Annotated in this window: 57 protein-coding genes, 1 tRNA gene, 1 pseudogene and 1 riboswitch (3 of these 60 cut by a window edge); of the genes and pseudogenes, 20 read left to right on the top strand and 39 right to left on the bottom strand. The window is 35.5% G+C overall.

Features of this window, described 5'->3' with window-relative positions:
• A protein-coding gene (locus tag ACFEL3_RS01700) for a phage major capsid protein (protein ID WP_065094900.1) crosses the window boundary here: on the bottom strand, positions 1-1,056 show its 5' portion. It extends 144 nt beyond the left edge of the window; only the first 1,056 of its 1,200 coding nucleotides appear in the window; it begins with the start codon at positions 1,054-1,056; its stop codon lies beyond the left edge, outside the window.
• 48 nt (positions 1,057-1,104) lie between these two features.
• Between ACFEL3_RS01700 and ACFEL3_RS01695 the strand changes: the two genes are divergently transcribed.
• A complete protein-coding gene (locus ACFEL3_RS01695; protein WP_010962608.1) occupies positions 1,105-1,398 on the top strand; it encodes a hypothetical protein in 294 nt (97 codons plus the stop codon).
• Positions 1,399-1,590: 192 nt separating this feature from the next.
• Here the strand turns inward: ACFEL3_RS01695 and ACFEL3_RS01690 are convergent, their stop codons facing one another.
• From ACFEL3_RS01690 to ACFEL3_RS01665, 6 genes are all read right to left on the bottom strand, one after another.
• A complete protein-coding gene (locus ACFEL3_RS01690) occupies positions 1,591-2,388 on the bottom strand; it encodes a hypothetical protein (RefSeq protein WP_265017912.1) in 798 nt (265 codons plus the stop codon).
• A 49-nt stretch (positions 2,389-2,437) separates the two neighbouring features.
• Complete coding sequence (gene pyrF / locus ACFEL3_RS01685) at positions 2,438-3,112, bottom strand: orotidine-5'-phosphate decarboxylase (RefSeq protein ID WP_010082622.1); 675 nt, start codon at positions 3,110-3,112, stop codon at positions 2,438-2,440.
• A gap of 30 nt (positions 3,113-3,142) precedes the next feature.
• Positions 3,143-4,465, bottom strand: a complete 1,323-nt coding sequence (locus ACFEL3_RS01680) for a hypothetical protein (RefSeq protein ID WP_375316772.1) — start codon at positions 4,463-4,465, stop codon at positions 3,143-3,145.
• A 168-nt stretch (positions 4,466-4,633) separates the two neighbouring features.
• Positions 4,634-5,752 (bottom strand): hypothetical protein, encoded by a 1,119-nt coding sequence (locus ACFEL3_RS01675; protein ID WP_182282615.1) that lies wholly within the window; start codon positions 5,750-5,752, stop codon positions 4,634-4,636.
• A gap of 176 nt (positions 5,753-5,928) precedes the next feature.
• Positions 5,929-7,434, bottom strand: a complete 1,506-nt coding sequence (locus tag ACFEL3_RS01670; protein WP_265017911.1) for an AAA family ATPase — start codon at positions 7,432-7,434, stop codon at positions 5,929-5,931.
• Positions 7,435-7,500: 66 nt separating this feature from the next.
• Positions 7,501-10,095: a valine--tRNA ligase gene (locus ACFEL3_RS01665; protein ID WP_182282612.1), complete on the bottom strand. Its 2,595-nt coding sequence runs from the start codon at positions 10,093-10,095 to the stop codon at positions 7,501-7,503.
• A 249-nt stretch (positions 10,096-10,344) separates the two neighbouring features.
• Between ACFEL3_RS01665 and ACFEL3_RS01660 the strand changes: the two genes are divergently transcribed.
• Positions 10,345-11,637 carry a hypothetical protein gene (locus ACFEL3_RS01660; protein WP_265017909.1) on the top strand — a complete coding sequence of 431 codons (1,293 nt, stop codon included), beginning with the start codon at positions 10,345-10,347 and terminating at the stop codon, positions 11,635-11,637.
• Positions 11,638-11,687: 50 nt separating this feature from the next.
• Here ACFEL3_RS01660 and ACFEL3_RS01655 read toward each other — a convergent pair whose 3' ends face one another.
• Complete coding sequence (locus ACFEL3_RS01655; protein ID WP_010962614.1) at positions 11,688-12,203, bottom strand: gamma carbonic anhydrase family protein; 516 nt, start codon at positions 12,201-12,203, stop codon at positions 11,688-11,690.
• A 144-nt stretch (positions 12,204-12,347) separates the two neighbouring features.
• On the opposite strand from ACFEL3_RS01655, the gene secG reads away from it, so the two are divergent.
• The 3 genes from secG to ACFEL3_RS01640 are packed head-to-tail and all read left to right on the top strand — an operon-like array spanning position 12,348 to position 14,705.
• Positions 12,348-12,668, top strand: coding sequence for a preprotein translocase subunit SecG (secG, locus tag ACFEL3_RS01650; RefSeq protein WP_010962615.1), 321 nt, complete (start codon positions 12,348-12,350; stop codon positions 12,666-12,668).
• Positions 12,668-14,272, top strand: coding sequence for a CTP synthase (locus ACFEL3_RS01645; protein ID WP_015588967.1), 1,605 nt, complete (start codon positions 12,668-12,670; stop codon positions 14,270-14,272). The genes secG and ACFEL3_RS01645 overlap by 1 nt, the downstream gene beginning before the upstream one ends.
• A 25-nt stretch (positions 14,273-14,297) precedes the next feature.
• Complete coding sequence (locus ACFEL3_RS01640) at positions 14,298-14,705, top strand: nucleoside deaminase (RefSeq protein ID WP_010962617.1); 408 nt, start codon at positions 14,298-14,300, stop codon at positions 14,703-14,705.
• Between the two features lie 40 nt (positions 14,706-14,745).
• Here ACFEL3_RS01640 and ACFEL3_RS01635 read toward each other — a convergent pair whose 3' ends face one another.
• Together ACFEL3_RS01635 and ACFEL3_RS01630 are read right to left on the bottom strand one after the other, a co-directional pair.
• A complete protein-coding gene (locus tag ACFEL3_RS01635; protein WP_244226872.1) occupies positions 14,746-15,948 on the bottom strand; it encodes an MFS transporter in 1,203 nt (400 codons plus the stop codon).
• Positions 15,949-16,126: 178 nt separating this feature from the next.
• Entirely contained in the window at positions 16,127-16,393 is a 267-nt protein-coding gene (locus ACFEL3_RS01630; protein ID WP_038198831.1) for a hypothetical protein, read from the bottom strand.
• A gap of 714 nt (positions 16,394-17,107) precedes the next feature.
• Between ACFEL3_RS01630 and ACFEL3_RS01625 the strand changes: the two genes are divergently transcribed.
• Positions 17,108-18,208 (top strand): ATP-binding protein, encoded by a 1,101-nt coding sequence (locus ACFEL3_RS01625; protein ID WP_265039507.1) that lies wholly within the window; start codon positions 17,108-17,110, stop codon positions 18,206-18,208.
• A gap of 547 nt (positions 18,209-18,755) precedes the next feature.
• Positions 18,756-19,754 (top strand): pyruvate dehydrogenase complex E1 component subunit beta, encoded by a 999-nt coding sequence (locus ACFEL3_RS01620; protein ID WP_010082654.1) that lies wholly within the window; start codon positions 18,756-18,758, stop codon positions 19,752-19,754.
• Here ACFEL3_RS01620 and ACFEL3_RS01615 read toward each other — a convergent pair.
• From ACFEL3_RS01615 to pgsA, 11 genes are all read right to left on the bottom strand, one after another.
• Complete coding sequence (locus ACFEL3_RS01615; RefSeq protein ID WP_006279664.1) at positions 19,730-20,104, bottom strand: TrbC/VirB2 family protein; 375 nt, start codon at positions 20,102-20,104, stop codon at positions 19,730-19,732. The two genes, ACFEL3_RS01620 and ACFEL3_RS01615, sit on opposite strands and share 25 nt — an antisense overlap.
• An 854-nt stretch (positions 20,105-20,958) precedes the next feature.
• Entirely contained in the window at positions 20,959-22,755 is a 1,797-nt protein-coding gene (lepA, locus tag ACFEL3_RS01610; RefSeq protein WP_010082651.1) for a translation elongation factor 4, read from the bottom strand.
• A gap of 75 nt (positions 22,756-22,830) precedes the next feature.
• Positions 22,831-24,225, bottom strand: coding sequence for a malonyl-CoA decarboxylase (locus ACFEL3_RS01605; protein ID WP_038198837.1), 1,395 nt, complete (start codon positions 24,223-24,225; stop codon positions 22,831-22,833).
• 1,491 nt (positions 24,226-25,716) lie between these two features.
• Positions 25,717-26,409 carry a thiamine diphosphokinase gene (locus ACFEL3_RS01600; protein WP_010962623.1) on the bottom strand — a complete coding sequence of 231 codons (693 nt, stop codon included), beginning with the start codon at positions 26,407-26,409 and terminating at the stop codon, positions 25,717-25,719.
• Positions 26,390-26,665: a SemiSWEET family sugar transporter gene (locus ACFEL3_RS01595; RefSeq protein ID WP_006280002.1), complete on the bottom strand. Its 276-nt coding sequence runs from the start codon at positions 26,663-26,665 to the stop codon at positions 26,390-26,392. The genes ACFEL3_RS01600 and ACFEL3_RS01595 overlap by 20 nt, the downstream gene beginning before the upstream one ends.
• A riboswitch (TPP riboswitch) is annotated at positions 26,654-26,756 on the bottom strand. It overlaps the preceding gene by 12 nt.
• Positions 26,757-26,832: 76 nt before the next feature.
• Positions 26,833-27,678 (bottom strand): SPFH domain-containing protein, encoded by an 846-nt coding sequence (locus ACFEL3_RS01590; RefSeq protein ID WP_010962624.1) that lies wholly within the window; start codon positions 27,676-27,678, stop codon positions 26,833-26,835.
• A gap of 7 nt (positions 27,679-27,685) precedes the next feature.
• Complete coding sequence (locus tag ACFEL3_RS01585; protein ID WP_038198862.1) at positions 27,686-28,624, bottom strand: M23 family metallopeptidase; 939 nt, start codon at positions 28,622-28,624, stop codon at positions 27,686-27,688.
• A 3-nt stretch (positions 28,625-28,627) separates the two neighbouring features.
• Positions 28,628-29,368, bottom strand: a complete 741-nt coding sequence (locus ACFEL3_RS01580; protein ID WP_010962626.1) for a YebC/PmpR family DNA-binding transcriptional regulator — start codon at positions 29,366-29,368, stop codon at positions 28,628-28,630.
• Positions 29,369-29,427: 59 nt separating this feature from the next.
• Complete coding sequence (locus tag ACFEL3_RS01575; protein ID WP_010962627.1) at positions 29,428-30,135, bottom strand: outer membrane protein assembly factor BamD; 708 nt, start codon at positions 30,133-30,135, stop codon at positions 29,428-29,430.
• 60 nt (positions 30,136-30,195) lie between these two features.
• The gene (locus tag ACFEL3_RS01570) at positions 30,196-31,137 is read right to left on the bottom strand and encodes a hypothetical protein (RefSeq protein WP_010962628.1); all 942 of its coding nucleotides are present in this window, start codon (positions 31,135-31,137) and stop codon (positions 30,196-30,198) included.
• Positions 31,138-31,257: 120 nt separating this feature from the next.
• A complete protein-coding gene (pgsA, locus tag ACFEL3_RS01565) occupies positions 31,258-31,791 on the bottom strand; it encodes a CDP-diacylglycerol--glycerol-3-phosphate 3-phosphatidyltransferase (RefSeq protein WP_010962629.1) in 534 nt (177 codons plus the stop codon).
• 134 nt (positions 31,792-31,925) lie between these two features.
• Between pgsA and ACFEL3_RS01560 the strand changes: the two genes are divergently transcribed.
• Positions 31,926-33,248, top strand: coding sequence for a malic enzyme-like NAD(P)-binding protein (locus ACFEL3_RS01560; RefSeq protein ID WP_077188090.1), 1,323 nt, complete (start codon positions 31,926-31,928; stop codon positions 33,246-33,248).
• Positions 33,249-33,262: 14 nt separating this feature from the next.
• Here the strand turns inward: ACFEL3_RS01560 and ACFEL3_RS01555 are convergent, their stop codons facing one another.
• Entirely contained in the window at positions 33,263-34,189 is a 927-nt protein-coding gene (locus tag ACFEL3_RS01555; RefSeq protein WP_010962631.1) for a P44/Msp2 family outer membrane protein, read from the bottom strand.
• Positions 34,190-34,300: 111 nt separating this feature from the next.
• Between ACFEL3_RS01555 and ACFEL3_RS01550 the strand changes: the two genes are divergently transcribed.
• On the top strand, positions 34,301-34,519 hold the full coding sequence (locus ACFEL3_RS01550; RefSeq protein ID WP_006280012.1) for a BolA/IbaG family iron-sulfur metabolism protein: 219 nt from the start codon (positions 34,301-34,303) through the stop codon (positions 34,517-34,519).
• 15 nt (positions 34,520-34,534) lie between these two features.
• Positions 34,535-34,858 (top strand): Grx4 family monothiol glutaredoxin, encoded by a 324-nt coding sequence (grxD, locus tag ACFEL3_RS01545; RefSeq protein ID WP_006280013.1) that lies wholly within the window; start codon positions 34,535-34,537, stop codon positions 34,856-34,858.
• 194 nt (positions 34,859-35,052) lie between these two features.
• Here grxD and fumC read toward each other — a convergent pair whose 3' ends face one another.
• The 4 genes from fumC to murC form a co-directional block, all read right to left on the bottom strand.
• On the bottom strand, positions 35,053-36,447 hold the full coding sequence (gene fumC / locus ACFEL3_RS01540; RefSeq protein ID WP_010962632.1) for a class II fumarate hydratase: 1,395 nt from the start codon (positions 36,445-36,447) through the stop codon (positions 35,053-35,055).
• A 392-nt stretch (positions 36,448-36,839) separates the two neighbouring features.
• Complete coding sequence (gene cgtA / locus ACFEL3_RS01535; protein WP_006280016.1) at positions 36,840-37,862, bottom strand: Obg family GTPase CgtA; 1,023 nt, start codon at positions 37,860-37,862, stop codon at positions 36,840-36,842.
• Complete coding sequence (gene eno, locus ACFEL3_RS01530; protein ID WP_010082238.1) at positions 37,850-39,124, bottom strand: phosphopyruvate hydratase; 1,275 nt, start codon at positions 39,122-39,124, stop codon at positions 37,850-37,852. Before eno ends, cgtA begins: the two co-directional genes overlap by 13 nt.
• 4 nt (positions 39,125-39,128) lie before the next feature.
• Positions 39,129-40,625, bottom strand: a complete 1,497-nt coding sequence (gene murC / locus ACFEL3_RS01525; RefSeq protein WP_038250394.1) for a UDP-N-acetylmuramate--L-alanine ligase — start codon at positions 40,623-40,625, stop codon at positions 39,129-39,131.
• Between the two features lie 26 nt (positions 40,626-40,651).
• Here murC and ACFEL3_RS01520 point away from each other — a divergent pair, with 26 nt between their 5' ends.
• From ACFEL3_RS01520 to ACFEL3_RS01510, 3 genes are all read left to right on the top strand, one after another.
• A complete protein-coding gene (locus tag ACFEL3_RS01520) occupies positions 40,652-41,326 on the top strand; it encodes a septal ring lytic transglycosylase RlpA family protein (RefSeq protein WP_010082236.1) in 675 nt (224 codons plus the stop codon).
• Positions 41,327-42,256: 930 nt separating this feature from the next.
• The gene (locus ACFEL3_RS01515; RefSeq protein WP_012673105.1) at positions 42,257-43,621 is read left to right on the top strand and encodes an ankyrin repeat domain-containing protein; all 1,365 of its coding nucleotides are present in this window, start codon (positions 42,257-42,259) and stop codon (positions 43,619-43,621) included.
• A 134-nt stretch (positions 43,622-43,755) separates the two neighbouring features.
• Positions 43,756-45,243, top strand: a complete 1,488-nt coding sequence (locus ACFEL3_RS01510) for a type II secretion system protein GspD (protein WP_015588942.1) — start codon at positions 43,756-43,758, stop codon at positions 45,241-45,243.
• 7 nt (positions 45,244-45,250) lie between these two features.
• On the opposite strand, the gene ACFEL3_RS01505 is transcribed toward ACFEL3_RS01510, so the two are convergent.
• Together ACFEL3_RS01505 and mtaB are read right to left on the bottom strand one after the other, a co-directional pair.
• Positions 45,251-46,162, bottom strand: coding sequence for an outer membrane protein (locus ACFEL3_RS01505; protein WP_070357048.1), 912 nt, complete (start codon positions 46,160-46,162; stop codon positions 45,251-45,253).
• A 66-nt stretch (positions 46,163-46,228) separates the two neighbouring features.
• Positions 46,229-47,455: a tRNA (N(6)-L-threonylcarbamoyladenosine(37)-C(2))-methylthiotransferase MtaB gene (gene mtaB, locus ACFEL3_RS01500; RefSeq protein ID WP_010082135.1), complete on the bottom strand. Its 1,227-nt coding sequence runs from the start codon at positions 47,453-47,455 to the stop codon at positions 46,229-46,231.
• 389 nt (positions 47,456-47,844) lie between these two features.
• Between mtaB and gatA the strand changes: the two genes are divergently transcribed.
• Complete coding sequence (gene gatA / locus ACFEL3_RS01495) at positions 47,845-49,314, top strand: Asp-tRNA(Asn)/Glu-tRNA(Gln) amidotransferase subunit GatA (RefSeq protein ID WP_010962643.1); 1,470 nt, start codon at positions 47,845-47,847, stop codon at positions 49,312-49,314.
• Between the two features lie 180 nt (positions 49,315-49,494).
• Here gatA and ACFEL3_RS01490 read toward each other — a convergent pair whose 3' ends face one another.
• Complete coding sequence (locus ACFEL3_RS01490; RefSeq protein ID WP_244226866.1) at positions 49,495-50,088, bottom strand: hypothetical protein; 594 nt, start codon at positions 50,086-50,088, stop codon at positions 49,495-49,497.
• An 85-nt stretch (positions 50,089-50,173) separates the two neighbouring features.
• Between ACFEL3_RS01490 and ACFEL3_RS01485 the strand changes: the two genes are divergently transcribed.
• From ACFEL3_RS01485 to ACFEL3_RS01470, 4 genes are all read left to right on the top strand, one after another.
• The gene (locus ACFEL3_RS01485) at positions 50,174-50,458 is read left to right on the top strand and encodes a transposase (protein WP_038198869.1); all 285 of its coding nucleotides are present in this window, start codon (positions 50,174-50,176) and stop codon (positions 50,456-50,458) included.
• A 1-nt stretch (position 50,459) separates the two neighbouring features.
• A complete protein-coding gene (locus ACFEL3_RS01480) occupies positions 50,460-50,813 on the top strand; it encodes an IS3 family transposase (protein WP_375316781.1) in 354 nt (117 codons plus the stop codon).
• 114 nt (positions 50,814-50,927) lie between these two features.
• Complete coding sequence (locus ACFEL3_RS01475; protein WP_375316771.1) at positions 50,928-51,062, top strand: hypothetical protein; 135 nt, start codon at positions 50,928-50,930, stop codon at positions 51,060-51,062.
• Positions 51,052-51,216, top strand: a complete 165-nt coding sequence (locus tag ACFEL3_RS01470; RefSeq protein ID WP_080717614.1) for an IS3 family transposase — start codon at positions 51,052-51,054, stop codon at positions 51,214-51,216. The genes ACFEL3_RS01475 and ACFEL3_RS01470 overlap by 11 nt, the downstream gene beginning before the upstream one ends.
• A gap of 89 nt (positions 51,217-51,305) precedes the next feature.
• On the opposite strand, the pseudogene ACFEL3_RS01465 reads toward ACFEL3_RS01470, so the two are convergent.
• The 3 genes and pseudogenes from ACFEL3_RS01465 to ACFEL3_RS01455 form a co-directional block, all read right to left on the bottom strand.
• Positions 51,306-51,684 (bottom strand): annotated as a pseudogene (locus tag ACFEL3_RS01465) (IS4 family transposase); the annotation flags it as partial.
• Positions 51,685-51,905: 221 nt separating this feature from the next.
• Entirely contained in the window at positions 51,906-52,769 is an 864-nt protein-coding gene (locus ACFEL3_RS01460; protein ID WP_022626263.1) for a gamma-glutamyl-gamma-aminobutyrate hydrolase family protein, read from the bottom strand.
• 218 nt (positions 52,770-52,987) lie between these two features.
• Positions 52,988-53,060 (bottom strand) — tRNA-Phe (locus ACFEL3_RS01455).
• Positions 53,061-53,139: 79 nt separating this feature from the next.
• Here ACFEL3_RS01455 and coaD point away from each other — a divergent pair.
• Both coaD and ACFEL3_RS01445 read left to right on the top strand, forming a co-directional pair.
• Positions 53,140-53,646: a pantetheine-phosphate adenylyltransferase gene (gene coaD / locus ACFEL3_RS01450; protein WP_006279325.1), complete on the top strand. Its 507-nt coding sequence runs from the start codon at positions 53,140-53,142 to the stop codon at positions 53,644-53,646.
• A 68-nt stretch (positions 53,647-53,714) separates the two neighbouring features.
• On the top strand, positions 53,715-53,906 hold the full coding sequence (locus ACFEL3_RS01445) for a zinc-finger domain-containing protein (RefSeq protein ID WP_006279326.1): 192 nt from the start codon (positions 53,715-53,717) through the stop codon (positions 53,904-53,906).
• Positions 53,907-53,922: 16 nt separating this feature from the next.
• Here the strand turns inward: ACFEL3_RS01445 and ACFEL3_RS01440 are convergent, their stop codons facing one another.
• A complete protein-coding gene (locus tag ACFEL3_RS01440; protein ID WP_010082212.1) occupies positions 53,923-54,549 on the bottom strand; it encodes a phosphatidate cytidylyltransferase in 627 nt (208 codons plus the stop codon).
• Entirely contained in the window at positions 54,539-55,234 is a 696-nt protein-coding gene (gene uppS, locus ACFEL3_RS01435) for a polyprenyl diphosphate synthase (RefSeq protein ID WP_006279327.1), read from the bottom strand. The genes ACFEL3_RS01440 and uppS overlap by 11 nt, the downstream gene beginning before the upstream one ends.
• Before the next feature lie 6 nt (positions 55,235-55,240).
• Positions 55,241-55,504, bottom strand: a complete 264-nt coding sequence (locus ACFEL3_RS06835; RefSeq protein ID WP_010962657.1) for a hypothetical protein — start codon at positions 55,502-55,504, stop codon at positions 55,241-55,243.
• Between the two features lie 5 nt (positions 55,505-55,509).
• A complete protein-coding gene (frr, locus tag ACFEL3_RS01425) occupies positions 55,510-56,067 on the bottom strand; it encodes a ribosome recycling factor (protein ID WP_010962658.1) in 558 nt (185 codons plus the stop codon).
• Positions 56,068-56,074: 7 nt separating this feature from the next.
• Positions 56,075-56,812: a UMP kinase gene (gene pyrH / locus ACFEL3_RS01420; protein WP_369800793.1), complete on the bottom strand. Its 738-nt coding sequence runs from the start codon at positions 56,810-56,812 to the stop codon at positions 56,075-56,077.
• A 16-nt stretch (positions 56,813-56,828) separates the two neighbouring features.
• Positions 56,829-57,671, bottom strand: the 3' portion of a protein-coding gene (gene tsf / locus ACFEL3_RS01415; RefSeq protein WP_070356839.1) for a translation elongation factor Ts. 18 nt of this gene lie beyond the right edge of the window; 843 of the gene's 861 nt are visible here — the last part of the coding sequence; the start codon falls outside the window, past its right edge — the gene reads right to left on this strand; the stop codon is at positions 56,829-56,831.
• Positions 57,670-57,671 carry a 2-nt sliver of a 30S ribosomal protein S2 gene (gene rpsB / locus ACFEL3_RS01410; protein WP_010962661.1) on the bottom strand. It continues 847 nt past the right edge of the window, so just 2 of its 849 coding nucleotides fall inside the window; its start codon lies beyond the right edge, outside the window; only part of the stop codon is in view: it crosses the right edge, with 2 bases visible at positions 57,670-57,671. Before rpsB ends, tsf begins: the two co-directional genes overlap by 20 nt.

Below are 57,671 nucleotides of genomic sequence, written 5' to 3'. Positions count from 1 at the left end.
CTTATAAGCTTGTTTGAAATCTGCCATCGCAATTACTGGTAGCTGATTGTTTGGCGCTGGTGGCATATCGGCAGATTGATATACTGGTATTCCCATTAAAGTATCTGGAGCTTCAAGCGACAGACTTGGCTGCCAGAGATACTGACCTGTTTGAGATTTTAGCAGCCTGATATCCTTCAACGTACTCCTGTTCATCAAAAATGACGCATTTTTGGAATAATATTCGTCCAGAGAGTAATACAACATCATTATTGAATCACTATCTAATTTTTCAGTTTTAACTTGCTCTATTTTATTATAACTGTTTCCATTTTCATAAGCTAAAATTCCTTTTGGTTGAAAAGTGCCCTCACCCTTAATGAAGGCTTCGCTTTCTTCCTTACTAAAAGTCTCGGCAATCTTTTCCACCAGCCAACTCTCAACATCGACAAACGCATCATCGAGTAACTTTTGTGATATTTGTGGTTGAGCATATAACTCGTAAGTTGTGACGGAAATCTTTTGGATTTTGGGCGTGTCCGTATCTTTTGCAAAATCATACTTAGACTTATTGCCACCGTCCTCATCATCTACTGTTTCACTGCTCCAACCTGCACCGGCGCGGTCAAAATCTTCTATAATGTAATCCAATGTTTCAGTAGAGATTCTTTGACTGGAGCATATTTGTCGCATTGGGGACGAATCAGTTACGCGCTTGTTTATGCGTTTTACAATATGCGGAGTAACTAGATACCCCCCGATATCACTGTCATCTCCACTGAGGGTTTTGTGTGATAAACCGCTTTCCATTCCCTTGCGGATATAATCAGAAAAATATTTATCGCTTGTGCTAAAATCTGTATTTACTTCTGGGCGTTGAGCTGCAGTTTCGATCAAGTCTAAACGCTCTTTGCAACTATCAATGGCATTATTTACCTTGCATAGCTGCTCAATTGTTGCAGAATCAGCACGCCCTTTGCTTTCAATTTCTTTTAGTTTGCGATCATTTATTAATTTAAATTGCTCCCATGATGAAGCGAGTTCATTGATACGGTGAGCGATATCGGTAAGTGACATAATAGCCTCCTTTGAAAATGAAATAAAAATGGAAATAAGGTAATAGGAATGGCATCCATAGATGTTTCCCACAGTTGTACGAATATTGCAATATGGTACATAGTAAACGATGTCATTCCAGTGCTTGACACTGGGATCCAGCTTCTATGCAACTTAATTAAAAACGTTTGTTTTAGCGTAAGACAACTACCTTTAGCTCATCAGCTCAGTTATAAGCAAAATTTCTGGATTCCAGTGTCAAGCACTGGAATGACATCATCTGTTGTGCAATTTACCTTTAAAAATGAATATCCGTACAGTTATGTGCTTGGCACTGAAATGGCATCATTTTTTATCTGTTGAAAATGTAAACCGAAAAATAGCGTGGCACTTTGTGCCACGCTTAGTACTGTAAGCTTAATCCAGTAATTAAATTAAGCGAGGTAAAATAAAAGATAATGACACTATATAATGTTCGTTCTTTTATGTCAAGCACTTTTTTGAATTTTTTTGGTGATAATTTTTATCCAGTTATTTTATTATTGTAGTATAATTTCAATGCCAGATACTATCATTATGATCACTATCTAAATTTAAATCGTAATTATCATCAAATTTATATATCCCCTCCATCTCTTCTCTATGCAATTCATGTGAATCACCTAAAGCTTTTTGATTAGAAACGTCAACACAATACTGTAACAGTGCTCTTAATGCTCCAGCACTATCTTGATCTAAATTAAAATTGCTAAAATCAAATTTCTGCATATTCTCCACATGTCCTTCTCTACATAACCTACATATCTTAGCAAAAGCCCTTTCACTTTCTCGACTCCAAGCATTAAGAAAGTAAGGATCTACTACTTTGCTAAATTGTTTCTCTATCTCTTCAAGAGAGCTCTCTGGATTAAGTTCTAATATTACTTTGAAAATCCCACTGCCATGGAATCCATAAAATTTACTAGATAAGCTATCTTTTACAAAATTAACTGCATCATCTATTGTAACACCAGAGCGAGATTCAAATATCATCTCAAATGCTCCATAACAACTATCAATACCAAAATTAATTATTTTTTCCATAAAATCAATTACCTCTTCTAAGGAAATTTGTGGCTTATTCCTCAAGATAACTTCTAAACTCTTGACAAAATTATGCCCATGCTGACCCATAGCATGGGTTTTCCCATTTATTGTATAATGATATAGCTTCTTATTTTCTATTATATGCTTATTGCACTGGTAGATATGTAGCTTATTCAATTTGCCAGAATATTCCTCTATTTCCTTATCTGGTAATTTTAAGCGGAATTCCTTGATTACTTCGCGTATTATTCTATTGATATTACTCATGCTTATTCCTAATTAATATGTTAGTATTTTTATAAATTAAGTTATTATATTAAAATTCTTTCATGGATTTCAATATTAGCTCCGCACTACTTGTAGTTTTTGTAATGGGTCTGCCAATGACGATATAATCAGCTCCTGAATTTATTGCTTCTTTTGGTGTTGCTGTTCTTTTTTGGTCGTCATGACCTGGATCTATACGAATTCCTGGAGTAATAATTTTAAAGTCTTCACCGCATTCTCGGCGCACTTCCTGAGCTTCCAATGCAGAACAGACTATTCCATAGAGTCCAATCTTTTTTGCAAGCTTTGCAAGCAAAATTACCTGTGATTTTACTTCTCTTGCTACTCCAAGCTCGTTTAAATCCTCATTGCTCATACTAGTTAGCACTGTCACTCCAATCAGCTTTATTTTTGTGCCTTGCACTACACTTAGCGCTTCTTCAAGCATTTTTGTCCCACCGCTGATGTGCAGAGTTAACATTTCAACGTTCAGAACTTTTATTACTTCAACTGTTTTAGCTACAGTGTTTGGAATGTCATGCAATTTCAGATCTAAAAAAATTGGTACATTGCATTTTGCAACTTCTTGCACTCCAGAAAGACCTTGAGCAGCAAAAAATTCTAATCCCAGCTTTACCATGCCAACTTTACCACGCAGAGCATTAGCTAGAGAAATAGCCTTATTTAAGTCTTGTGTATCCAGTGCGCATATTATTGGGTTCATTATCTTGCATGATTTATCTTATAATAAGACTCATTGTTGTGTTTTGCAAATACTTTCACTCTGATTGAACTGACTGCGTTCATAAGATTCTGTCAATAGTGAATTTGGCAACTTGGTCGGGGTGGATGAGCGACTGACAAATAATGATTCATATCCAAGATCTTCCAGCGAAGAAGAAGGCGTTTCGTCTGGCAAAAGCCGTGCAATTTCTCCTTGTAACGCAGACTTTAATATTTGAATCGTATCTAATATTGCTTTTCCATCATTATTTCTTATTGGTTCTTCTATATTGTCTGTTACGCATCTTATCAACAGTTGCGCAAAATTCACTTGTTTTTCTTTCTCTTTCAAAAAATCTTCTATTTGACTGTCTCGTTCTAAAAGTGAATTTCTTAAACTTTTTACTTCATTATTACAATCTTTTCTTATCCCATCTAACTCAAAAGATTGATTTTTAATTAAACCATTTGCTTCATCTAACTCTTCAAATTTCTCTTTTAATTCTTTAGATAAATTTTTCTTTTCTTTGTTGAACTCTTTAATTTTACATTGTAGCTTATCTAAGTTTGCATGCAGCCTTTCTTGTTCTTCACGTAATTCCTCTACTTCTTTAGAAAGTTTATTTTTTTCCTTATTCAATGCCTCTACTTTTTCACTAAGTTCATGTTTTTTCTCACGTAGTGCCTTTTGTACTTCACGTAACGTTTCTATTCTATCATTTAACCCCTTATTCTCTAGCTCTAAATGTTTATTATCATCCACTTCCATCTTCAGCTTTGCAATAAATCTACTTCTTTCTTCCAACTGTTTCTTTAAACATGAGATTTCAAGTTTTAATTTCTCTTCCTGCTCATTAAGCTTACCTATTTCCTTTCTTGTTTTGTCCAATTCATTGTCTATTTCAAACGTACGATTCTTTGCTGTTTCTAATTTTTTCTCTAAAGATTTTTTTTCTTCAAGAAGAGATTCTCTCTCAACTTCTGACTCATTTACTTTCTGATCCAATCTTTTTGCTCTCTTGTCTAAATTTTGCTTTTCTCGAGTTAATTCATGTTTTAATTTTTCCACTTCTTTGTTTGCAGCTTTTTCAGCTTCCTTTCCTAGAGTTATTTTATTTTCTAACTCTTGCTCTTTCTGAGCGAATTTATTTCTCTCAACCTCTATTTTTTTATTATTACTAATTATTTTATACGAAAGTGCAAGCACCAAAACAGATAATGTAGCTAAAGCAAGAATTAGAGGAAGAGGCACATTAGAAGTTACAATAAGCGCTAAAGATGTAAGTAACGTAAGAGTAGCTAAGGAACTAGCTATAAAATAAAATGTGTTAGCCTCACTAAGCAAATTGCTCATTACTCCCCTCCTCCCCCCACGTTCAGCAGTCTTGTATATATTTATTAAAATTCTCTTATCTGTGGAGGAATTATAGTGCTGCACCTACAACAAACTTTCCTTTTTCAGTCTACTAGCTAAAAATGGCTAAGGTTTTATGTATCCAGTGTACAACTGTACTCAAAATGTCTAGTGGCTATTGATCGGGGTAGAACATCCACTGGTATATCCAGGATCTTCCACAAATGAAGGAACAGACGTTTCGCCTGGCAAATATTGTGCAGCTTCTTCTACTAACACAGACTTTGTTGCTTGAATCACTTGTAATATTACTTTTTTATCATCATCTCTGATCACTTCATTTTCCCTTACTAATTTTTCTACCTCATCTGTTACATATTCTATCATCCGTTGCAAAAAAAGCACTTCTTCTTTTTTCTTTTCCAATAAAGCTTTTTGAAGTTGTTCTATTTGAGAGGATTGCTTCAAAAGTGAACTGTTTAATTCTTTCACCTTATTATCGCGATCATCATTCACTGTTGTTAATGTGTTATCAGATTCTTTCTCTTCTTTTTGTAAAGATAATGACTCCTTTTCCAGCTCCTTAATTTTAGATAAGTACTCTTTCTCCTTTGTACACAATTTATCAACTTTACTTTCAAGATCAGTGCGCTTTTGACGTTCATCACTAACTTTACCTTCTAATTCTTTCTTTTCCTTTTCCGACTGGCATAACTTCTTCTCTAATTCTTCTATGTCGCTTTCTGAGCTCTCATGTTGTTCTTCCGATTCTAAAGTTTTTAATTGTTTTACTTCTTCTACTTCTACTTTTTTTCTTAACATAGTTAATTGAGTACGCAGAGAAGAAGCTTCCCTACTTTTATGTTCTAATTCCAAGTTTAATTCATCTTCATATTCCAATCTTAAGCGTAACTCATCTTCATATTCTGACTTTAAACATAACTTATTCTTTTCACTTTCTAATTTGCATTGACACAATTCCTCCATTAAAGAATCCACTTTTTCATTCAATCTTGTATTTTCATCACGTAACTCTTGGTGTTCAAGAGAAAGCATCTCCTCCTTATGTTCTAACTGACCTTTTACTTTTGCTTCCAATTCTACATTATTACTAATTATTTTACATGAAAGTGCAAGCACCAAAATAGATAATGTAGCTAAAGCAAGAATTAGAGGAAGAGGCACATTAGAAGTTACAATAAGCGCTAAAGATGTAAGTAACGTAAGAGTAGCTAAGGAACTAGCTATAAAATAAAATGTGTTAGCCTCACTAAGCAAATTGCTCATTACTCCCCTCCTCCCCCCACGTTCAGCAGTCTTGTATATATTTATTAAAATTCTCTTATCTGTGGAGGAATTATAGTGCTGCACCTACAACAAACTTCCCATCTTCAGTCTGCTAGCTAAAAAATGACTTAGACCTTGTGTATCGAGTGTACCATTGTACTTATAAGTCTAGTTAGCTATTGATCGGGGTAGAACATACTGGTATATCCAGAATCACATAAAGCGTCATTCAGCTTATGTGATGGTCTGGATGTGTATTGCTGTGATTCTCCTATAGAATTTTCAATTTTCCTGTTAGTCTGCTTATTCGACACCTCTCCAATATTATATTTAATACAAAAATCTTTAATTATAGTATAAGCAGAAGTTCTAATCTTGTTGTTTAACTTTTCAACTATATAATTTATAAAACATTCCACATCTGCTGCTGAGATAGAGAGTGTTGTAAGTCTTGTTTCGTTTAAAATTCTTGAGATAGCATGCTTGTACTTTTTATTTTTTAATTTTTCATTCAGACCATCCTTCAGTATATTCTTAAGTATACTTCCTTCTATCATAGTAAACTTGAGTTTACTACTCAAACGACTTCCCCTAACAAGTGATGCATCTAAATCTTGCAGACTAACATTAGTTGTAGCAAACACCGTCACACCTTTATCAGCTTCATCGAATCTAGTGAAAAAATAATTTAAAGGTACTCGATTGGCATCAGTGCGTCCCTTGCCAAAGCTGTCGATTTCATCTATAAGAACTATACAAGGAGCGTTTTCGTTTGCTTTATTAAAAAGCTCATTTATATTTGATTTTTCAAGCAAATCAGCTCCAGAAACTTTTATAAATGTAGTTAGAGATATCAGCTGATCCCCAATCGCCTCAACAATTGAACTCTTACCAGTTCCTCCTGGACCGTGAAAAATGAATCCTCTTTGTATTTTTTCTTGCTCTTCTTCTGAATCACCTGATTTTGCTGAAGACACTATATTAATATTATTTTTTATTGATTCATAAATATTTACTAATTTTGTTTTTATCTCTTTTATAAATATAAAATCCTCAAATGCTTTCTTCCCTCTTTTTTCACCTTTTGCGCAAAATTTCATAAAAATCTTTTCTTGTGTTTTACTTTCTGTTGCAGCACTAGCAATCTTTGCCTTTAGCTCTTCCATTTCATCTTTTGTTGCAGCACTACCAATTAGCTTTTCAACTTCATTACTAAGCTTATTTATCTCTTCTTTTGTTGCAACACTAGCAATCTTTACCTTTAGCTCTTTCACTTCATTGTTAAGCTTATTTAGCTCCTCTTTTTTTGCAGCACTAGCAATTAGCTTTTCAATCTCATTGTACTGACTACTAAGCCTCTTATTTAGCTCTTTGATTTGAGGCTCTAAGCTTTGTATTATATTTTCTTGCTCTTTAGCTAATCCATTTTTTTCATTAGGTTCTGCTTTTTGTGCATCAAGCTTTTTATTCTGGCTGATCATTTTACATGAAAGTACAAGCACCAGAACAGAAAGTATAGACAAACTCAAAGCAACAGGAAGAGCTACATTAAAGGCTGCAACTGAAGACAAGAACTCAACATAAGGGGCAACGGCAAGTGTCCCAGACGCAAGCAATACCAAAGTAGCAAGAGCACCAGCTATAAGATACGGTGCATTGGCTTTATTATATAAATCCCCCATTATTATTCCCTCATACTAATAATGATTACAATAGCATGGATATTAAAGGAAGTAAAGCTATAAAAATCAATATAAATCTATATTCACTATGTATTTCTCGTCTTCAGTTTCAAGCTCAGACTGCATCCACTCTATCGTTTCCGCATTGCAAACTGCCTGCAAATCATTCTGTGCGGATTGATCCAACTTATCCTCTCGTAGATCTGCTTTTATCATCAACTTTTTTATCAGATGCTTAACTGATACATTATTATCTGCCTTTATCTTTCTGATAATGTTTAATATCTGAATAACATTATCTCCCATTTCCTCTGAATATTTATCGTAGATAAGTTCTTCTTTGCTTGGCCAATTACTTTGATTGTGTACAGAATTATAACTATACAACTGGTGGTATATCTCTTCTGTAATGTATGGCAAGAAAGGTGCAAATAACCGCAAAATAACATTTAACACATACGCCAAGCTTTGTTTTGCACTTAAGGTTGCTTCACTGCTTCCGTACGCACGTTTTTTTACTAACTCCAAGTAACTATCACAAAAATCCTTCCAAAAAAATTCCTCTATTGCGCCCAAAGCTTCGCAGTATTCAAACTGTAATAGGTTATTTGTTGCTCTTTCTATAACTTTGTATAACTTAGACAATATCCACTTATCCATTGTCTCGTGAGCAGAATTTATGCTCATCACTTGATGCTTTTCCATGAACATGGAAACGAACTTGCTAGCGTTCCAAAGTTTTGTAACGAGGCGCTTGCCAATTTTGAATGTATTTTCAGAGTAGACTGTATCAACTCCAAGCCTTGAGTTCGCTGCCCAATAGCGCACTACATCAGCTCCATAAGTTTCAAGTATTACATGAGGAGTGATGATGTTACCCTTTGATTTACTCATCTTTTTCTTATCATCTGCTAAACACCAACCGCTGATCATAATGTTTTTCCAAGGTAAAGAATTTGCATGATAATGTGCCTTTAAAATAGTATAAAAAGCCCAAGTTCTTATTATCTCATGGCTCTGGCTGCGCAGATCTGCAGGAAATATCGTATCATAGCGATGATTTGGTAAGCTAAACTCACTGTTTACTGCCAGTGCACTTAGTTGAGGAGTAATTGAACTTGTGGCCCAAGTATCCATTACATCTTGATCTGGGATAATCTCTTCTTTGCTATACCCTTTTGGTAAATCTTTCGATGGATCTATAGGTAGGGCCTTTATTTCAGCTAGGATGATTTTGCCCTCTTCTCCTTTACGCTTGGAATACCACGCTGGAAATGGCACACCAAAATAGCGCTGCCTTGAGATGCACCAGTCCCAATTTAGCCCTTCTATCCACACTTCCATGCGTTTACGCATATTGCTTGGGTGCCAATTGCATTCTTTTACTTTATCTAATACTTGAGCTTTTTGCTCTAAGGTCTTGATAAACCATTGATAAGTAGGCAATATCTCAAGTGGTGCACCAGATCTTTCTGCACACTTAACAGAATGAGAAATGTTAGTGCTTTCTACCAAAAGTCCTTTTTCAGTTAGGATTTCGATTATCCGCTTTCTTGCTGCTGTAACTTTCAATCCATTTATTTCATTTAGTATATCGTCTGTCATCCGAGTAGCTGACACTGGGATCCATTCTTCTTTCTGATCACACCCACCTTCCTTTGTCATCTGAGTAGCCCTTTCTCCTGTCATCCCAGTAGCCCCTATGGTGTCATCCCAGTGCCCAGACACTGGGATCCATATTTCTTCCTTCTGACCATGTACTGAATGAAGGCTCATCCTCCCATCCTGATCGATGATAATTTTCATCGGTAGATTATGCTTTTGCTGCCAATATATGTCGAGTTCATCACCAAACGTACAGCACATAACAAGCCCAGTGCCTTTATCTATTTTAACCTTATCATCAGCTATTATTGGAACTTTTGTCTCTGTGATCGGCACCACGGCTGTTTTTCCGATCAGATGGGTGTAGCGCGCATCCTCTGGATGACAAAAAACTGCAACACATGCTGGAAGTAACTCAGGTCGCGTAGTTGCAATGTTGATCTGCTCATTTTCTTCAGTAGAGAAAACTATCGTATTTAAGGATGACTCAAAAACTTTATCTTCTATTTCTGCTTGCGCAATTGCTGTTTTATCAACCGGGTCCCAAAGGATGGGCTGCATTTTTCTATATGCATACCCTTTATTATATAGATCAATAAACGACATCTGTGAAAGCGTCACAGTTTCCTTGCTGATCGTGTGATATTCCAAATCCCAGTCATAACTAATGCCGACCGATTTAAATAGTTCCTTGAATTCTTGCTTTGATTTTTCAATAACCTCATGGCACATCTCTATAAATTTTTCCCTGCCAACTTCTTTTGCGCGGGTTTTATAGGTTTGCTCAACCAATCTTTCAGTGGGAAGCCCATTATCATCAAACCCAATTGGGTAAAACACATCTTTTCCCAGCATGCGCTGAAACCTTGCAATAAAGTCCGTGTGGCAATAGCTAAATATATGGCCAATATGCAATTTACCCGATATTGTCGGTGGAGGTGTGTCTATAGTGAAAGTGTTATCCTTTTCACCATTCCACCTGTAAACTTTACTGCCTTCCCACAATATGTTGCATTTGTCTTCAACTTCTTTAAAGCCGTATTTTTCTTTTAACATAAATATTTCTCAATTTTAAACTTTAAGCTAGCAACGTCATACCGCCGCGGTATCTCTAGATCCCGCTAACAAGCAGCGGAATGACGATGGTCGGTAAACCTAAATTACTTTAGCTATAGCACAATTACGGCAATTTTACGCCAAAATTTTTTGTTTACGAACATAAATTTTCTATGCTATGATAAAAATATTACTTGACCTTAGGTTCTAAGGGTATTATGTAATGTTAAATTATAATTGAGGTTCGTTATGCTAAGCTTAAAGAATGGTACAATACAGGTTGCCGATGATAAAATAGTGCTTGTTATAAAAAAAGATGATTATGAAGAATTTAAAAAGTATAAAAACGTAGATAAGAGTGGTGCTATAATTGATGACAAGTTTTATGTGGGCTGTACGCTAAATGATCAACAACTATATATTACTGGTTCTTATCCTCAAGAAGAACTAGGAGATAATACAATCATGAATGTAAAATCCGTTGGGAAAAAGGGTGGCAAATATTTTAGTCGCCTAGAAAAAATGAAAAATCTGTTAGGCTTTAACGATGGGAAAGAGGAGATTATGGTAAAAGCCCTATCTTTCCATCCCACAGTACAATTGTTAGAAGAGAAAAATGTTAAAATAACAGAATTGGAAGCTGCAGAAGAGCAGTTAAAGGGGAAAAATGAAGAATTAGAAGCTGCAAAGAAGAAAGCTGAGGAGGAATTGAGAATTAAAACACAAGAATTACAAGATCAATTGGACACAGCTCAGCAGGAAAAACAAGACTTAGAAGCTGAAGTGGAAAAACTAAAGGCAATAGATTCTACAGCGTTGCAGCAGCAGTTAGAAGAGAAAAATGCTAAAATAACAGAATTGGAAGCATTAGATGCTGTGGCGTTACAGCAAAAGTTAACAGAGAAAGAGAATGAAATGACAGCATTAAAAGCTCAACCAGATGCTGCTGTTACGAAGTTAGAGGGTGAAAAAACAACACTAACAAATAAAATAAAAGATTTAGAAGCACAGTTAAACAACCAACCAAATGCTGCTCAGTTAAAAGCCAAAGAGGATGAAATAAATAAACTAAATGATGAAGTTGCGCAGTTAAAGGCAGCACCAAATGATACTGCTGCTCAGTTAAAAGCCAAAGAGAATGAAATAATAGCATTAAAAGATCAAGTTCAGCAGTTGCAAGCAGCACCAAATGATACTGCTGCTCAGTTAAAAGCCAAAAAGGATGAAACAAAAGACTTACAAAATCGATTGACTGAAGCTGAGGAGAAAAATAGAAAACTAGAAGATAAAAGCAAAACAACTGAGCAACCAAAACAAGGCAATGGAGCACGGTACACTGCTACTGTTGGTATGGGTCTTGCTGCTGGACTGATAGCATTTACTGCACTTGAACGTACAGTTAAGTTAGAGATGTTAGTAATGATTGGTATAGCAGTAGCATCTGCACTCGTAGCCGGTGGTATTACATATGCAGTATTACCTAGTACTCAAGTAGATGGGGCAAAAGCACAAGAAGTAAATGAGAATGGGAAAAAGAAGTAACAAGGGTTAAGCCGAAATGTACGTGTCAAGTAAAACACTTGACGCGAACTTCAGTTTTTATATTCCTTCATTAGCATAATATAATTTTGTGCTGATTGTGTAATATGTTTAATTTCTTCATTCGACATTTTTTTGAAGAATTTTGCTGGCCTGCCAGCCCATATTTCCCCACTTTTTATCACTTTTCCGTGTGTTACCAGTGAGCCAGCAGCTACCATAGCTTCAGGCTCCACAACTGCATGGTCCATCACGGTAGAGCCCATACCAATAAACGCCTTATCATGCACCGTGCATGCGTGCAACACACAAAAATGTCCCACTGTTACCATGCTGCCAATAATTGTGTCACCACCTGGGTTTCTATCCACATGAATTACCGTTCCATCTTGAATATTTGTTCCATTACCTATTTTTATTGATCCAACGTCCCCTCTGATTACACAATTAAACCAGATGCTTGCATCTCTTCCTATTTCAACCTTACCTATGATATGCGAACCACCTGCGATGAAAGCACTTTCGTCTATTTTTGGTTCATAATCTTTATATTTTAAAATGTGATACATATTAAGCCCAAAGTCTTATGCATATGTTAATCAAAATAAGGTAAGCAGTAAATACATACTTAGATTTCAAGTTATTTGGGTGACAGATGTTCTTGACTTACGTGCTTTGTACTGCTAAGATTTTTATTTTCAGCCCTATCTATAATGTCAGTAGCGGTATTAAGTATATTTCAAATAATATTGGTTGTTGTGTTAGTAATTTTAGTGCTCTTGCAGCCGCCTGGAAGTAGTTCGTTAAGTGGTTTTAGTAATACACAACAGGGGGTCAATTCGATGATTCCAGTGAAATCTTCTGAAAACCCGCTCAGCAGAATAACGGCTATTGTTGCTGGATTGTTTATTATAAACACATTGCTATTGTCAGGATTATATTCAAAAGACGTACATAAAAAATCGATTGCAGAGAAAATTATATTAGAAAAAAAGCAAGAAAGTGAACCTACTTCTGTTCCATTTGAAAATTAATGAAGGAAGCTAAATTTATCTTTGTTACAGGTGGAGTTGTGTCATCGCTTGGTAAAGGCTTAGTTGCTTCAAGCGTTGGTGCGCTTCTTCAAGCTCACGGTTTTAAGATCCGTATCAGAAAACTTGACCCGTATCTCAACATTGATCCTGGGACAATGAACCCAACTCAGCACGGAGAGGTATTTGTGACCGAGGATGGTGCTGAAACTGATTTGGATCTTGGGCATTATGAGCGTTTTACTGGAATTAAAGCAACAAAAGATGACAATATAACAACTGGTAAGATATATCATGAGTTATTGAAGAAAGAGAGGCGTGGTGATTATCTGGGCAAAACTGTGCAAGTCATTCCTCATGTGACAGATTTGATCAAATCGTTCATTTTTAATGGTACGGAAGGTTTAGATTTTGTAATATGTGAAATAGGCGGAACTGTAGGTGACATTGAAAGCCAACCATTTTTGGAGGCTATACGTCAAGTTAACTACACATTAGGAAAACAAAGAGTTATCCTTATTCACTTAACTTTAATACCATATCTTACCGCAGCGCAAGAATTAAAGACAAAACCAACGCAGCATTCAGTTCGAGAGTTAAATTCCGCGGGGTTACAACCAGATATTATATTATGCCGCAGTGAGAAAGAAATTTTCGATAATCAAAGAGAGAAAATAGCTAAGCTTTGCAATGTTTCTTTATCCAATGTGATACCTGCCCCTGATGTGAGTCATATATATGAGTTACCGGTGTTGTATAGCCAATGTGGGCTTGATACGCAAATTTTGGAGCACTTTCATTTAAGTAAGCCAAAACCAAGCTTGACTGAATGGGATCAAATAGTGCATTCCATAAGGCACCCAACACAGGAAGTTACTGTATCTATAGTGGGAAAATACACCGAATTCCCTGATGCATACAAATCACTGGTTGAAGCATTAAATCATGGTGCGATTAGTAATAAAGTCAAAGTAAAGATAAATTGGGTTAACTCAAGAGAGAAGGAAGAAAAACCTATAAATGAAAAACTTATAGGAGAGAAATTACAGAATTCTCATGCAATCCTTGTTCCAGGGGGGTTTGGTGATGACGGAGTAGAGGGTAAAATATTAGCAATAAATTATGCCCGTACAAATAATATCCCATTTTTCGGAATTTGCCTTGGTATGCAGCTTGCAATTATTGAATTTGCTCGTAATGTTGTTAAGCTTGAAGATGCACACTCTGAAGAATTTCGTAACTGTAAACATCCAATCGTTAAGTTAGCTGGCGATCAAGATGACGATCTTGGTGGAACCATGAGACTTGGGGCATACAAATGTAATATAAATGCAAACTCTAAAATGATGGATGCATATAGTAACACTACTATTTCAGAAAGACACAGGCATAGATACATAATCAATTCAGATTATAAAGATGATTTGGAAAAAAATGGGCTGCTATGCAGTGGCATATCAGAAGATGGAACGTGCATAGAGGCAGTGGAGTTAGAGAGTCATCCGTGGTTTATTGGTGTGCAGTTTCATCCAGAATTTCAATCAAAGCCGTTTTCTCCTCATCCTCTTTTCGTGTCGTTCGTTAAAGCAGCAATTGATAAGAAATAAGTGCCTAGTGTTTAAGTATCAATATATGGAGCTTGCCATAGAGCAAGCCAAACTCGCTCAAAAAAATGATGAGGTGCCCATAGGTGCTGTAATAGTGAGTGGAGACAATATCATTTCTTCTGCACACAATATATCCAGCGATCCAACTGCACATGCAGAGATGTTAGCGATCAGACAAGCATTTTCAACTCCCACGCTTTGTGATGCTGATATGTACGTAACATTAGAACCATGTCCGATGTGTGCTCAAGCTATTTCCTTTGCCAGAATTAAACGATTGTACTTTGGAGCTTATAATCCAAAAGGTGGAGGAATTGAAAATGGTGCTAAGATATTTCAATTTTGCAGCCATATACCTGAAGTTTATGGTGGGATATTAGAAATAGAATGCTCTTTTTTGTTAAAGGATTTTTTTGAGAAACTAAGGACCTAATTTAGGTTACGGTATAAATCTAAGAGAAAACTGAGAACTTTCACAAATCAAAATTTTTATCTTGCGGTTTTATTTGCAATATTGCTACCACACTGATCAACAAGCAGAAGACTATATAAAGCCCAGCAGCAAGGTTTGTTTGAGGAAATGTTACAGTCAACCAAATACAAACCATAGGAGTAAATCCTCCATGTAACGCATAAGAGATATTGCGTGATAAGCTCACACCACTAAATCTAACATTGGTAGGAAAGAGTTCAGATGCAACTATTCCTATGGGAACTATACCCCTTTCTATTATAGAGAGAACCATTACGCTCAACGCAATCACAAGATAATTTTTATAGTAATATGCAATAGATAACGCAGGACAACACAGTGCCATTGTAATTGCTATAAATAAGATTGCAGTGCGCTCTTTTCCAACTTTATCAGCCAACATTCCAAACGCTATTGAAGATATCGGCATTAATACACTGGTTATAATCAATACAATTTCGTTGATATATGTTGTTACATAAACATCCACTGATGCTATTTCCTTTGCGAGAGTTCGAAGAAATATGGTAAATCCAACAGCAACATTAACAGGTACAGATATTAAAATAGCAAGTATAAGAGCTCTCTTGTGGCGTTTTATAAGCTCTATTATTGGCAAATCAGGTAAATTTCTTTGTTTTCGATTTTTTTCATATGCTGGAGTTTCTCCCAATGTGTATATGCTATACGCGCTAATTAATCCTAAAATAGCTGAGAAAATAAATGGCAATCTCCAACCCCAGGTACAAAAATCAGTAGTTTTTTTGCAGATAATCACTATCACCGCAGAAAGCAAGACGCCAATGGAGCGACCAAAACCCATCATTCCAAAATACATCCCTAAGTTCTCTTTCCTACTGGATAAATGCTCTATAAGATAAACAGAACTTCCTTGTTCACCACCAAGTGCAATTCCTTGTGTTATATGGATTGCAAGAAGCAATATAGTAGAAATTATACCTACTTGATTGTGACTTGGAATAAATGCAATGAGACTTGATGGTATCGATATTAGCAAGATAGTAATTATTAATGCTATCCTCCTTCCATACCTGTCACCAACGTGACCAAATATGAATGCACCAAGTGGCCTTACAATTGCACCTAGCCCTACAATTCCAAATAATTGCAGTATGTTACTGTAGACATCTTTTGCAAAACAAAACTCTCTGCTGATTATGTTAATCAAATCAATAAAAAGCATGTAGTCATACCATATTGCGATTCTGCAGAGTATGGTTGATATCAACACCCTTGTTTGCACTAAATTCAATTCGTAAATGTTTGCTTATTCTATTCTGGCTGCTTTTTGGGATTTTACAACCTAAACATATGGAGTTGACTTTTTTATTATGGTGTGTGATAATTGCAATGAATATAGCTTATTTAGCAGCACTTATAGCAGCAGCTATAATAAAAATAGCAGCAGTAATACTTTGTGCTATAATGTGTATAAGCATTTTCTTTATATTATTTAAGGGAATTAAAGAACACTTAGATTCAAAAGGATTTCTATCTCTTCTGAAAACAGTAGGTGTAATTTCTATAATACTATCAATTATATCTCTCCCACTTATTATATTAAGCCTTACTACTCCGTCACCTCTGGTAGTAGGTATAGTAGGTGGTATCGTTGGTGCTATTTCCATAATACCATTAATAGTAGCTTACATTTTGCTTGTGGCTATATCGAATATCTTTATTACCAAGTCTTTATAAATTTGAGCTAATGTTACTGTCTTCATTTCTTCTTGGTTGTAATATTGCTGAAAGTTATCTATTTCCATAGGTATAACATATAATCTGATTTTATAAGATATTCTACCGGGATTAAAATATCGTAAATCTTAGGCGTTATAAACAAAATTTACAGGAAAAATAAGATGATACTACTCAAAAAGGCAAACAAGACGGTATTTTTCTGGCATAAGTTAGCGTTCAGCTTTACCTTTCCTTGCAAGACATTTTAGAGCTATTATGTCTTACTTCTTGAAGATACAAGTTAGCGTTTTTAACCCGAATTCTGGATTGGAGATTAAAAAAAACAAGAATATCAATAGCTTATTGTTTTAGCATTTACGATAAAGCAGTAAGCATTTTAAGACTAGTTACTAATTTAGTAAAATTCAAGACTTTCAATAATTTACCTAAAATCTAATCCAGAATTCGGGTTAATAATAAAATCTTGTTTTTTGAAAATGAATTTGGTAAACTTTAAAGATGTATGTGACAATATGGTGATATATTGTTTTTAGTATTTAATAAAGTACGTACTTGATAATTTTTCTGAACGCTCTAATCAAGCTAAAATAGGTAAGCTAGATAAAATTATTCTTAGTTTAAAATTGGTATAAGGTATTAAGATGAAAAAAATTGAAATTTCAGAATTACTAAAAAGAATTTCAATCTGTTTACTATGCGTGGCAACTATTGTCTCTATCGCTTTTTTGTTTGCCTATATGCATACAATGTTGCTTAGTAAAGGGTATGAGTTAGCTGCACATTATGTTAGTGAAGCTATGCCTTGTGTGTTACTTGTCGTTCTCCTTTTTATTGTTTGGTTTGTATATGATCAAGTATTCAGCAAACTAAATGAAGTAGAGCTGCCTATATCGATAGAATTAGCTAATTCAGATGATAAAAGAATAACATTTGCTGATGCTATAATTGATGACTCCTTAAAACAACGGTTGCAGATGATTTGCTGTGACCAAATGACAGAAGAAATGCGCAAGCTGTTTGGAAATAAAAGTATTAATTCACTAAGAGGTTACATATTATATGGCCCTCCTGGAAATGGTAAAACACTTATCGCTCGTGCAATTGCAGGTGAATCAAATATGAATTTCATAAGCATCTCAGGTCCTGAACTTATTGGAGTATATATTGGTCATGGTGCACATGCTGTACGCGAGCTTTTTAAAATAGCAAAAAAATATTCTCCTTGTATAGTCTTTATAGATGAAATAGATGCAGTTGCACAAAAAAGAAGTACCGCTAATAACTCAGCTTACCATTGTCGAGAGAGTTTAACACAGTTGTTAACTGAAATAGATGGATTTAAGAGCAGAAAAGATATAATAGTAATTGGTGCAACTAACCTTATCGGTGGTATAGATCCAGCACTTATTAGACCTGGACGTTTAGGTCAGAAGGTTTATGTCCCTAATCCAAACATAGAGGTGAGACAAAAGATATTGGCACTTTATATGCGAGGTACAAAAACTGATGAAAAGCTAAGCCTCCAAGACATTGCAGACAAGACTGAAGGCTATTCTGGGGCTGAGTTAGAGCAATTAGTGAATGAAGCAAAAATTAGCGCTGGTGCGCAAAGACGGCTTATAGTGAGTGAGGAAGATTTCAGTTACGCGCTTCACAGGTTAAGTCCAGAACAAGAAAGAGATAGAATAAAGTTAGTTTCAAACGCGAAGACACAGATAGAAGAAACTTCTTTTATACGGTAAACATAAAAATTGAAATTATAGAAGTGTAGCTGAGCCAACCTTCGTTATTCTTATTATTACCCACAAATAAAGACATGGTATTGCATTTACTCAAATAATTTAATTTTATTAACCTGAAAGCTTATTGGATTAAAATTATTAAATTAAGAGTTATAATTTTAGCAACTAAAAGCTGTAAATTGCACCATATAAACAGTTATTTCAAGCAAAAGTTATACTGACCTTAGCCAGAAAAAGTGGTGGAAAAGTTAGGAATGTTTTTTACAAAAAAAGACAGTATCAATAAAAAGGATTTTATTCTATTTGAAATATAAAATTATCATGTATTTTTCTGTTATTCCCAAGTGAATTATTATTAACTTAGCAGTATATATTATTAAAAACACAAGCAATACAATCATTTTTAGCAACCAAAACCAGCAAGCGTGAGAAGATTTTTTTTTGGAATGAGTTGGTCATGATGTTTGTAAAACTTAATTTGTACACTTTACTTACCCCCAGTAATTCTGATATAGTTACTTTAGTTAAAGTCTATAAAAGTTTATAAATGGCAACCTTAAGTGTAAGAGAAGCTTTATGCACAGCAATTAGAGAAGAAATGCAAAACGACTCTGATGTGCTTATCATGGGTGAAGAAGTTGCAGAGTATGATGGTGCTTATAAAGTAACGAAAGGATTACTGAAAGAGTTTGGAGAAAACAGAGTAGTTGATACGCCTATTACCGAACATGGATTTGCTGGCCTTGCTGTTGGAGCGGCATTTGCTGGATTAAAGCCAATAGTCGAGTTTATGACTTTTAATTTTTCTATGCAAGCTATTGACCAAATTGTGAATTCCGCAGCAAAAACAAATTATATGTCAGGCGGACAACTTGGATGCCCTATAGTATTTCGTGGACCAAATGGCGCTGCAGCAAGAGTTGCTGCACAACATTCTCAATGCTTTGCAGCTTGGTATTCGCATATACCGGGGTTAAAAGTAATAGCACCCTATTTTGCCTCAGATTGCAGAGGTCTGCTTAAAGCTGCAATTCGTGACCCTAATCCGGTAATATTTCTAGAAAACGAAATAGCTTATGGACATGAGCATGAAGTTTCTGACTCTGAGCTATCAAACAAAGATTATCTACTTGAGATAGGCAAAGCTGCTGTTATACGGGAAGGAAAGGATGTAACTATCACTGCTTTTTCATTAAAATTAATGGATGCCTTAAATGCAGCAGATTTACTTTCGAGTAAAGGTATAGAAGCTGAAGTTATTGACCTCAGAACCTTAAGACCACTTGACACTCAAACTGTTATTAACTCTATTCAGAAGACTAATAGGTTAGTTAGTGTAGAAGAAGGATGGCCATTTGCAGGAATAGGAGCAGAGCTGTCAGCCGTTGTTATGGAACAAGGATTTGACTACCTTGATGCTCCAGTTGTACGTGTAACTGGCAAGGACATCCCCTTACCTTACGCTGCAAATCTAGAAAAAAAAGCATTACCGCAAGTGGAAGATATAGTTGAAGCCGTGCATCAGGTCTGTTTTAGAAAAAAATAGTTCTTTTTTGTGTCTCCTGTTCCGCATTGGTCCATCAAAGAAGTATTTCCAGTGCCGCCTATACCACCCATTACTTTTATGACGATAGTTTTAGCACCGAAAAATACAGCACAAAATATACCGAGTGCAAAAAGAGCTGGCCATGGCATTCTACCAAATATCGCAAGCAAAGCTGCACCTATTATCACTACGGTCATAAGCGGTCCGCCTATTCCCCAAACGTAGCCAATAATGTTACATATTACTTGAGCAGTTGTATCAGTATTAGTGTCAGCGGCAGCACTCCCAACATGAGAAAAAGAAATAAATAATACTATAAAAAGAATATTAAAAACTTTCCTAGGGTTCATCTCTATACCTTAAATTTAGATATTGCAATTATACCTAAAATACTATAATTTTTAGTAAAACTAGCATAAAGATTGAATAACAAACGGTGCCACAAAAGTAGTTGACACACAACTGCACAAATATTGTAATATAGACATAGTAAACGATATTATTCCAGTGCTTGACGCTGGAATCCAGACTTTAATTGTTATATTTATAAATAAGTCTGGAACGTTCATCTCAAATGCAGTATTTTTGTTGAAATAGCTCAACTGGATCCCAGTGTCAAGCACTGGGATGACAGCAGTCCTACGTCATACCGCCGCGGTATCTCAGCCGCTAACAAGTAGTGGGATGACGGTTGTCGTTTAGCCATAAACATTAAGAAATTTACCAAATGAAAAAAAAGGCAAAAGAAGCCCCGTGGTTGGCTAATTACTTACATTATACTTTCAAGTATGGCGTTTTTTTATTCTAAATGCTTAATAACCGCGATTCAGTTGCTTTTAAACCGCAACTAATCTAAATTAGAAACATTAAGAAATTTACTAAACAGAAAAAAAGGCAAAAGAAACCCTAGGGTAGCTAGTTATTCACTATCCATTTTTTAAGTTGGCGTTTTTTTATGTTTTAAACGCTTTATAAGCGCGTTTCAGCTTATGTAGGTAGAAGTTTGATAAAGACATAAGGTGCACATAGTGCAAAAAATTAAACATGAGACGCCAGATACGTGAGTTTTTTTGTCATTTAATCTGTACAGAGAAGATAAATAAATAGCTTCAGTTTCATGATAAGGGGGCTGGCGGAGTTTGTCAAGTAAGTTTTTTCGTTTCTAACGGTTGTTGCCAAAAACTATACAAGAAGTCTTTTAAGATCAATCACTTATCTTCAAGGCTTGAATAAAAGCATTCTGTGGAATATTTACGTTCCCTATAGAATGTAACCTTTTTTTACCCTTCTTTTGCTTTTCAAGTAGTTTCATTCTTCGCGTTACATCTCCACCATAGAGTTTAGCTGTTACATCTTTTCTGTATGGGTTAATCGTTTCTCTGGCAATAATTTTTCCGCCCACTGCCGCTTGAATCGCGATTTTATATTGCTGACGTGGTATTAAATCCTTCAAGCGTGCACATATTTCACGCCCCCTTTTTTCTGCCCTACTTTTGTGAACGATACAAGCCAGTGCATCTACGGGCTCTCCATTAATTAAAAAGCTTAATTTATCTATTTGGCTTACCAGATAGCTGGAAATTTCCCAATCCAAACTTGCATATCCTTTGGAAATTGATTTTAATCGATCATAAAAGTCAAAAACAACTTCAGACAGTGGTAATTTATACCTTAACAATGCTGTTGTTGTGTTACCAATGTAAGATAAATCCTCCTGTTCTCCCCTCCTTTCTTCACATAGAGATAGAATATCACCTAAGTATTGATCAGGAACCATTATGGTTGCGGTAATCCACGGTTCTTCCACAATTTCAATTTTCGTTGGATCTGGCATATCACTTGGGTTATGAATATTCAAAACTTCACCACTTCGTGTTGTAACCCTATATATAACACTCGGTGCAGTTGCTGTTAGATCTAAATCAAACTCTCTCTCGAGTCTTTCTTGAATAACTTCAAGATGCAACATTCCCAAAAAACCACAACGAAATCCATAGCCTAGTGCATTTGAAGTTTCAGCTTCGAAGGTAAAACTTGCATCATTTAAATGTAACTTCTCTAGAGCTTCCCTTAGATATTTAAAATCATCCGTTTTGTGAGGGAAAATGCTACAAAATACCACAGGATGCACTTCTTTAAATCCAGGAAGTGCTTCACTACAAGGTCTCTTTTCCTCAGTGATAGTGTCTCCTACCTTGCAGTCTGCTACTTCCTTCATTGAAGCAGTTATAAAACCAACTTCACCCGCTGAAAGTTCACCCGTCATCACTTTTTTAGGGGTGAAAATACCGATATTATCTATCTGATATGTAGCATTATTAGACATCATAACAATTCTCATGCCTTTTTTTAGCACTCCATTTTTAACTCGCACTAAAATTACTACTCCTAAGTAAGTGTCATACCAACTATCAACCAAAATTGCTTGCAGTGGAGCATTTACATCACCTTGAGGAGCTGGAAGTTTTGCTACTATTGCTTCCAGTACATCTTTTATTCCAAGTCCAGTTTTTGCTGATATTAAAACTGACTCACTTGCGTCAATGCCAATTACTTCCTCAACCTGGAGTTTTACCTTTTCTGGATCTGCAGCAGGAAGATCAACTTTATTGAGCACAACTATTATTTCATGGTTGTTGTCAATAGCTTTATATACATTTGCAAGGGTTTGTGCTTCAACGCCCTGGCTACTATCTACCACTAAAAGTGAACCTTCACATGCGGCTAAGCTTCGGCTTACCTCGTAAGAAAAGTCAACGTGACCTGGGGTGTCCATGAGATTTAGGCAATATTGATTACCGTCGTTTGCCGTATAATTGAGTTTTACCGTCTGTGCCTTAATTGTAATCCCACGTTCGCGTTCTATATCCATTGAATCGAGTATTTGATTGATCATTTCTCTTGCTTCAAGGCCGTTACATTCCTCTATTAAACGGTCAGCAAGCGTTGACTTACCGTGGTCTATATGCGCTATTATTGCAAAATTTCTTATGTTGTTCATTTATGGCTATTTTACTTAAGTAGAACCATTTTACATTTTAAGTGTTGTGAGGGCAATCCTTTATTAAGAGACTATTTACTCCTTCAACATAGACGACACTTTTTTCGAGCAGGAAATCACTTTATTAACCATATAGTTTTCATGATTATTATCTATTTTAGGCAACTCATACAGATAATTTACCATCATTCCAGCCGACTGACTAATACCTTTTTCAGAAGTATCCGCCATCCAGTTTAATTGTTTTATCGATGCACCATTGCTTAAATGAAAATGCGCCACCGGATCATAAGCATTCCCATTACTATTATTCACTTTTAGTAAATAATATGCACATAGTTTAAGCATGCATTGTTTAGTTTCATTTATACATTCAACGTTAATTTTTAATTGCTCTGCACTTTCTAAAATTTCTGCACTAGATTGTTTTATATTTAGTTTGCCCAATAAAGTGACATCTTGGTTTAGATTGTTTTTTAGCCATTTCGTAAAGCCAGGTATTGGAGAAAGAGTTGCATATGTTTTTATACTTTTAAACTCCTGTGATAGCTTTTCTACAACCCTTTTGATCAAAAAATTACCAAGGCTGATTCCAGATAACCCTGCTTGAGTGTTTGATATTGAATAGAATATAGCAGTGCTTGCATTACTCGGATCATTTGAAGGTACTGACTCATCTAAAAGGTGTTGAATACTATCTGCAATCTTATCCACCAATGCAACCTCTACAAAAATTAGAGGTTCGTTTGGTATCTTGTAATGAAAAAAAGCAAAACAGAGACCCAGCCTGTTTTTTAAGTCATCCCAAGAGGAAATTTTATGCACAGCTTCATATTTTATAAGTTTTTCTAGCAATGATGCAGGTGAATCCCAGGTGATTTGACGAAGATCAAGTAGATCAACATCAACCCAAGTATAGAGTATATTTTTTAATTCGCTTTCTAGTGGATTCAAGCTTCTATATTGGTTCTTTAGCTTAAGCACGTCAGAACGCATATCAACAATAAACTTAAGGCCTTCTGGTAAAGAAATAAATTGCTTCAATATTTTAGAACGCGGTGATTCAAGAATTTTTATTAAATCCTGTTCAAATTTATAGTTTAACTCGGGATCTTGGTTTTTCTTATACTCTCTAATTTTCTCATCTATTTCCGCTTTATTCGGATTAAATTTTTCTGCCAGGGTTTGTAGAAATTTTATTTTACCTTTCTCTGATAAGCTTAAGTACAAGTTACCAAGAGATACAGCGTTTTTACGTGCTGAAACCTCCCCTCCCTTTGGATTTAAGCACTCGTTCATCTTCAAGACTAAACTATCGATATCGCGACTGTTGCTTAAATCAGGACTGATGTTACCAATCCACGATCTTACAGCATCTGCCACTCCACCTAGTATTTTAAAAAAGCTTCTTACCGCCTTTTTGTCTTCAACTTTCACTATATCAGTTTTTACCAATGATTCTTTTGTCATAGATTCCCTTTATTATACATAGCTAATGCAAGTCAGGGTCATACCGCTGCGATATCTCTAGATCCCGCTAACAAGTAGCGGGATGACGAATTTGTCGTTTGTCAAATCGTCGGTAAACCCAAGTTATTTTAGCTACATATAGCTTAAGTTAAAGGAAAATTTTAGCTACATAGCAGGCACTATTACTAGATTATTAATAATTCAGTAATACAATAGACTTCTTGCACTACCTCCCAAGCCACAACTGTCATTCAGTAGAAACGAAAAAACTTGCTTGACAAACTCCGCCAGCTCCCCTATCATGAAACTGAAGCTATTGTATTTGCTTTCGCCAATCTGCAGATTAAAAGGTAAGGATTACTTAATGTATCGGCGTCTTATGTTCAATTTTTTGCAGTATATAGATACTGTATGTCTTTACAAAACTTCATCTACATCTAGATTTTTATCTAAATAAGCTGAACGCGCTTATAAAGCGTTACAAGACATCAAAAAATGCCAATACTCGACAGAGATAGTAAAAGACTAGCTAACTCGGGGATTCTTTGTCTTTTTTTCTGCTTAGTAAATTTCTTAAACGTTTGCAGCGTAAGTTAGTTGCAATTAAAAGCGGCTGAATCTCGCTTGTCAAGCGTTTAAAACATAAAAAACGCCAATATTTTAAAGCGGATAATAACCTCAGGGCTTCTTTTGCCTTTTTTTTCGTTTGGTAAATTTCTTAATGTTTATAGCTAAACGACAATCGTCATCCCGCTACGTGTTAGCGGGATCTATGTTAAGGTATAGTAGGGGATCTATGTTAAGAGATACCGCGAATGAATCGCGGTATGACGGTGTAATGATGGTTAAGTAATTCGTCATCCCGCTGCTTGTTAGCGGGATCTCTTGTTAGCGCCGCGGCAGAATGACGGTTCGTAGCGGTATGACGGTTAAGCAATTTGTCATCCCACTACGTGTTAGCGGGATCTCTTGTTAGCGCCGCGGCGGTATGACGGTTCGTGGCGGTATGACGGTTAAGCAATTTGTCATCCCACTACGTGTTAGCAGCTAAGAGATACCGCGAATGAATCGCGGTATGACGGTCTGCGGCGGTATGACGGTTCGTGGCGGTATGACGGTTAAGCAATTCGTCATCCCGCTGCTTGTTAGCGGGATCTAGAGATACCGCGAATGAATCGCGGTATGACGGTTCGCGGCGGCGTGACGATAAGCTCGTCATCCCGCTGCTTGTTAGCGGGATCTATGTTAAGGTATAGTAGGGGATCTATGTTAAGAGATACCGCGAATGAATCGCGGTATGACGGTGTAATGATGGTTAAGTAATTCGTCATCCCGCTGCTTGTTAGCGGCTAAGAGATACCGCGGCGGTATGACGTAGGACTGCTGTCATTCAAGTAGCTGAAACTGGAATGACACGTCATAAAGGAACCAGTGTCAGCTACTTGGATGATACCTTTTTTCTACTTAGTTTGGGTTATGCAAGAAGTCTATTTACTTCTTAACTTGACGCACATGATGTCTTGCAGCATCATCTACTGTCTCTAAATAAATCATTGCTAGACATATACCACTGTGTACTTCTACGGATACCTTATTGCCTAAACTTCGATTAAAGCAAGAATTTTTTCCCGGAAAAGCAAGATTACTAAGGTGCAGTTCCCATTTTAATCCTTTAGTTGATATTTGAGCTCTCGGTATACCAAGTAAAGATATTTTAGTATTTTTTGGCAAAGAAAAAAAATGGGTAATACCTTTTTGTAAAGTGTAACCTACCATGGGAGGTGAAGGTGTGTAAAAGATACTGCCCGTACTTAGAAAAATGTTAATATTCTGTAGTATGTGATCAATTGCTCCTCCAGTAATACCCGTTACTATTGATGGCAATAACTTTACTGTTTTTAAGTGAGCCATTGCTTTAGAAAAGTCGCAATAATCTTGATCAGGTAGATATATCGTATTCAAATTAGCACGTAAATCCAGATTTACGCTATCCAAATCTCCTACTACAAGATCAGGTTTTACGCCAATTGATAGAAGCTTGTTTGCTCCTCCATCTACAGCAATAATAGGTATATCTCGTTTAAAAAACGATGAGCTCGGTATTTTTCCATTTAGCACTACAATAGAACGATATTGTTGTTGTGTACTGCAGTGCAGCACATGATCATGGTGCAGGTTTTGCATCGTAGTAACATTTTTGAATAATTGATATTATGCTAATCACTAATCCAGCAATATTGCTAAGCACCACAAAAATTGAGCTCTGGTAAAGACCATAGCCAATCCAAGACAATGAACAAATAAGATAGTTTACTAACATTAACATCGATACATCACGAGTAACTTTAGTGATATATGCTTTATATACTTGAGGTGATAATCCAATTAGAGATGCAATTAACGCAATGAAGCCGAAGCATTCTTCAATATTTATATACATACATTTTCCTACGCTTGCTTTAACAATATCAGGTTCAAAGGGTTGTACTTTATGTACTCTCAGCTTTTCTAGAGCACCCCTAATGCGTGTAATTTATAACATCATTTAGTCTATTAATCAAGAAATTAATAGTGACTTGCATTTATGAAACCCAATCGGCTTCTATGCTAATTATTATCTAAACTAATCGTCGGTTGTGCATCTTGCTCAGAGATTAGGGCAACCAACAAATTATTTATCAATTGAACCTTTTGCTTGCCATCTAATTGTAAGCTTTTGTTTTTTTCAAAATGAGCTATTACTTCCTCGACAATTCCTATTGCATTTTGCACTATATGCCTTCTTGCCGAAGTGATAGCATGTGCTTGTTGACGCCTTAACATTGCTTGTGCAATCTCGGACGAATACGCCAAATGCGATATTCTTGCTTCTGTAATCTCAATTCCTGCAATATCTAATCTTTGTTGTAACATTGACCGCAATTCATCTGAAATTTTATCAGAATTTTTACGTAAAGATTCCTCATTGCTCTCGCTGTCATACGGATAATTGCTCGCCAATTCTCTAATTACCGAGTCACTTTGTACAAAAACAAATTCGTGATAGTTGTTAACATTATAATACGCCTTTGCAGGACTGCTCACTCTCCAAACAATTACTGCAGAAATCTCTATTGGACTTCCATTTGCATCATTAACTTTTATTTTTTCTGTGTTAATATTCTGAAATTTTAGGGAAACTATATATTTGCTTGAAAAGGGAAGCGTTACACATATTCCAGACTTAAAATAAGTTCCAATATAATGACCAAAAAATTCTATCACTCTTGCTTCATTAGGGTCATTAATAAAAAATCCTTGAAGAAAAGTCAAAATTGAAACGGCAGCAACTCCAAGTGCAATTGTGCTGTCATATGCCAAAAAAAGCAGCGATAAAATTAATCCTAGCGCTATTAGTACAGGAAAAGCCCGAATTTGACTCAAATTTCTATCGTTTATCGTATTCTTATCCATATTGTCTTTAAACTTCTTTTTCACTTGAACTCTCTCTGTTGATCGTTTTATTTATCTTATTTACAAATAGTTTAAACTCTCTTAATTCATGATCAGGCAATTTTACTTCAGTTTTATGTGCTATCGTAAGCGGATCGATGTGTTTGCCGTTATATATAACTTCGTAATGTAAATGAGGGCCTGTTGCAACACCAGTGCTACCAACATAGGCGATGACCTGCCCCTGCTTTACTTTAGAGCCTAACTTTATATCGCCACTAAATCTACTTATATGCGCGTAACAGGTTGAATATTCATTTTTGTGTTTTATTTTGATGTAATTTCCATAGCCACCATTCTTTCCTATATATTCTATCACACCCTCTGCAGCAGCGTATATGGGAGTGCCAAGTTTAGCTGCATAATCCACTCCTTTGTGAAAAGCAATTTTACCGCGAACAGGATGCTTTCTATTGCCAAATTTTGAGGATATGCGATAATCTCCATTTAAAGGATTTGCAAAAATTTCGCCATTTTTTAAGCTTATTCCTTCTTTATTAAAATACCTTTCTTTGCCGTCTTGCGATTTATAATGATATAAACTAATAGCTTTCTTGTTTATTATCAGTGAAGCATATAAAATTTTTTCTTCAGTCTTCTGATTATTAGGCAATCTCTCAAAAAGAACCTCCAATTTACTCTTCGGCACAATGTCTTTTTTAAAATCAACACCGAAATCTTTATATATGTTGATCAATTTCACCACTGTATTTGGCGCCAACCCTTCCGTGGCAAAAAAGGAAGATTTTATGGTACTGGATATGAATAACAACTTTCTATCACTTTCTGTCGTCAAAGTAGCTTTTTTTTTTCTGATTCCATGCTGGAATGGCTGTGCAAGATCTGTTGATGTTTCAGCGGTATATAACGGTAAGATAAAGAGCAGCATAAATACAATCAGCTTCATCATTTAAACAGCATCAACAAAAGTAAAATTACCTTCCACATACTGTACATCATCATTATCTTCTAATTCTTCAACCAATGCAGATAATTTATCAATCAACTCTTTATCGCTAATTTCAATCAGATCTTTTGGCTGCCATGAAAGACGAGCAAGTTCTGGTTCTCCGAATTTTGCATAAAAGGCATCGCGTACTTTACCAAAATCTTTTATTTCACAAGTTATAACGTGTAATCCTTCTTTGTCATTTTCCTCAACATTCAATACTTCTAATTCGATTCCATGACTGAATAAATCATCAAAATTCACACCCTCTGCTTTATAGACGATTAAGCCTACATGATCGAAAAGGTAACTAACACTTCCTGTTTCTCCCAAGTTTCCACCCTTGCGAGAAAATATATAACGTACCTCAGAAGCAGTTCGGTTGCGATTATTAGTCAAAACATGGACAATGAGTGCAGTGCCAGAAGGCCCATGACCTTCATATTGGATTTCCTCGTAATTTTCTCCAGCAACGTTACCAGTTGCATTTTTTATTGCTGTTTCTATTTTATCTTTTGGTAGATTTTCCTTGCGTGCAGCAAATATAGCAGAGCGAAGGCGCGGGTTGAGTTCGGGATCGGGCAGCCCTTGCTTTGCAGCAACTGTTATTTCTCTGATCAGCTTCGTAAATTTTTGAGAGCGCTTTGCATCCTGAGCGCCTTTCCGATGTTTTATATTTGAAAATTGTGAATGACCAGCCATATTCAAATAGTTAAAAACCTAATTATATATCAAAGCATAGAAAAAGCTAAAGCAAATTTTCAAGCCTCTGGCTTGGCATCTTGCAGGTTTTCTGCTAATAACATACTTTCATACTGCTCAGCTTCTAAGTCAAGGCCAAGAGCTGAATGGGCTGCTATTAAATGGTTAATAGACTTAGAAAAATATTTAGAATCCTTATAGCTTGCCATATTCTGGAAACGCTTAATTGCTGCTAAATATTCACCACGCCTCAGGTAAAATTTACCGATAGAATACTCTTTTGTTGATATATGTTCTGTGATTAATTTTGCTCTTTCCTTTATCTCGTCTACATATTCGCTGCCTGGAAAGAGATTAATGTACTCAGTGGCTAGCTCTAAAGTTTTATATGCAGTTTGCTGTCCAAGTTGCACTTTATTAATTTGCATGTAATAAGATAATACTCTTAAGTAGTATACATATGGTAAATCTTCACCATTTGAATAAACATATATATAATCAGCCATATCACTTGCAGCACTGCTATAGTTACCCATATTATAGTGAGAGACCCCAGATAATAATTTTGCTTTCATTGCCCAATAAGAAAAAGGATACAAATCCTCTATCTTATGAAATGCCCTAATAGCTTGTTTATATTTTTTCTGGTCAAAAAGTTCAACTGCTTCTTCATATAGTTCAGTTTCAGTTTTTTCAAGATCATCCGCATACGATTGTGTAAAGGAGCAAATTAGGAAAATAAAGCACGTGATTAAAGTCTTATACATAAGATTTTTTTCGATCAAAATAAAGTATAGACCTAAATATTACTTAAATAAATAAATTTCTTAGGCAATAGCCGGTCCTTCTTCTTTATAACTACGGTCAGAACTACCTGCATTTCTTGATTCACCTCGTCCTTCCACTTTTGGATCTTTCAGCGTCTTACTGTAGGAATGTATAGTTAAGACCTGTACAGCCATAAAAATTGCAATACCTACCAAGCCTAAAGTAGGTCCAACAGCAGGATTTAAGGACGATGCTAATGCTATTAACATTATCCTTCTTATTAAAAATACAGAAGAACCAGCAAGCGCCAATCCGGCTACAGATATATTGCTAGTTTTCTTGCTAGATTTCTCATCAAGATCAGACTTTTCTGTTTCCTTTTTCTTATTTTTTTCATGCTTATCAATATAAGAAACAAGAGTTGCAAGAAAAGCAATTGCATTGGCAAGAAATAAAATTGCATCCTCTGCTGCTTCAAGTGAAGATGTTTCACCCATTATCATACCTACAATAACCAGTGCAGTTGTTATAGCCTCAATATAGATCAAACACTGACCTATATCAGAAATATTGTGCTCTTTTTCCTTTACTTCCTCTCCATTTTCAATAATCTCCAACTCTCGTTCTTTTTGTGCTATCTTCCTATTATTGTAAATTAAATATAGCGTACAAATAAGAGATAAGACTGTAAAAGGTAATATAGTGTGGCTTAGCGCGCCACTTATCACGCCAAGTAATACCTGATCGCTATATGTTTTTTCCAGTTCAATCGCCATCAGCAATGTAAATGGGACCATTGTTGCCAATGATGCACATTTTCTATATAGCTCTCTTTTTTTTAGTGCTAATAGTTCTTGTTCTAGCCTTTCTCTTTTGACTTCTTTATCAACTGTTGGCCAAAAATCCCAAAAAAACTCTTCTAATGGTTCAAAATCTCTTTTTTTCTTATTCTTTCCTGGAACCTTTTTAGTAGAAGAAAATTTGCCACTAGGTATTTTCATAATATTAACCTAATTAGTAGTAAGTTAATACAATTATACACCTTTTTGCTTTCTGAGTCAATATCACTAAGATATTAACTACTCTTGTCTATTAACTATTTCCTAGGAGATTTAATCAATCTATTTGATGCCGGCTAGGATATAATTATAGCCTGACCACATAGTTATAATAGCTGCAACCCATAAACAAATCGCACCTGTATATTGAATCATATAATAATCGTTCATTATTAGCGCTACTACAGCAACCATCTGCAAAAATGTTTTAATTTTTCCAGCTTTGCTTACAGGTAGACTAACATTTGTAGCTATCAGAAACTCCCGTAAACCCGAGACTAATATCTCCCGACAGATGATGATAATCGATGGTACTATTGTAAAATCATTTATCTTATGCTTATAAACTAGCATAATTATCGTTGAAACCACTATTAATTTGTCAGCAATTGGATCAAATAGCTTGCCAAACTTTGATTGGACTTTCCACGCACGCGCCAGGTAACCATCAAAAAAATCCGTAATGCACGCAAACACAAAGATTGATATTGTTATCAGGCCTGCATATTTATTTTCTATATAAAAACTTAATATTATTGCTGGTATTGCAAGTGCACGAGAAATTGTAAGCAAATTAGGCACGTTTTTTTTAAGCATGTAATATCATCTTACGTAATAGGTAAACTTATACAGAAGTACAACAGAGTTCACAAGTTAATAGTTTACAATTGAACATTTATAAAAACTCCATATACTTAAAAAATACAAGCTTAAAATATAAGGATGTAATGATGAACGATGATTTAGATAGTACCACAAAACAAGAAGCGCTTAAGTATCACAGCAGAGGTGGTAACCCTGGTAAAATTTCAATCATGCCAACAAAACCTTTATCTACCCAGTATGATTTGTCACTTGCTTATTCCCCTGGTGTTGCAGCTCCGTGCCTTGAAATAGCTAAAAATCCTGAGGTTGTTTATGATTATACAGCAAAAAGCAACTGTGTTGCTGTCATTTCAAATGGCACTGCAGTGCTTGGACTTGGTAATATCGGTCCTCTTGCTGCAAAACCTGTCATGGAAGGCAAAGCTGTTTTATTTAAGCGTTTTGCTGATATTGATGCAGTTGATATAGAAGTTGGTACAGAAAATATAGAAGATTTCATCAATGCAGTAAGGTATCTTGGGCCAAGTTGGGGGGGGATAAATTTAGAAGATATAAGATCTCCCGATTGTTTTATAATAGAGAAACGCCTGAATGAACTGATGGATATTCCAGTGTTCCATGATGACCAGCATGGAACTGCGGTGGTTGTTGCAGCTGGCATAGAAAATGCTCTTGATATTGTTGAAAAGAAATTAGAGGACGTTAAGATCATTATGAATGGTGCTGGAGCAGCCGGTATTGCATGTTTAGAAATACTAAAGTCCATGGGCGCTAAAAATATAGTGCTGTGTGATAAGCAAGGAGTAATATACAAAGGTAGAAACGAGGATATGAATGAGTGGAAGGAAAAGTATGCAATTGATACTTCCGAACGTTCTCTACTTGATACAATAAAAGGCGCTGATGTATTCATCGGACTATCTGCAAAAGATGTGTTAAATGAAGAGATGTTAAAGAGTATGGGCAAAGACCCGATTATTTTTGCTCTTGCCAATCCCGATCCAGAAGTAAGGCCTGAGTTTGCAAAATCTGTGAGGCCAGATGCAATAATTGCAACTGGTAGGTCAGATTACAACAACCAAGTCAACAACGTAATGGGTTTTCCTTATATATTTAGAGGGGCACTTGATGTACATGCAACAACAATAAATGATGAAATGAAAATTGCAGCTGCAGATGCAATAGCAAAGCTTGCCCGTGAGCCAGTACCAGGTGAGATATCTGCAGTCTATGGCGGTCGTAAAATGGGCTATGGACGTGAATATATAATACCTACTCCATTTGACCCAAGATTAATTTCTATAGTAGCTCCTGCTGTTGCAAAAGCCGCAGTTGATTCAGGTGTTGCAAGAAAGGCAATACAAGATTGGAGTAAATATGAAAATCAATTAAAATCTCGTCTTTCTAATGTTCTCAGCACGCTGAATTTACTATCTTCACATATGTAATTTATTGGATAAAGTTAAAAGTGATAAACCAACCCAAACTCTAAGCCATATATGCCAAACCTATTGGTAATGGTTGCAGTTGTTGATTCAACACGTGCAGTTTCATCAACTTTACTTCCTCCACCGGCAGGAATATATCCTTCACCAGCTAGTATCTTTATTCCTGGTACAATATCTTTAAATTGGTTATCAAGGATACCAAAATAGCGTAAACCAGCAAATGCTTGAGTTTGTGCTGTAAGTTGGTGATTGATACCAAGTTTTGCTTGGTAAGCCAAGGCATATCTGGTTTTTCCTAGAAATTTAACCCTAGTTACACCTGCACCAATACCAACATATGGGGTGAATGGCATTTTTGCTATATTAAAATCACGATATACATTGACCATTCCAGCTAAGTTATTAAAACCTTCATTTTTCATCTTAAATGCAGCTCTGAACTCTGCTTCAACACTACAATTTTCTTGAATGTGAATATCAACCTTTCCACTTCTCCAAGGTGAATTGCATTCCGCTCCAGTAGACGCATCATTGTGACGACGAAGTTCAATATATCTTGCTTTTTTCTTATCTGAATAATCTTCATCATATAAGTTAGTCTGAGAATATAAGCCTTCAAACTCAACTCTCATATTTTTGAATAAATACCCTATTGCAGCACTACCGGCAAACCCTGGAACATATTTAGGACTGTATCCAGCTTCAATTCGCTCCTTCTTATTAAAACTAAAAACCCCCTCTGTTATATTGTCACCTGCATCTTCTTTTCCTTCTAGAGAACCTATTGCATTGAAGAATGCTCCAAAATAGTTAGCTTTGATGTAAACATTCTCTAAGTTATTTATTTTATCATCGTAAGATAAGCACCTAAATGAAAAAGTTAGCAAAACCAATAGATATGTGAATTTAAATCTTTCGCCCACCACAAAGCCTCCCTGCATAATTTGTCATTCCATTATTATAGTATGCTTCTATTTTTTATGATAGCAACTTTTTATTGCGCTCAATCGTTTTAGATTTATAATGAAAGTATTGTAATTTAAAGCAAATCAATGACTATTGCAATTCACGAATTAGAGAGGATCATCAAACAATCGTTCCCCGACGCTGATATAAAGATTCATGATCTTGCTGGAGATGATGACCATTATCATTTAAAAATAAACTCCAAGTGTTTTCTTGGAAAGACAAAAATAGAACAGCATAAAATGGTATATAAAGCTCTGGAAGGTCAGTCTATACACGCCTTGCAACTGGAAACTAATACTTAAAAATAAGGTGAATTTATGAGCAATTTTGAACAAATAAAAAAAGATATAACAGAAAATGATGTGGTATTGTATATGAAAGGCACTTCTGATTTTCCTCAATGCGGATTCTCTGGACTCGTCGTGTCAATCCTAAAAAAATTGAACGTGAAGTTTAAGTATATTAACGTGTTGGAGAATGATGAAATACGTGAATCTATAAAAAAGTTTTCTGATTGGCCAACAATTCCACAATTATATATAAAGGAAGAGTTTATTGGTGGTTGCGACATCACTCGCGAGATGTACGAAAAAGGCGAACTGCAAAGTTTATTGAAGGAAAAAAAAATTATTGCGGAATAAGTACCAAGAAACCAGTGCCCAGACGCTGGATAACGTAGTATAGCTATGAAAAAGGATCTTATGTCTTAAACCGTATCCGTTCAGGGGAGCGGCAAAATAAGGTAGACAAAGCAAGATAATAATGTTGATGTTAACACTATTGTCAAGTTTACTGGCCTTTCTATTAGTGAGATTGAAGAATTAAGTGTGAGCGGTTACAAATAATTTACCATTTCTTCTGGTTTCACTATCCTTTCAAACTCTTCCTCAGTGAGCAGTTGAAGTTTTGCTGCTGCTTCTTTTAGAGTGATATTTTCTTTATAAGCAAGCTTCGCTATTTTTGCTGCATTGTCGTACCCTATATGCGTATTTAATATAGTGACCAACATCAACGACTGATTCAGTAAATCTTTTATCCTCTCTTCATTTGCTTTAATACCAACTACACATTTTTCTGTAAAATTTAAACTTGCGTCAGCTAAAAGTCTTATAGACTGCAAAACATTGTAAATTATCACTGGCTTAAACACATTCAATTCAAAATGACCGTTTGAACCACTAATGGTTACAGCAACATGATTTCCCATAACTTGAGTGCATACCATAGTCACCGCTTCACACTGAGTTGGATTCACTTTACCTGGCATAATTGAAGAACCAGGCTCATTTTCCGGTAACATTATTTCCCCAATTCCGCATCTTGGACCAGAACCAAGCAACCTTATATCATTTGCAATTTTCATTAAACTGACTGCTACTGTATTGAGTGTTCCACTGAGCTCAACTAAAGCATCATTTGCTGCTAGCGCTTCAAATTTATTGCCTGCTGAAGTAAATGGAAGGTTAGTAATTCCTGCAACTTGCTTTGCAAAATCTTCAGCAAAACCCTTTTTAGTATTGAGTCCCGTGCCAACCGCAGTGCCACCTTGTGCAAGCTCGTATATACCACTTAAAGTTGATTTTACTCTCTCTATCCCCTTTTTAATCTGGGCTGCATAGCCAGAAAACTCCTGTCCTAGTGTTAGGGGCGTTGCATCTTGCAGATGAGTACGTCCTACTTTTATTATATCTTTAAATTCCTGAACCTTATTATCCAGCACCTTATGCAATTTTTCAAGATTTGGAATAAGCAAGCAGTTTATTTGCTCTGCTGCTGCTATATGCATTGCTGTTGGAAAGGTGTCATTTGACGACTGACCATAATTCACATGATCATTTGGATGTATTGGAGATTTACTACCCAAATTACCACCTAAAATCTCTATTGCACGATTGCTGATCACTTCATTCATATTCATATTAGTCTGCGTTCCGGATCCGGTTTGCCAAACAACAAGCGGAAATTCATTATTAAATTTGCCATCTATTACTTCCCTCGCGGCTGTGCAAATTGCGTCCCCTACCCTATCATCTATAACACCATGTTTCATATTAACACGCGCTGCTGCAAGTTTTACTATTGCTAATGCTTTAATCAGAGGCTCTGGCATTTTTTCTGTGCCAATCTTAAAATTTTCTAAAGAACGCTGAGTCTGTGCTCCCCAGTAATGTTCACTTGGTACTTTTACTTCCCCTAAGCTGTCTGATTCTATTCTCGTCTTTCTATCCATATTTTCCTCCTGGTGTTATGCAAACTGGTTCACTACATAATTTTTTCATGCCTACTTCTTTGTTAATTAAATCATACTAGATCCAAGTAGTCAAGTGTACGAACATTGCAATTTTCAGTTAACTTGCATGGTAGATGCAAGTAGCTGACACTGATTCACTTTATGATGGTGTCATTCCAGTCTGGAATCCAGCCTTTTCATAATCATCAAAACGTTGTATTTTAACATAAAACGGCTACTTTTATGCTTACCAACTTAATAAAATTCCTGGATCCCAGTGTCTGGGCACTGGGATGACACCCTTCTGGTGGACTCAAATCACGATGTTTGCACAGCTGTACGCTTAGTTCTGGTTGCACGCTACCATTCTTGTACATCCATAAATAGAAAATTTACGCTTTAAAAGGATCATATACATCGATTTCCTTAGAATTACTCTTTTTCAATTTTTCACTTAATAATCTTAAAATAGGCTGTAAATCACCATTAATTGATAAGCACAGCACTTCTTTATTGAGATAATTAGCTAGGTGATTCTTCTTTTCCAGAATTTCTGCTTCCCTCAATAAGTCGCATTTGTTTAATACTACAATCTCTTCTTTTTCAACAAGATCACTATTGTAAAGTTCCAATTCATTATGGATACAACTATAAGCCGAAACAACGTCATCGTGAGTTACATCGATTAAATGAAGTAAAATTTGACACCTTTCTATGTGCTTTAAAAATTTATGCCCGAGCCCAACTCCAAGGTGAGCATCAGTAATTATTCCAGGAATATCTGCTATTACAACTTCGCTATCATCCACTTTTACCATGCCTAAATGAGGTCTTACGGTGGTAAATGGATAATCGCCTACTTTTGTATCGGAATTTGAGCAGCGAGTCAAAAATTTTGATTTACCTGCGTTTGGCATGCCAATAATTCCAACATCTGATAAAACTTTTAGTTTTAATAATACATGTTTTTCTTCGCCAGGCTGACCGTAAGTAAAATGTCTTGGTGCCTTATTAGTAGAAGATTTAAAATTAGTATTTCCAAGTCCACCTTTTCCACCCTGTGCTACTTGAAATTCCATACCAGGCTTGTCAAGGTCTACTATTATCTCTTCACTTTCTTCATCAATTATTTGTGCACCGACTGGAACTTTAAGTATAACGTCTTTCCCTGCTGTGCCAGATCTATCCCTGCCTGCACCATTTTTTCCACTATCTGCTTTAATGTGTCTTCTATAACGAAAATGAAGCAAAGTGTTGAGATTAGCGTCGCTGATGAAAACTATGTTTCCACCCTTTCCTCCATTACCACCATTTGGACCACCAAATTCAACGAACTTTTCTCGACGAAAACTTGCACAGCCATCACCACCGTCACCAGCTTTTAAACACAATTTTACTTCGTCTATAAAACCCATGCTAACCCACGATAATATTTAGCATCCTTTCCTAATGCGCTTTCTATTCTGATTAGCTCGTTATACTTCGCGAGTCTATCAGAACGCGATAGCGACCCGGTTTTTATTTGCCCGCAATTTGACGCAACTGCTATATGAGATATTGTTGTGTCTTCTGTTTCACCTGAGCGATGAGAAACAACAGCTTTATAGCCATTTGATTTTGCCATTTCAATAGCAGCAAAAGTTTCTGTTAACGTCCCTATTTGATTTGGCTTGATCAGTACAGCATTTGCCATTTTTTCCTCTATTCCTTTGCATATCAGTTCACAATTTGTAACAAACAAATCATCCCCAACCAATTGAATTTTACTCCCCAATTTTGCAGTAAGTAATTTCCAACCTTCATAGTCGTCTTCACTCATTGCATCTTCTATAGAAATTATTGGATATCTTTCCACAAGATTACAATAATATTCAGTCAACTCTTCTGAAGTAAGATCTCTGTGTTCAAATTTGTAAATTCCATCTTCATAAAAAGTAGATGAAGCAACATCAAGGCCTAGTGCAAAATCACTTTGCGCTGAATAACCTGCTGATTCTATAGCGTATATGATCAAATCAAGTGCTTCTTCAGTACTTTCAATATTTGGTGCAAAACCACCTTCATCCCCTACATTTGTGCTATAACCTTTTTTCTTAAGAATGCTACGTAAGTTGTGGAATACCTCCGCAGATATTCTAATCGCTTCGCTGAAAGTCTCAGCACCGACCGGAAGAATCATGAATTCTTGGAAATCGAGCTTATTGTCTGCATGTACTCCACCATTAATTATGTTAATGAGTGGAACCGGCATAACACTCGTCTGCTTTCCTCCCAAATATCTATATAGCGGCATTTTGAAACTGTTTGCTGCTGCTTTTGCAACTGCAAGAGACACACCCAAAGTTGCATTTGCTCCAAGTTTTGATTTGTTTTTTGTTCCATCCAGTTCAATTAATGCTTTATCAATTGCATTTTGGTCCGCTGCATTCATTCCAATGATTTCATCTGCTATTATCCCATTTACAGCTTGAACAGCTTTCAGCACTCCCTTACCACAATACCTTTTCTCATCTTGGTCCCTGAGTTCCAAGGCTTCTAATTTACCGGTTGAAGCTCCAGAAGGTACAGATGCCCTGCCTATTGCACCATCACAGAGCTCAATTTCTACCTCAATAGTGGGGTAACCCCTGCTATCTAAAATTTCTCTTGCAAATACGTTATTGATTATCTTATTCATTACATTAAACCTTAACTTCCGCAATAAGTGCTGCAGTTTCCTTTGCCAATTTAGCTATATTACTACCAGCACCAATAAATAATACTATATCACTTGGACTTGTCGAATCACTAATAAAATGTGAAATGAGCAAAGCATCATTCATAATTTTTGTGTTATTAAATCCATTACTGATTAAAGCTTTTTGTATATCATCAATCCCACAACCAGGAATAGGCTTGTCTTCTGGGGGATGAACAGGAGTGAGGATGACATAATCAAACATCATGAAAATGCGTATGAATTCATCAAAAAAATTACGAATGCGGGCAAAACGAAGTGGTTCGATAATTCCTATTACTTTTCCTTTAGTAATCGAACGTGCAGCCGTTAAAGTTGCATATATTTCATTTGGATGATGGGCATAATCCTCAATTAACTTAACACCTTTAATATCGGCAATCAAAGAGAATCTTCTTGCTACTCCTTGAAATTCCAAAAGGCCTTTTTTAATATCTGCATCGCTAATTCCGAGCTTTATCGCAACTGATATTGCAGCTAGGGCGTTGCTTACTTTGTGAATTCCAATTGCATTTGATAGTACTATGTTTTTTAAAGGGCTGGATCCCAGTGTCACGCACTGGGATGACATCTCTGTACACTTTCCTTTTGTCATTCCAGCACGTAATGCTGGAATCCAGTTGTTCAACACATCAAATTCTATGCTGTTAGCATGCTGTTTAATGTTGCTGGCTCTTATGCTACCATTCTCAAACCCAAACGTTATAGAATTACCCGCATCATAATCGATGTCTACAGAATCAGGTAAAACTGCAGAACCTGCATTATTCACGAATTGGGAAAATGCATTTTTGATATTATCAAATGTGCCGTAATAATCTATGTGGTCATTGTTGATACTTGTTATGACAGCAATCTTTGCAGGGATTTTTAGCATAGTTCCATCAGACTCATCAGCCTCGATCAGAAAAGTGTCACTCCCTCCAAGTTTGAAGTTGCTCTTATAGGAATTTAATATCCCTCCTACAGTTACAGTCGCATCAATGCCAGAATGATCAAAAATGGAAGCAATCATAGCGGTTGTTGTTGTCTTTCCGCTTGAACCTGAAACCGCTATCACATATTTACCTTTCATAATTTCAGCAAGTATGTCTGATCTATGCAAAACGGTTTTATTGTTATTTTTTGCCGCAATTAACTCCACATTATCAGATTCTATTGCAGAAGAATGTACAACTATTTGAGCTTGGCTTATATTATTAGCATTGTGACCAATAAAAACCTCTATACCTAGCTTTTGTAACTTATTTATATTGTCGTTTGATTGTGCATCACTGCCTTGAACTTTGCAATTGGAATTGTGAAGAATTTCAGCAATGGCACTCATTCCGATTCCACCTATACCAATAATATGTATTATTCCTTTTTGAGTTTTGTTAATATTTAGCAGTAGATGTTTACTCATTACTAAATTTATTATAGTATAATTTAAAATCCTCATAGTATCGAACCCTCTTACCGAATACAATGATAAAAAACCTAACCTTTCTATGTCTAATATTTGTTTTGATAAGTAGCTGCAGTTTTAGCAACAGGTTTAACTGCACTGCAGGTCATTATAAAATTGGCAGCAGCTACACAATAAATGGTATAACTTATTATCCAAAAAACTGTAAACACTATGAAGAGATAGGGATAGCATCGTGGTATGGAATAGAAGATCATGGCACACTTACAGCAAATGGTGAAGCGTTTAACCGTCACTTGATCTCTGCAGCGCATAAGACTTTGCCCTTACCCTGCTTTGTTCTTGTCACTAATTTAGAAAACGGAAGAAAGCTTGTTACAAGGGTTAACGATAGAGGGCCTTTTATTGAAGGCAGAATAATAGACTTATCAGAAAAAGCAGCTCAAGTCTTAGGATTTCATAAATCTGGGCTTGCAAAAGTAAAAGTTCAATACCTAAGAAAGATGTCAGAACAATTGATACAAAACACTCCTCATTACAGAAAGCAATATGAAAAAGAAATGCAGAAACGTCATCCGAAACAAGACAGTGCAGAAAGTAAGGGATATGTTGCATTTTTTAAAAGTGCTCAGGCTGCTAAATCAGCTGCATCAAAGCTTCGCAATCAAGGAATAAAAAATGTTAGATTGCTTTTTAAGAACGATCAATATTGCGTGAAAGTGAGTTATAGGTAGTGGTGAGTGCAGAATTTGAAAGATTTGGTTAATGTAAGGAACGCTGGCTAACTATTGTAAGTTAAAAATGTGATATAAAAAAGATATCAACAATTTATAGCTATACCACCGCGATATCTCTTAGCCGCTAACACGTAGCGGAATGACGAGCTTATCGTCACGCCACCGCTAACCGTCATACCGCGATTTATTCGCGGTATCTCAGCCGCTAACAAGTAGCGAAATGACAGCAATCCTACGTCATGCCGCCGCTAACCGTCATACCGCGATTCATTCGCGGTATCTCAGCCGCTAACAAGTAGCGGGATGACGAGCTTATCGTCATGCCACCGCGAACCGTCATACCGCGATTCATTCGCGGTATCTCAGCCGCTAACAAGTAGCAGAATGACAGCAATCCTACGTCATACCGTCACGGTATCTCTAGATCCCGCTAACAAGTAGCGGGATACTTGACCTTTACAGGAATGACAGTTGTCGTTTAGCTATAAATGTTAAGAAATTTACCAAATAAAAAAAAAGGCAAAGAAACCCTAGGGTAGCTAGTATTCAAATTCTCCCTTGTCTATTTGACGTCTTTTACTGTCTTAAACACTTTATAAGCGCGTTTCGGCTTGTATAGGTAGAAACCTAAAAGTTTTATAAAGACATGAGGTGCACATAGTGCAAAAAATTAAGCATGATTTACGCCAAATACATTAAGTTTTTTGTCATTAATCCACTGCAGAGATTGCGAAGATAAATAAATAGCTTCAGTTTCATGATAAGAGGGCTGGCGGAGTTTGTCAAGTAAGTTTTTCGTTTCATCCAATGCGCTGCCAAAAGTTTGTTATGCAAGAATGCACTAGCCATTTCTCACAGATTCATTTAAACTTAATCAAGTAGGAGTATTATTAACGCGAAAAGAGTTTAATTAGAGATTTAAGTGATATGGCGCGTGAGGAAGATATAAACCAATTAGTAGAAAATGGATTTGATATTAACTCAAAAGATGCAAGTGGAATCACTCTCTTGCATAAGTTCACAAAAGAAGGCGATTTAGTTGGAGTAAAGTCATTACTAGAGCACGAAGCTGATTTCAATGTCGTAGACAACGAAAATAGAAACCCTCTGCATTACGCCATTATGCATGGACACAAGAAAGTTGCTAAACTTTTTGTTAACCAACTGACAATTAATTCCAAGGATAAAAATGGATTCACTCCACTGCACCTTGCTGCACTACAAGATGACACGGAATTAATAGATTTTTTGATAACAAAAGGCGCAAAAATTAATGAAAAAGATGCCAAAGAGGGCTATACTCCTCTTCATATAGCTTCACTATACGGTTCTAAAAAAAGCGTCCAAATTTTAATTGATAGCGGAGCAAATCTCGAATGTGAAGATAACAATTTTCGTACTCCTTTGTTTTTAACCATTTATCAATGCACCGCACATTATGACAGCAGAGCAGAAATTATAGAATATCTGATAAAGAAAGGTGCAAATATAGAAGCCAAAGATGCAGAAAATAACACTACGCTTTTCCTAGCAGCGTATAACAACAAAATGCAAATAGTAAAACTTATTGCAAAAAAACAGCAAGCAAGTAACGATAAAATTAAACTTAAAGAGTTTTTTTGCACAAAAAACAACCATGGTTTTGATGCGTTAGATTGCGCTATTGAGCATAATAATAGAAAAATGGTAACATTTCTTGTTTCAAAGGGAATAGAAGCAAACGATCAAGATTTTAATGGTAACGCTAGGCTGCATAAAGCTAGCCATAATGGTAACACTAAAACAGTTAAGCTCTTATTGAAGCTTAAGGTAAACGTTAATGCTGTTACTAAATGTAACAGAACTCCCTTGCTACTCGCAGTTAAAAAAGGCCATACACAAATTGTGAAAATGTTATTGGAAGTTAGAGCCAATATGAACATTTGTGAGCAACAAGGTTTTGCACCTCTACATCTTGCTGTTCAAAAGGATTATTTTGATATAGCTCAGTTGTTAACAGAAAAAGGTGCAGACCTTAACATTAAGTGCAATAACGGTCATACCGCAATAGATATGTTCATTAGCAAGGCTCATAGCAAAAAAAACATCGAAGAAAATTACAAAAAATTTTGTAGATTTTTGATGCTTTATCTGAAAGAGCTACATAGTAAACACAAAGCCTGTTGTATACTTTCAACCCTAGCTCTAAGCTTAACAATTATAGGCTTACCATTTATTTTCAAGCCTATTATTAAATACAGAGAAAGAAGTACAATATATAAAAAAATTAGGGCTATGCTGGTCTACATTTAAGTACAAGAAGAGTATACAAAAAATACATAGCCAAAGCTAATACACGACAATTATCTGCTCGATGAAAATGAGATTAAATACATTTTTAATATTTTTATAGAAATCTATTAGTATAGATTTTGTATGCTGTTCTAATGGCTATTTTTAAATGCTTAATACTCCTCTTCATTATTTCTTGCACACATCTACCTACCAAGCAATATCCTATTAACATAGACAATTATAAGCACGATTATCCGTTGCAACAATATAACACCTCTTTGGAGATTAATGAACCGGCAATACCAGAAATTATGCCTTTACCAATAGAGTTTCCCGATCTCACAATCAGTAATCAGCTTATTTCTATTAATGTTAGTGAAGAAGTATCAGTAAAGGATTTGCTGATTGAGATAGGAAAACTTTCTGACGTTAACTTGGATATGGACCCAAAAATATCAGGTAATATTATTTTAAAGCTAAAAGATAAGGATATAAACGAAGTAATTCAGAGTATAGCAAATAGCGCCAAACTGCGTTACTCAACAAGTAATGGTGTAATTAGAATTGAGCAGGACTTGCCATACGCACAAAATTATTACGTAGACTTCATCAATATTCAACATTCTGCTCAAAGCAGTTTCGTCATTAATAACAATATTACTAACAGTGATGGAAGTAACGTTGATAGGGACTATAACAATGTTATGAAGTCTCAATACAGTAGTGACTTATGGAATTCATTAGAAAAAGGCTTGAATGCAATAATGGATGTTAACGGGGTGGATGATGGCGAATTCCTTTCATCCAACAGAGAAGCTGGTGTTATTATTTTGAATGCTAGAAAAGATATCCACAAAGCTGTTGAAGAATATATTAATAAGGTTAAGAAGTTAGCGTCTTCTCAAGTAATGATAGAGGCAAAAATAGTTGAAGTTGTGCTAGATGACAAATACCTTTCTGGTATGAACTTAAATGACTTACAAGATGGAACTAAGTCTATAATAAATCAAGATAACTCCATTATTAACCTAGCAATGAACTTTGGTGCAAATGATCTAGGAGATTTAGTAAAAAATTTAGACAAATTTGGCACTTCAACTGTAATTTCAAGCCCCAGAGTACATGCTATAAATAATCAGCAAGCGATGATTTCATTTACTAAAAACCATATTTATTTTACCTCCGATATACAAAAAGATACTAGAAACTCTAATCAGACCTTAATTACCAAGATGAATAGCGTCCCAATAGGTGTTGTGCTAATAATCCACCCAAGCATTAACATTGATACTAGTGAAATATTCATGGATATACATCCAACTTTATCAAGAATTAACGGCTACACTAAAGATCCAGATATAGAGTACGTCGCACAGCAGAGTAAAATGAAATTAAATAGCGACATTCCAATTGTTGAAATCAGAGAAATGAACTCTATGTTAAAAATTAAGAGCGGTGAAATTATGGTAATCGGCGGGCTTATAGAACATAGAGAAGATAAGCAAAGCTTATTGCATCAGAAATCAAAAAGGCTAGCGAATAATATTAGAACAGTAGAAACTGTCATTTTTTTAAAAGCAACAATCGTACCAACATTTGGTTTGTTAGATAGAAAAGATAAGAATTTATATATATATTAAATTATCACTAAAAATTAAATATCAAACCAACTTCAATATTGTGAGTAGATATGTCATCTGCAACAGGTATCGGAACGCTAAAGTAACGATAGCCGAGAAAGGTTTTGATTTCTGGGATTATTGAATAATCAACACCAAGTTTTATTTGATAAGCAAACCAAGGAACATTCAGTGGCATTGAATTTTGGGGTGACCCATTAATCCTTTTTAATCTAAAAACTGTTGGTCCTATACCAAGACCGATGTACGGAGCAAATTGTGTATCCTGAACGCTGGGATTATAATAGAAGTTTAACAAAAACGCAAATATACTTGCTGATTTATCAAATACCGGAGGAGAATTACTATCTTCAATATTGGCTATAGAATACGCGGCTTCAAAATCAATTTTACCATTTTCTCCAGCATAGTAACCTAAAGACATGCTGCTAAACCACTGGAAATCAATTTTACCATCAAATTGCTGTATACTTTTAATTTCATCTGCCACTATATTTTTTATTATAAAACCATAATGACTTTCAACTAAAGTTAGGACTCTTTTTCCTATTTCTTGTATACCCTTTACAAATATTTCTGAATTATCATGGTATACCTTACCACCGTTAGCGCTAACATAAAAATCAAGTTTTTTTGATTTTTCTTTCGTAGGCTCAGCTTGATCTGCAATACGTGACCACATATTTTTCTGATCAGCTACTTGGAAAACAGAAGGTGGACTACTTTCAAGTTCTTGATATTTTATTGGTATTTCTTTTGCAGTAACCTCCTCAGAACGTATCACACTTTTATTATTGTCTGTTTCTAATTTTAAGGGTTGTACTTGCTCAATGTGTGTATCATTACTAATATAAGTAATAAAAAAATAGACACATGAAATGAAAATCAAAAATAAAGTAATAGATATTCTAGTTATCATAAATGAATTCACAATTATCATTTACAGTATAATTACTATATCGTATATTTCTTCAATGTACAAAAATTAAGAAAAAATATTTCCAATTAGATAATTATTTTCCACTCCTTTAACATTAACTTTCACAATACTCTTGGCTTGAGCTTTTGATTCAAGCTTTATTAATGCAAAATTTTCTGCTCTACCGACATTATTTTGCTCAACCAGAACACTTTGCTTAGTGTTGATCAAGGATTGACAAAAACTGCTCATAATTTCTTTATTTACTTCTCTTAAATTTTTTACTCGTTCTTTACGCACATTCTCTGGTACTTGTGGCATTCGTGCAGCAGGTGTATTTTTCCGCTCTGAATATGGAAAAGCATGTAGGTAAACTATATTTGTTTTTTTCAGTAAATCAACTGTATCCTGAAACATTTCATCAGTTTCTGTTGGAAATCCAGCAATAATATCAGCGCCAAATGCTATATTAGGCCTCAAGCTCTTCATTTTATGACAAAATTCTATCACTTGTTCTCTGTTGTGACGACGCTTCATTCTCTTTAGTATTAAATTATTACCAGATTGTAGACTCAAATGTAAATGAGGCATAAGTCTTGACTCATTAGCTATTAAATCCATTAATTCGTCGTCAACTTCAGCAACATCGATAGAGGAAAGTCTTAGCCTCTTCAACTCTGGTATATCCTTTAAAACTCTCCTAATCATTGAACCAAGTGATGGCTTACCCAACAAATCTGTACCAAAGTCAGTAATATCAACCCCTGTAAACACTACTTCTTGATATCCATTTTCTACAAAGATCCTGATTTGCTCTATAATACTGTTTATTGGCACAGATCGATTATTCCCTCTTGCCTCAGTAATTGAACAAAATGTGCAGCTATGATTACAACCATTTTGAATTTCAATAAATGCCCTTGACTTATCTTCAAATCCATTAATTAGAACAGGTTCTACTTGGTTATCACTGACCAAGATTTTATCGTCATTTAGTAAGTAATTTTCAGCTTTTAGCTTATCTTGATTACCGAGCACTTTACTTACACCAGGAATGCTACTGTAAACTTCTGGATCCAACTGAACAGCACAACCAACTACGATAATTTCTTTATTTGGATCATTTTTGTAAATCTTACGTATCTTTTGCTTTACCTGACGTTCTGCTTCGTTTGTCACTGCACAGCTATGCACCACAACAACATTTTCTCTCTTTGCTTTTTTTAATGCTTCTTTGATTAACTCGCTCTCGTAAAAATTTAGACGACAACCAAATGTTATCACTTCATTCATGTTAGTATTTTTTGCTTTAATAGACCTAAATTATATCAAATATCCAAGCAAAGTCTCTTGCATGACTATTTTTTTGTAAATAAATGCTATGCAAGCAGCAGACACTGGGATCTCAACGATTTTCACTCAGACACAGTATCACTCCTTTGCTTATTATAGTCTTTTGACCTTTTTAAGATACAATCCGGATTGGATACTGAGTTGGTGAGTATAAAAGTATAGCTTCTACGTCATACCGCTGCGGTATCTCTTAGCCGCTAACAAGTAGCGGGATGACGATTGTCGGTGAATCTAAGTTACCTTAGCTACATTTCTAGCTGTAACTATAAATGTATGGATTTTTTATCGTGCCATGTTATAATTAACGTCTTGCTAAAAATTAAATATTGATGAATGAACTAAGAAAGTTAAGTATTACACAAATGCATGACGGGCTCAAAAAAAAGAGTTTTTCTGCCGTTGAACTCGTAGAGGCGCACATCAGTGCGGTTGAAAATGAGAAATTAAATGCATTTATAACAAAAACCCCAGAGATAGCAATGAAAGCTGCTAAAGCTGCAGATGAACATTTCTCTAGGCAAAAGGATGATTTAATCTCGCCGCTCATGGGTGTACCAGTTGGCATCAAAGATCTATTCTGTACAAAAGGAATAAAAACAACAGCATGCTCAAAAATGCTGGAAAATTTCGTTCCGACTTACGAATCTACGGTGTCTGACTTGCTTTTAAAAAGTGGAGCAGCCATGCTCGGTAAGCTTAATATGGATGAATTTGCTATGGGTTCTGCGAACACAAATAGCTATTTTGGCCCTGTTGAAAATGTGTGGATTAGAAAAAGCGATGGGGAAAAAGTTGTTCCTGGTGGATCATCTGGTGGATCTGCAGCATCGGTGGCTGGATTTTTATGCGCTGGAGCACTAGGGAGTGACACCGGTGGATCTGTGCGCCAACCAGCAGCTTATTGTGGAGTGGTTGGAATAAAGCCAACTTATGGAAGATGCTCGCGTTTTGGTATGATTGCATTTGCGAGTTCTCTAGATCAAGCAGGAGTCATTACTCGTTCTGTCTCTGATTCAGCATTAATGCTGGAAGCAATCTGTGGCTATGATACAAAAGATTCAATATCAAGCGAAAAGCCAGTGCCTAAATTTTCTAGCTTTATAAATGGTGATGTCAAGGGTAAGCGTATTGGTATACCAAAAGAATATAGGATGGATGGAATTTCAGAGGAAATAGTCCATAATTGGGAGAAAGTTGCTTCCTATTTAAAAGAAAATGGCGCTGAAGTTGTTGACGTTACTCTGCCACATACTAAATATGCAATACCAGTCTATTATTTAATTTGTTCTGCTGAAACTTCATCCAATCTTGCTCGTTATGACGGTGTGCGTTATGGGTTCAGGGTTGATGCTGATACCCTTGAAGAAATGTATTCACTAACAAGAGCAGAAGGTTTCGGTAAAGAGGTGAAAAGAAGAATTTTAATTGGCGCTTATGCGCTTTCCTCAGGTCATTACAATGAATATTACGAAAAAGCACAGTGTATCAGGGCATTAATCAGAAATGATTTTATAAAAGCGTTTGAAAAAATAGATTACATACTTGTGCCATCTGCTCCAACAGAAGCTTTTGGCTTAAATGAAAAGCCAGATCCGCTAATTATGTGCATCAATGATGTGTTTACTGTGCCGGCAAGTCTGGCAGGATTGCCTGCTATTTCTGTTCCTGTTGGGCTCTCCAATGAGGGTTTACCACTTGCCTTGCAAGTGATTGGAAATTATTATGATGAAGCTGGAATATTAAATGTGGCAAGTGTGATAGAGCAAAATTGCGGCAGAATAATTAGACCTCTTGCATAATCTATTTTTTGATAGTAATTTTTGCATTAAAATTTGCTTACGCTCCTCAACGTACTCTATGGTTCCATTTTTAGATGAATAGCAAAAACAGGGTATATTAATCTGTTTACAAAATTTTCGTGTAACAGTTCACACTTAATTAAACAGACTGAATTCTGTAATTTTGGGATGTTGAAAAATTTACCTCACGTTGTCATTCCAGCGCATAACGCTGAAATCCAGATTTATAGAAACGAAAAAACTTGCTTGACACATTTTGCCAACCCCCTTATTATGATGTGTAGTACAATGATACAAATTAAGAATTCCCCCATCCTGTGCTGGTTCTTCGATCTGAAATCCTACTTCTACCTGATCACAACCAATGTTAATTTGTCCTATTAATGCTTTAATAATGCCGCGCTTAGTTTGCCAATCTAGCTGTTCCAGGTTCGATTTTACACTAGAATAAAAATTCTTTATGCTATTTATAATAAGACTTATTCCTTTTTCTACTGCCTTCTGATCAACTACCTTTTTTTTCTCTTCTTCTATCCCTTGTAAGCGTTCTTTCATTTTTCTCATTGTCTGTTTAAATTCTTCCTCGCTTATATATCCTTTCTCTCCTGCATTTTCTTGACTATAATAATCTTCCATTAATTTTTCGATACCTTCTTTTATTTGATTTTCTCTTCTTGCAAACTTTTTCTCTGATGATTCATCATTTTTATTTTCTAATACTCTACGTTGGTATTCCTTTTTTATCATCTCTGGGTTTTTTAGTACATCTTTCACCTTTTCCCATACTGACCTTACCCAGAAAAAGTGGAGAGAAAGAAAGGAGTTTTTTCGGGTAAAATAAAATTTTGGAGGATTAGAAATGGCAAGAGAATACACGGCAGAATTCAAATTGGAAGCTGTTAAGCTGGCAAATGAACAAAGAAAGGTAGGTCAACCAGTTGCAAAAGTAGCAAGAGATCTAGGAATAAGGGATAGTGTATTAGGAAAATGGATGAAGAAATATAACGAAAAAAAGTCAGCGGCAAATGCATTTCCAGATGTAGCACCTTATGACAAAGAGAGATTTGATTTACAGAAAGAGTTAGCAAAAGTAACAAGAGAAAGAGACATTTTAAAAAAAGCCCTGGCCAGTCAAAAAGAGTAAAATATTTTTTCATATAGTAAACACTATAAAGTGCAGGAATTATGTAGGGTTTTCTGCTAGTGGCTACTATAAGTGGACTACAAGGAAAATAAGCAGTAGAGAATCAGCAAATAAAGAGTTATTAGCAGATATTCAAAAAATATATCAAGCTTCTAAATGTAGATATGGAGCTCCTAAAATTCATGCTGAATTAAAGGCTTTGGGTAAAAGTTGCAACTTAAAAACAGTGCAAAGTATTATGCAGAAAAATGGTATTCAGGCTATATTGAGAAGAAAATTTAAAATTAAGAAACAACAAACGGACAGTAGCTCCCAATATATTAGACCAAAACTTTATTGTCGATCAACCAAATAAAGTATGGGATTACTTATATAAAAACCAAAGAAGGATGGCTATATTTGGCAACAATAATCGATCTATATTCACGCATGGTAGTTAATGAGCAGTTCAATAAATAAACAATTGGTTATGGACTCTTTATTAATGGCCGTTAACAAGCGTAAACCTGCCAAAAATCTACTATTACATAGTGATCAAGGTTCACAATATACTTCGCAAGGTTATCAATATCTCTTATCCATAAAAAACATAGATGAGTCATAAAGGTTGTTGTTACGACAATTCTGTTGTGGAAAGCTTCTTTAGCTCATTGAAAAGAGAAATACTTATTGATACTTCACAACACTCTGCTCAACAAACTAGAACTGCAATATTTGAATACATAGAAATTTTTTATAACAAACAACGTCACTATTAACTATTGCATTCCTGAGCATTTTGATTCATCATTCTCTTTGTGAAAAACATTCCAAACTTTCTCTCCACTTTTTCTGGGTAAGGTCAGTTTCCATTTGGTTCAAACTCGGATACAATTTCCCCAGAGCTGGGTAATCTCATACCAGAACCATCTGCTGCAATAAGTCTATAGCCTCTCCAACTCAGGTTCATCCTGATAGGCTGTTTGGATGCTTAAATTCTTGAAAGCCTGTATGGCAAATCTTATACCTTGCTTTAGAAAAAGCTTGCTTTGAGGGTACATGTCAATGGCTCCATAAGTTCACATTCTATTCCCAAACTTTTTTTAACTAACTTTAAAATCATAGAAAATACTGTCGAAAAAGGAAGTTTTCTTGTTCGTGTAAAACTCAACACAATGGATTTTCTGAAAAGTTTTCGAGTATATTGCATTTTTAATTTGTAAGATAAGATCTTTTCCTTTTTGCATGCCTCACCTAAAAAAGACACATTTTAAACTTTTTTGTTGCAATAAAATAGAAACAAAAGTGCTGTCCCTTGCACTCTTTGGATAATTTAATGATAAAAAATTTGGAGAGAAATTTTATACACTATCGCTGATATTTTTCCTTAAGTTGACGCCATTGCCTGAACGGATACATGACAAATCTATCGTTTATCAAATCGTCGGTAAGCCTAAAGCTATAGCCATTAAGCACGATAAAGAAAATCATTCATAATCGCTATAGCAACTAGTGTAGACACTTGACGTTCCTTGTGATTTGATAAATAGAGGTTTTTATCTGACTTCACAACAAGGGCTTCTGGATGACTTTGAAAGTGAACATTACCATGCTTATCTTCAATAGCCTCTATTACCCCCTCACTGGAAAATGCTGCAACTTTATATCCAAGTGACTCCAATTTTCTTCTATTTTCTGGTGTATTACTTACTGCTCCTGAATGAGCATCTGGAAAATATGTTGAAAACCAGCCATTTTCATTAGGTATTAGGAATTTGGCTACTACTTCTGCTAAACGACTATTTGGAACGATCTTTATCTGCTGGAGAGGTAGATCCTCTTTCTGTGGATTAGGTGCTGATTTTAAATGAGATCTTCGTTTCTCTTCATCACTCACAACACTCACTACTTCAATTCCCTTTGCATTCATTATGCCTTCACATATGCCAAGTAAATGAATTGCAGGGTTATCATCCACTATTTTTACAATTGCTTCAGTAACAAGCTGGCGACAAGGAGTGGGTGCTGAGTGTAAATTATCCGGAATAAATATTCTATTTATTTTGTGCTCTTTAACAAACTTTGCAACTTCAACTTTTATTCGGTCTAATGTTAGCTTCTTTGCCAATGTTTCATCTTGTTTTGCAAAGATAAGCGACTTTTCTTGGATTTCTTTTAAGTTAATTATTTTATTGTAGTCAATGAGTACGGTTTTAACTCCAAAGTTATTAAACATCTCGTAGATATTTTGAGATAGCCCAAGCTCATGTGCTTCTTCCGTTTTCAACAAACCAACAACTATGTCATTATTTACTGTATTTTCTGCCGTCAAGACAGTTGACGCTGGTTCTTCTTTTCTGGTTACATGTTGAGATGCCGGTTTTTCACTAACGCCAGCATAAGTAATATTGCTTAATAATAGAACTATAATTAATAAGATATTAAATAGTTTATTATAATATTTATATACTATGACTTGCCTCCCTAATATTTATATTACGATATAGAGTATTTTATAACAAAAAGGCAAGTTTGCCAAGAAAGAGAAGGTGGCCTGAGCAGGAATCGAACCAGCGACACAAGGATTTTCAGTCCTTTGCTCTACCAACTGAGCTATCAGGCCAACTGTATACTTTTATTTTTAGATAAAAAATGTTATTATGTCTATCAAAAGTTTTTAAAGTAGTTTATAAAAATAAAGGATGAACATTAATGACAAAATAGGAATCTACCCTGGCACATTTGACCCTATAACTTTTGGGCATCTTGACATAATCAAAAGAGCGTGTAAACTAGTCGATAAATTAATAATAGGAGTTGCAGAAAACGTTAATAAGCATACTGCCTTTGACACAAAGCTACGCACAAGCATGGCTGAAAATGAAATCAAAGGGCTAGGAATTGATGCAGATGTTATATCTTTTAATGGGTTGCTAGTGAAGTTTGCCAAAGAGCAGAATGCTTCTGTTATTATTAGGGGATTAAGAGCAGTATCGGATTTTGATTACGAGTTTCAAATGAGCTGGGTAAATTATAAACTTCTTCCTGAAATCGAAACCATATTTCTTCCTGCTTCTGAAGATACTCAATTTATCTCATCAAGCTTTGTAAAGGAAATAGCAAGATTAGGAGAAGATGTTAGCAAATTTGTATCAAAAGGTGTTCAAAACGAATTGATTAACCTGAATAGGATAAAAAATGGAGAATAGTGCTTGTTGTTTTTTATTTCTGAATGGGTATATTCAATATATAAAATGTTATAAGCTAAAGGAGCAGCATGTCAAAAGTGAGGGTTAATAATAGAAAAGTTTGTTGTCATGGTGATGAGAATGATGAGGGTTCCGGCCATCCATTAATATATTTAGATATGGGAGAAGAAGAGGAAATAGCCTGCCCTTATTGTGAAAAGACGTTTGTCCATGACTGCACTGTAGAAGCGGTTGGGGAGCTGACTAGGGATGAGCTCTAATGGCACTTCTGCAGACTTAGCTTATGTAAATAGCAATAAGAGGGGCAGTAAAAATGAAACTGTCCATACGGTCGAGCACTCCCCCATGGCCAGGTATCATATTTCCACTATCTTTAACACCGTAAGCTCTTTTAACAAGCGACTCAGTGAAATCGCCAAGTTGCGCTAGAATAGCAATTGCAAGGCCAATGATTGGAGAATAAAAAATTGAAAATAGACCAAAAAATATTGATCCAAAAATTGTGCACACTACTCCAGCTAAAATCGCACCAAGAAGTCCTGCCCAAGTTTTTCCAGGGCTAATAATTGGGCAAATTTTAGCTCCACCAAAATTCTTGCCAAACAGGTAGGCAGTAACGTCAATTCCCCAAATGGTTAAGACGAACCATACTAATGCGTATTTTCCCTGTGGTAGATTATATAAATATATTAATGAGGCGCTTGGTAGTGCAATCAATAATAATGCAAAAACGTATAAAATTTTGTTTCCCTGGGTTAGATTATACCATTCAAAAGAAGATAAAACTGCTATCGAAAAAATCAATAGGTAAAACGATAAATCACTGAAATATGTAGCAAAGGAAAATATGAATAATATTACTATTGAGGACAACATTCTAATTATAAAATTATTATCTACCATATTTTTTCTCTCTTTTTGTATAATCTTCTAATGCTTTACTCAAATCTTGACAAGAAAAATCAGGCCATAAAGTATCACAAAAATACAATTCAGCATAAGCTGCTTGCCATAATAAAAAGTTGCTTAACCTTTTTTCGCCGCCAGTGCGAATTAATAAATCCAATTTTGGCAAATCTTTAGTATACAGAAATTTTTCAAATTCCTCTTCTGATACATAAGCAATATTTTCTTTTATAATATTGCTTATAGCTTGTGTAATTTCTTGCTTTGCTCCGTAACTGACTGCCACAGTGAGTAATAAACCATCGTTCTTATGTGTCATTTCTTCTGCTTTTTTAATTTGATCCAATATTTTACTGGGTAACAGACTTAAATTGCCAATAAAATTCAACTTAATGTTACAATTGTAAATGAAATTGACTTTATCTTCATTAGTTAAAACGGAGTAAAATAAATCAAATAGACAGTCAGTTTCGTTTTTAGGTCTAAGCCAATTCTCCATAGAGAATGCATACAAAGTTAAGTAGGGTATAGTTAAGTCCGTACAATACTTGGCAATATCGTATGCAACTTCACTGCCCTTTTTATAACCATCAATTTTTACCCTTCCTTGATTGTTCGCCCATCTACCATTACCATCCATAATAATTGCTAAATGTTTCGGTAAAGATTCTTGATTCAACATTTAAATTTAACCTAATTTTGACTTGAGTGAAATTTTTTGGATTTCAATGGACACCTGGAAGGTGTCAGCTACTTGCATGACAGGAAGAGAGTTACTGTAGTGACACCAATAGTTGATACTTGAATGCAAAATTGGTGTCATCCCAGTGCTCCGACACTGGGATCCAGGAAATTTGATTTCAAACAAGTGCATCAGATAGTTGTATAGTAAAGACTGGATTCCAGTGTCAAACACTGGAATGACATCATTTGCTATGTAAGCTTTCTCCATATCATTTAGTGATTCAGTATATCCTTTTCTTTGATGGACAATTCACCATCAATCTTTTTTATATTATCATCAGTAATATTTTGTATTTCCTTCTTAGCACCATGAAAATCATCTTCTGAGATTTCTTTATTTTCCTTCATTTTTTCTGTTTCTTCCATAATATCTCTACGTATATTTCTAATGGCAATCCGTGCATTTTCAGCAAACTGATGCAATAATTTCACTAATTTTTCACGGGTTTCTTGTGTCAAGTCCGGAAGAGCTATACGTATGGTGCTACCCTCGACAACAGGATTTAAATTCAGGTTAGCATTTAATATAGCGTTTTTCACTTCACCTACAACACTAATGTCCCAAACTTTAATTGATAGGGTTTTGTTATCTATAACCGAAACGCCTGCAACTTGATTTAACTTTTGATGCCCACCATAGATGTTTACAACTATACCATCAAGCAAAGATGCACTAGCTCTACCAGTGCGTACGCCTTTAATATCATCATGAAAGGACTGAATAGTTTTTAGCATTCTTTCTTTTGTTTTAGCTTTTATTTCATTTAACATAAATTACCTACTGTTTACAATCTGAAACTATAGTATAAGTACCTTGACCCTTAATAATATTGACTATTTTTTCTCCCTTCAAAGAAAAAACTATAATTGGAATAGAATTCTCACGAGCAAGTGAAATTGCTGATGCATCCATAACTTTTAAATCACGAGTCAATAAATCCGTGTAAGAAAGCCTATCATACATTACAGCATCCTCATTTTTTTTCGGATCAGCGGAGTATACACCATTTACTTGCGTACCCTTTAGAATAACATCACAATTCATTTCAACAGCACGTAAGGCTGCAGCTGTATCTGTAGTAAAAAATGGGTTGCCTGTGCCTGCTGCAAAAATTACCACTCTACCTTTTTCTAAATGACGAATAGCTTTCCTTCTGATGTAAGGTTCGCATACAGTGGCCATGGGTATTGCAGATAATACCCTAGAAGCTACTAAATTTTTTTCTAAAAAGTTTTGTAAAATTAAAGCATTGATTATAGTTGCAAGCATTCCAATATAATCACTGCTTGCTCTTTCACAACCACTTAAAGACGCAGATGTGCCACGAAAGATATTACCACCACCAACAACAATACATACCTGAACTCCAAGATTACAAACTTCAACTATGCCTTTAGATAACTCACCTATAGTCTCCATATCGTGACCAAATTGCTTTGATCCCATCAAAGCCTCACCAGAGATTTTAAATAACACCCTGGAATATTTTATTTCGCTTTTTTCATTTGTTGAAATAAACATTTTTTGCTATTTAATCTGCATCACCCAAAACAAGTAACTTGTAATTAGAGAGTTTAACAGCACTCAACTCGCTTGATTTTATAAAATCAGAAATCTTCATCTTATCATCCTTTATAAATTTTTGCTCCAGTAAAACAACTTCTTCATAGTACTTAGCCATTCGTCCATCTACTATTTTTTTTGCTACTTCTTCAGGTTTATTTAAGCTCCTCACTTGCTCTTCAATTATAGAACGTTCGTTGTTCAACTTCATTTGATCTAAATCATCTATAGACAAAGCTTCAGGCTTCATAGCAACTACATGCATAGCTATTTGTTTCCCAATCTCTTGTAGCTTCGCCTTATCACCAGATGATTGCAATGCAATTAAAGCACCAATCTTACCTAAGCCACACACATCACCATGTACGTAGCCAGCAATAACTCCATCCTTAGCTTCTAAGTAACAAAGCTTGCTTAACTCTAGCTTCTCACCAAGAACTGACGTACCATTCATAATAGCTTCCTGCACTGTGCCAATGCTTTCATACTTGGCATTTTTTAACTCATCAACGCTAGTACAGCGTTCTTGATGAGCAATTGATGCTAAATTTAAAACTAACTCTATAAATTTCTCATTCCTTGCGACAAAATCGGTTTCGCAATTGAGTTCAATCAATACACCACAATTTTCAGTCAAACACATAGCAACGAGCCCATCTGAAGCTACTCTATCAGATTTTTTGTCAGCTTTAGCAAGACCTATTGTACGTAACTTATCAACGGCTTTCTTAATGTCACCATCACATTCTTCTAATGCTTTTTTACAGTCACTTAAGCCAAGCCCTGTTCTATCACGTAATTCTCTTATATC

It is taken from the genome of Wolbachia endosymbiont (group A) of Opomyza germinationis (genome assembly GCF_964264765.1).
In the GTDB taxonomy this organism is placed as follows: domain Bacteria; phylum Pseudomonadota; class Alphaproteobacteria; order Rickettsiales; family Anaplasmataceae; genus Wolbachia; species Wolbachia pipientis.
The sequence above is the reverse complement of the archived record's forward strand: the minus strand, read 5'-3'. Positions and strand labels throughout refer to the sequence as shown.

Excerpts from the sequence above, each read along its gene's own strand:
- ACFEL3_RS01665 (WP_182282612.1), bottom strand. The coding sequence starts at position 10,095 with ATGTTAAAAGAAAAATACGGCTTTAAAGAAGTTGAAGACAAATGCAAC.
- gatA (WP_010962643.1), top strand. The coding sequence starts at position 47,845 with ATGAATGAACTAAGAAAGTTAAGTATTACACAAATGCATGACGGGCTC.
- ACFEL3_RS01645 (WP_015588967.1), top strand. The coding sequence starts at position 12,668 with ATGAAGGAAGCTAAATTTATCTTTGTTACAGGTGGAGTTGTGTCATCG.
- cgtA (WP_006280016.1), bottom strand. The coding sequence starts at position 37,862 with ATGGGTTTTATAGACGAAGTAAAATTGTGTTTAAAAGCTGGTGACGGT.
- ACFEL3_RS01635 (WP_244226872.1), bottom strand. The coding sequence starts at position 15,948 with ATGCTTTTTATTGATTTGATTAACATAATCAGCAGAGAGTTTTGTTTT.
- ACFEL3_RS01485 (WP_038198869.1), top strand. The coding sequence starts at position 50,174 with ATGGCAAGAGAATACACGGCAGAATTCAAATTGGAAGCTGTTAAGCTG.
- ACFEL3_RS01570 (WP_010962628.1), bottom strand. The coding sequence starts at position 31,137 with ATGAAAATACCTAGTGGCAAATTTTCTTCTACTAAAAAGGTTCCAGGA.
- ACFEL3_RS06835 (WP_010962657.1), bottom strand. The coding sequence starts at position 55,504 with ATGGAGAAAGCTTACATAGCAAATGATGTCATTCCAGTGTTTGACACT.
- ACFEL3_RS01505 (WP_070357048.1), bottom strand. The coding sequence starts at position 46,162 with ATGATAACTAGAATATCTATTACTTTATTTTTGATTTTCATTTCATGT.
- ACFEL3_RS01520 (WP_010082236.1), top strand. The coding sequence starts at position 40,652 with ATGATAAAAAACCTAACCTTTCTATGTCTAATATTTGTTTTGATAAGT.
- ACFEL3_RS01605 (WP_038198837.1), bottom strand. The coding sequence starts at position 24,225 with ATGACAAAAGAATCATTGGTAAAAACTGATATAGTGAAAGTTGAAGAC.
- secG (WP_010962615.1), top strand. The coding sequence starts at position 12,348 with ATGTCAGTAGCGGTATTAAGTATATTTCAAATAATATTGGTTGTTGTG.
- grxD (WP_006280013.1), top strand. The coding sequence starts at position 34,535 with ATGAGCAATTTTGAACAAATAAAAAAAGATATAACAGAAAATGATGTG.
- ACFEL3_RS01580 (WP_010962626.1), bottom strand. The coding sequence starts at position 29,368 with ATGGCTGGTCATTCACAATTTTCAAATATAAAACATCGGAAAGGCGCT.
- ACFEL3_RS01690 (WP_265017912.1), bottom strand. The coding sequence starts at position 2,388 with ATGAGTAATATCAATAGAATAATACGCGAAGTAATCAAGGAATTCCGC.
- ACFEL3_RS01695 (WP_010962608.1), top strand. The coding sequence starts at position 1,105 with ATGGCATCCATAGATGTTTCCCACAGTTGTACGAATATTGCAATATGG.
- murC (WP_038250394.1), bottom strand. The coding sequence starts at position 40,625 with ATGAGGATTTTAAATTATACTATAATAAATTTAGTAATGAGTAAACAT.
- ACFEL3_RS01615 (WP_006279664.1), bottom strand. The coding sequence starts at position 20,104 with ATGAACCCTAGGAAAGTTTTTAATATTCTTTTTATAGTATTATTTATT.
- ACFEL3_RS01575 (WP_010962627.1), bottom strand. The coding sequence starts at position 30,135 with ATGTATAAGACTTTAATCACGTGCTTTATTTTCCTAATTTGCTCCTTT.
- pyrF (WP_010082622.1), bottom strand. The coding sequence starts at position 3,112 with ATGAACCCAATAATATGCGCACTGGATACACAAGACTTAAATAAGGCT.
- ACFEL3_RS01560 (WP_077188090.1), top strand. The coding sequence starts at position 31,926 with ATGAACGATGATTTAGATAGTACCACAAAACAAGAAGCGCTTAAGTAT.
- ACFEL3_RS01600 (WP_010962623.1), bottom strand. The coding sequence starts at position 26,409 with ATGCAAAACCTGCACCATGATCATGTGCTGCACTGCAGTACACAACAA.
- ACFEL3_RS01660 (WP_265017909.1), top strand. The coding sequence starts at position 10,345 with ATGCTAAGCTTAAAGAATGGTACAATACAGGTTGCCGATGATAAAATA.
- ACFEL3_RS01510 (WP_015588942.1), top strand. The coding sequence starts at position 43,756 with ATGGCTATTTTTAAATGCTTAATACTCCTCTTCATTATTTCTTGCACA.
- fumC (WP_010962632.1), bottom strand. The coding sequence starts at position 36,447 with ATGGATAGAAAGACGAGAATAGAATCAGACAGCTTAGGGGAAGTAAAA.
- ACFEL3_RS01630 (WP_038198831.1), bottom strand. The coding sequence starts at position 16,393 with ATGGAAATAGCACCAACGATACCACCTACTATACCTACTACCAGAGGT.
- ACFEL3_RS01670 (WP_265017911.1), bottom strand. The coding sequence starts at position 7,434 with ATGGGGGATTTATATAATAAAGCCAATGCACCGTATCTTATAGCTGGT.
- ACFEL3_RS01550 (WP_006280012.1), top strand. The coding sequence starts at position 34,301 with ATGACTATTGCAATTCACGAATTAGAGAGGATCATCAAACAATCGTTC.
- ACFEL3_RS01675 (WP_182282615.1), bottom strand. The coding sequence starts at position 5,752 with ATGAGCAATTTGCTTAGTGAGGCTAACACATTTTATTTTATAGCTAGT.
- eno (WP_010082238.1), bottom strand. The coding sequence starts at position 39,124 with ATGAATAAGATAATCAATAACGTATTTGCAAGAGAAATTTTAGATAGC.
- ACFEL3_RS01680 (WP_375316772.1), bottom strand. The coding sequence starts at position 4,465 with ATGAGCAATTTGCTTAGTGAGGCTAACACATTTTATTTTATAGCTAGT.
- ACFEL3_RS01585 (WP_038198862.1), bottom strand. The coding sequence starts at position 28,624 with ATGAAGCTGATTGTATTTATGCTGCTCTTTATCTTACCGTTATATACC.
- ACFEL3_RS01655 (WP_010962614.1), bottom strand. The coding sequence starts at position 12,203 with ATGTATCACATTTTAAAATATAAAGATTATGAACCAAAAATAGACGAA.
- ACFEL3_RS01555 (WP_010962631.1), bottom strand. The coding sequence starts at position 34,189 with ATGCAGGGAGGCTTTGTGGTGGGCGAAAGATTTAAATTCACATATCTA.
- ACFEL3_RS01470 (WP_080717614.1), top strand. The coding sequence starts at position 51,052 with ATGAGTCATAAAGGTTGTTGTTACGACAATTCTGTTGTGGAAAGCTTC.
- frr (WP_010962658.1), bottom strand. The coding sequence starts at position 56,067 with ATGTTAAATGAAATAAAAGCTAAAACAAAAGAAAGAATGCTAAAAACT.
- ACFEL3_RS01445 (WP_006279326.1), top strand. The coding sequence starts at position 53,715 with ATGTCAAAAGTGAGGGTTAATAATAGAAAAGTTTGTTGTCATGGTGAT.
- coaD (WP_006279325.1), top strand. The coding sequence starts at position 53,140 with ATGAACATTAATGACAAAATAGGAATCTACCCTGGCACATTTGACCCT.
- ACFEL3_RS01475 (WP_375316771.1), top strand. The coding sequence starts at position 50,928 with ATGGACTCTTTATTAATGGCCGTTAACAAGCGTAAACCTGCCAAAAAT.
- ACFEL3_RS01515 (WP_012673105.1), top strand. The coding sequence starts at position 42,257 with ATGGCGCGTGAGGAAGATATAAACCAATTAGTAGAAAATGGATTTGAT.
- mtaB (WP_010082135.1), bottom strand. The coding sequence starts at position 47,455 with ATGAATGAAGTGATAACATTTGGTTGTCGTCTAAATTTTTACGAGAGC.
- ACFEL3_RS01590 (WP_010962624.1), bottom strand. The coding sequence starts at position 27,678 with ATGGATAAGAATACGATAAACGATAGAAATTTGAGTCAAATTCGGGCT.
- uppS (WP_006279327.1), bottom strand. The coding sequence starts at position 55,234 with ATGTTGAATCAAGAATCTTTACCGAAACATTTAGCAATTATTATGGAT.
- ACFEL3_RS01625 (WP_265039507.1), top strand. The coding sequence starts at position 17,108 with ATGAAAAAAATTGAAATTTCAGAATTACTAAAAAGAATTTCAATCTGT.
- ACFEL3_RS01440 (WP_010082212.1), bottom strand. The coding sequence starts at position 54,549 with ATGGTAGATAATAATTTTATAATTAGAATGTTGTCCTCAATAGTAATA.
- ACFEL3_RS01640 (WP_010962617.1), top strand. The coding sequence starts at position 14,298 with ATGGAGCTTGCCATAGAGCAAGCCAAACTCGCTCAAAAAAATGATGAG.
- ACFEL3_RS01620 (WP_010082654.1), top strand. The coding sequence starts at position 18,756 with ATGGCAACCTTAAGTGTAAGAGAAGCTTTATGCACAGCAATTAGAGAA.
- ACFEL3_RS01595 (WP_006280002.1), bottom strand. The coding sequence starts at position 26,665 with ATGTATATAAATATTGAAGAATGCTTCGGCTTCATTGCGTTAATTGCA.
- lepA (WP_010082651.1), bottom strand. The coding sequence starts at position 22,755 with ATGAACAACATAAGAAATTTTGCAATAATAGCGCATATAGACCACGGT.
- pgsA (WP_010962629.1), bottom strand. The coding sequence starts at position 31,791 with ATGCTTAAAAAAAACGTGCCTAATTTGCTTACAATTTCTCGTGCACTT.